Here is a 55331-nt window from a genome sequence, read left to right on the forward strand (position 1 = left end):
GTTCAAGATCATGTCCGACCCGCACCTCGGCAAGCTCACCTTCGTCCGGGTTTACTCGGGCCGCCTCGAGGCCGGCACCGCCGTCCTCAACGCGGTGAAGGGGCGCAAGGAGCGCATCGGCAAGATCTACCGGATGCACGCGAACAAGCGTGAGGAGATCGACTCGGTGGGCGCCGGCGACATCGTCGCCGTCATGGGTCTCAAGCAGACCACCACCGGCGAGACCCTGTCCGACGAGAAGCACCCGGTCATCCTGGAGTCCATGGACTTCCCGGCCCCGGTCATTCGCGTCGCGATCGAGCCGAAGTCGAAGGGTGACCAGGAGCGTCTGGGCACCGCGATCCAGCGGCTGGCCGAGGAGGACCCGTCCTTCCAGGTCAACACCGACGAAGAGACCGGCCAGACCATCATCGCGGGTATGGGCGAGCTGCACCTCGAGGTGCTGGTCGACCGTATGAAGCGTGAGTTCAAGGTCGAGGCCAACGTCGGCAAGCCGCAGGTCGCCTACCGCGAGACGATCCGCAAGGCCGTCGAGCGCATCGACTACACGCACAAGAAGCAGACCGGTGGCTCCGGCCAGTTCGCGAAGATCCAGATCGCGATCGAGCCGATCGAGTCCGGCGAGGGCTACGAGTTCGTGAACAAGGTCACCGGTGGCCGCGTTCCGCGCGAGTACATCCCGTCGGTCGACGCCGGCTGCCAGGAGGCCATGGAGTTCGGCGTTCTCGCCGGCTACCCGCTCCAGGGCGTCCGCGTCACCCTGCTCGACGGTGCCTCGCACGACGTCGACTCGTCCGAGCTCGCCTTCAAGATCGCCGGTTCCATGGCGTTCAAGGAGGGTGCTCGCAAGGCCAGCCCGGCCCTGCTCGAGCCGATGATGGCCGTCGAGGTCACCACGCCCGAGGACTACATGGGCGACGTGATCGGTGACATCAACTCTCGCCGTGGCCAGATCCGGTCCATGGACGAGCGTCACGGTGCCCGCGTCGTTTCGGCGCTGGTGCCGCTCTCCGAGATGTTCGGCTACGTCGGTGACCTGCGCAGCAAGACCTCTGGTCGCGCAAGCTACTCGATGCAGTTCGACTCGTACGCCGAGGTTCCGCGGAACGTGGCGGACGACATCATCGCCAAGGCCAAGGGTGAGTGACGTCCCGCCATCGGGATGTTCGTAAACCCTTAGGCTATTAGGAGGCGAACCTGAGGGATCCGTCCCGGATCCCTCAGGCTTCCTCCGCCCCCACCCGCGGGACGGCACGCTCCGTGCCAAACCCGATCAAAGACCAACTGACGTCAGCACGGCGTACAGAACTGTCCTCAGGAGGACTGCAGTGGCGAAGGCGAAGTTCGAGCGGACGAAGCCCCACGTCAACATCGGCACCATCGGTCACATTGACCACGGTAAGACGACCCTTACCGCGGCCATCACCAAGGTGCTGCACGACGCGTACCCGGAGATCAACCCCTTCACGCCGTTCGACCAGATCGACAAGGCGCCGGAGGAGCGGCAGCGCGGTATCACCATCTCGATCGCGCACGTCGAGTACCAGACGGAGGACCGTCACTACGCCCACGTCGACTGCCCGGGTCACGCGGACTACATCAAGAACATGATCACCGGTGCCGCGCAGATGGACGGTGCGATCCTCGTCGTCGCCGCCACCGACGGCCCGATGCCGCAGACCAAGGAGCACGTGCTCCTGGCCCGCCAGGTCGGCGTTCCGTACATCGTCGTCGCGCTGAACAAGTCCGACATGGTGGACGACGAGGAGATCCTGGAGCTCGTCGAGCTCGAGGTTCGTGAGCTGCTCTCCGAGTACGACTTCGACGGCGACAACCTCCCGGTCGTCCGCGTCTCGGCGCTGAAGGCGCTCGAGGGCGACAAGGAGTGGGGCGAGAAGCTCCTCGGCCTGATGAAGGCTGTCGACGAGAACATCCCCACCCCGGCGCGTGACGTCGAGAAGCCGTTCCTGATGCCGATCGAGGACGTCTTCACGATCACCGGTCGTGGCACCGTCGTCACCGGCCGCATCGAGCGTGGTGTCCTCAAGGTCAACGAGACTGTCGACATCATCGGCATCAAGGAGACCAAGACCACCACCACGGTCACCGGTATCGAGATGTTCCGCAAGCTGCTCGACGAGGGCCAGGCCGGTGAGAACGTCGGTCTGCTCCTCCGTGGCATCAAGCGCGAGGACGTCGAGCGCGGCCAGGTCATCATCAAGCCGGGTTCGGTCACCCCGCACACCGAGTTCGAGGCCCAGGCCTACATCCTGTCGAAGGACGAGGGTGGCCGTCACACCCCCTTCTTCAACAACTACCGCCCGCAGTTCTACTTCCGTACCACGGACGTGACCGGCGTCGTGACCCTCCCCGAGGGCACCGAGATGGTCATGCCGGGCGACAACACCGCCATGTCGGTCGTGCTGATCCAGCCGATCGCCATGGAGGAGGGCCTGAAGTTCGCCATCCGTGAGGGTGGCCGTACCGTCGGCGCCGGCCAGGTCACCAAGATCAGCAAGTAATTGCTGCTCTGACCTGCCTGCTCCACAGGCACACCGAGGGGCTCCGCACCGTCCGCGAGGACGTGTGTGGGGCCCCTCGGCCGTTCCTCCCCGCAGGGGCCGACCGGCGCGGCGGCCGCCGGATTCGGGCCGCTAGACTGAGCGCCCCACAGCCTTCGCCGGGTGCGAGGGTTGGTCGAGGCTTCTGAGCCCAACTCGCCGAAAGCTCTGGAATGACTTCTGCACCGATCCTGACGAAGCCGTCGCGCCTCCGGCGCCGCTCGCAGGAGGCATCCGGCCCTCGCCAGCGCCCCCGGCTGTACGCGCTCGACGGCATGCGGCTGTTCGCCGCCCTGTGCGTGCTCTCCTTCCACTGGACGGCGTACGTCGGAATCGCCGGGGTGTGGCAGGACGGGGTCACCCCGAAGCAGGTGCTCCCGGAGCTGAACCGGATGGCCGCCTACGGCTGGCTCGGCGTCGAGCTGTTCTTCGTCATCAGCGGCTTCGTGATCTGCATGAGCTGCTGGGGCAAGCGGGCCGGCGAGTTCTTCACCTCCCGGGTCGTCCGGCTGTACCCGGCCTACTGGGCGGCCATCGCACTCACCACCTTCGTGGTGCTGACCTTCACCAAGTTCGCCCGCTGGGGTGCCGACGAGGGCCTCGACCTGAAGACCGTCCTGGGCAACCTGACGATGCTCCAGACCCCGCTCGGTATGCGGCACGTCGACGGCGTCTACTGGACGCTCTGGGTCGAGATGCGGTTCTACCTGCTCTTCGCCATCGTGGTCGCGCTCGGCCTGACCTACCGCAAGGTGGTCGCCTTCTGCGGCATCTGGACGATATTCGCGGTGCTCGCCCCGCAGGCCCAGATCCCGCTGCTGACCACGTTCGCGATGCCGAACGAGTCGCCCTTCTTCATCGCGGGTATCGGGATGTTCCTGATGTACCGCTTCGGGCAGAACCTGCTGCTCTGGGGGATCGTCGGCTTCTCCTGGATCCTGGCGCTCACCCGGCTCACCTCGATCCAGACGATCTACGTCGGGGTGCTGAACCACCCCCTGTCGTGGAAGGTCATGGCCGGCGGGGTCACCCTCGCCTTCGCCCTGGTGCTCGCCGCGGCCCTGGGCCTGTTCAACTGGGTGCAGTGGAAGTGGCTGACCGTCGCCGGCGCGCTGACCTACCCGCTCTACCTGATCCACCAGGAGGCCGGGTGGACGATGATCCACTTCACGCTGACCCATGGGTTCGACGTCAAGTCCGCCCTGCTGGTGACCCTCGTCGCGGCCCTGCTGACCGCCTGGCTGATCCACCGTCTGGTGGAACGCCCGGTCTCCAAGCTGCTGAAGAAGGGGATGGACCGCTCGATGGCCACCCTCCGCCGGGTGTCCGACGAGCCCGCACCCGACAAGAAGTAACCCGATCGTCCCATTGACCACAGACGGGACGATTTGTGCAGTGGCCGCGCCCCGGCTGCTAGCCTGGCGCCCGGCTCCCGTTCCCGGTCCGCCCGGTGCTCCGACCCCGGCGGGTGGGTGACCCGGCCGCACAGCGCCCCGGCTCCGTGGTCGATCGGCCGAGGTGTGCGGGGGACCCCAGACTTGGCCGGACATCTGAGAAATAGGGACAGGCGAACAGCGATGTACAACGCAGCAGCACCGGCCGGCGGTACCGCGGCGCCCGCGCCCCTGTTGTCGGTCGTGATCCCGATCTACAACGAGCAGGAGGCGCTGCCGCTGACCGTCGAGCGACTGCGGCCGATCCTGGACGCGCTCGACGTCAGCTACGAGGTCGTCGGCATCGACGACGGCAGCACCGACGCGACACCGGCGATCATGCACAAGATCCGCCAGGACTGGCCGCAGCTGCGCATCGTCCGGTTCGCCCGCAACTCCGGCCACCAGGCCGCGCTCACCGCCGGCATCCACCGGGCCTTCGGACAGTACGTGGTCAGCATCGACGCTGACCTGCAGGACCCGCCGGAGAAGATCCCGGAGATGCTCGCGCTGGCCCGCGAGCAGAACCTCGACATCGTCTACGGGGTGCGCGGCGACCGCAACACCGACACCTTCTTCAAGCGCCGCACCGCGGGCGGCTACTACTGGCTGATGCGCAAGCTGGTCGGCAAGAAGATGCCCGCGCACGCCGGTGACTTCCGGCTGCTCAGCCGGGCCGCCGTGAACGCGCTCAAGTCGCTGCCCGAGCACCAGCCGGTCTACCGGCTGCTCGTGCCGTGGCTCGGCTTCAGCAGCGGCGAGGTCGTCTACGACCGCGAGGAGCGGGTGGCGGGCAGCACCAAGTACCCGCTGTCCAAGATGATCCGGCTGGCCCTGGACAGCATCACCAACTTCTCCGCCAGCCCGCTGCGGCTCGCCACCTGGCTCGGCGCGGTGAGCTTCGTGATCTGCTTCGGGCTCGCCGTCTACACCGCGATCGAGTACGCGGCCGGTGCCACCGTGCCCGGCTGGTCCTCGCTCTTCATCGGCATGCTCTTCATCGGCGGCGTCCAGCTGATCTGCATGGGCCTGCTCGGCGAGTACGTCGGCCGGATCTACTCGGCCGCCCAGGCCCGTCCGGCCTACTTCGTCGGCTACGACTCGGCGGACGAACTCCCTTCGGCCGCCACGGTTCCGGCTGCGCACTCGGCGAGGTGAGCCGGGGTGGTCCCGTGGCGGCGTTCGGACGGCCACGGGACGATCAGAGGGTCGCGGGGCACCCACGTGGCCGACCGCAGAGCTCGCAGGAGAACACGTAGCGATGGGCAGCACTGACAGCACCGCACCCGCTTCCGACGCGCGGTCCGCGTCCGGTCCCGCACACCGCCCGGAGCGGGCGCGGACCGAGGGCAGCGGTGCGAGAGCCGGTGCGCCGGCGTGGCGGTTCCTGCCGGCCCTCACCGCCTACCTCGTGCTGGTCGGGGTGCTGCTGGCCGCCGACACCTCGCCCGGCGACATCGCGCGCTACACCGGCTATGTCGCCTGGGGCGTGCTGCTGCCGGGCACCCTGGTCTTCCGGGCCCTGCGCCGGCGGCCGTACACCCTGGTCGAGGACCTCGCGTTCGGTGCGGTCACCGGCCTCGTCCTGGAGCTGCTGGCCTGGGCGGTCTTCATGGCGGCGGGCATCGAGTCGGTGATGCCGGCCTGGCCGCTGCTGGTGGCCGTCCCGTTCGCGGCGGTGCCCCGGCTGCGCCGGCACTGGCGGCCGCGCGGCTACCTGGCCTCCTCGCTCGGCTGGTCCTGGGCGGTCGCCGGGACGGTCGCCGTCAGCAGTGGCTACCTGTACGCGGTGTTCCTGCGGAAGTACCCGGTGGTCCCGGTCGAGGGGCACGCCAACCAGTACGTCGATCTGCCGTACCTGCTGTCGCTGGCGGGCAACGCCAAGCACAACTTCCCGCTGACCTTCCCGCAGGCCGCCGGCGAGCCGCTGCACTACCACTGGTTCACCTTCGTCCACATGGCGATGACCGACATGGTCGGGCACATCGACCTGGCCGTCGTACAGATGCGGCTGATGGTCCCGGCGCTGGTGGCGCTCACCCTGGTGATCACCGCGGTGGTGGCCCGGCGGCTCACCGGCCGCGCCTGGGCGGGGCCGGTGGCGGCGGTGCTGGTCTTCCTGATCGGCGACTTCAACGCGATCTACCCCAACAACGTCCAGAACTGGACCTTCGGGGCACCCGCGGTGCCGCTGATGGCCTGGGCGAGCCTCTCGCTGACGTACAGTCAGCCGCTGCTGATCGCCCTGATCGGCGTGGTCGGCGACGCGCTGCGCGGCCGGCGGGAACGTGCCGACGGGGAGGCCCCCGGGCTGGGGCGCGGGGTGTTCGTGCTGACCGCGATGTTCGCCCTGGCCTCCAGCGCGGCCAAGGCCAGCTCGCTTCCGGTCACCGTCGCCGCACTGGCCTTCGCGGGCCTGATGGTGCTGATCGGCACCCGGCGGATCCCCTGGACCGTCGTGGGCCTGGGCGCGATCCTCGGGGCGGTGCAGCTCTTCGCCACCGCCGTCCTGTTCAGGTTCGAGAGCTACGGCCTGCAGGTCGTGCCGTTCGGCAACGTCGAGCGGTACTGGGCCGACCCGCTGGGCACCCGCAGTACCACCGCCCAGGCCGCGGTGGTCGCCCTGACGCTGGTGGCGTACCTGCTCAACCACCAGCTGCGGATGGTCGGCGCGATCCCGTTGATCTGGCGCCGACGGCTGAGGATGGACCCCGTCCAGTGGTTCCTGCTCGGCGGTGCCGTCGCCGGGCCGGCCGTGTACCTCGTGGTGAACGGCTTCAACGCCAGCTACTTCACCCTGGCGGGGATCCCGTTCGGTGTCCTGCTGTCCGCCTGGGGGTACTGCGAGGTCTTCGAACGGGCGGCGCTCTCGACCCGGGCCAAGGTGCTGCTCGTGGTGGGCACCCTCTCCTTCACCGCCCTGCTGACGGTGGCCGTCTACCGGTACGCCGACGACTGGGCGACCTTCGTCCTGAAGCTGTTCGACGACGGTACGGGGGCCAAGTCCTACTCGGTGCTGCTGCCCGCGCTGGGCGCGGCGGCCGCGCTGGCCGCGATCGCCGCCGTGCTGGGCCTGCTGTGGCGGGGCGCCGGACGGCTGCTGCCGGGCCTGCGCCGACGGGGCGGGGTCGTGCTGCTCACCGCCGCCCTGACGGCGGGGGCCCCCACCCTGGTGCTGGACGTCGCCCAGACCTCGCAGAGCGAGTGGATGGGGACGGCGCTGCTGCCCGCGGAGCAGGTCCAGGCCGCCCGCTGGGTCCGCGCGCACAGCAGCCCCTCGGACGTCCTGGCGACCAACAGCCACTGCCGGTCCTTCGACGACTACGGTGTCCCGGGTGAGGTCTGCACCAACAACGCGCAGTCCTTCTGGCTCAGCGGCTACTCCGAGCGCTCGGTGCTGGTGGAGGGGTGGGCCTACTCGCCCCGGCTGATGTCGGAGCAGTCGAACGCCTTCTGGGACCTTCCGCTGCTCAAGCTGAACGAGGACGCCGTCTACGCCCCGACGGCGGAACTGCTGCACCGGCTGCACGCCGAGCACCATGTCCGGTACCTGGTGGTGGACCGCAAGGTGCACCCCGAGTCCGCCCTGCTGAAGTCGCTGGCCCGGCCGGTGTACGACAACGGCCGGGTGGCCGTGTACGAGCTCTCCTGATGGCACCCGCCCACACCCCAAGCGAATCGGTGGCTCCTCCCATGCTCCCTCTCGACGAGTCGGCCCCCGCGCCGCAGGCCGGTCCGGGCGCCGGTCCGCCCGGGACGATGAAGCGTCAGCTCCCGGCCTTCCTGATCATCGGGGTCCTGAGCACCCTCTTCTACCTGCTCCTCTACGTGCTGGCCCGTCAGGTCGTCGACGCGCAGCTGGGCAATCTGATCGCGCTGCTGGTCAGCGCGGTGGCCAACACCGCGGCCAACCGCCGCTTCACCTTCGGCATCACCGGCTCGGAGGGGGCGCTCCGGCACCAGCTCCAGGGCGGGGTGGCCTTCGTGATCGGTCTCGCCCTCAGCAGCGGGGCGCTCGCCCTGCTCGAGCTGGCCGCGCCGGACGCCTCCCGGGCGGTCGAGGTGGGGGGTCTGATCGTGGCCAACGGCCTGGCGACGCTCGTCCGGTTCCTGCTGATGAAGGTCTGGGTTTTCAAGTCCGACTGACGGTCCCGAATGGCTCGCCCGATTCCCGGGCCGGTGGCCCCGGAAGCCCCGGAAGCCCCGGAAGCCCCGGCAGTGGGCCTCGATCGCTCAAGTACCATGACCGATGGCCATCGGTCATCCGTGGATCGGATCATCCGACCGGGCCGGCGCGGCAGTGGTGGAAATCAGACCCGGCCGTGATGAGAACGACACTTATTTCGCGTATGGGTATTCAAGGAAACGGTGGGGACATGTCAAGTCAGCTGCTGCAGCCGGAGGAACGCTCCGGCGTCCCGCCGCTGGGTTCGGCACCGGGTCGAGGGGCGCGCGGACGGCGGTGGGCACTGCTGGCCGGTGCGCTGGCCGCCTCCTGGGTCCTCCCCGTCGTGCTCGACGCGCTGAATCTGGACATCGTCCTGATCCCGGTCTTCGTGCTCGGGGTGGCGAGCCTGCTGCGGGTCGGCGGCGGACTGCTCGACCGGCTGGTCATCGCCACCTTCGTGCTCTGCGGCGGGCTGCTCGCGTTCGGTCTGGTGCTGTCGCTGTGGCCGTGGGGGATGCAGCCGGTGCCGACCTCCGGGGTGATCCTCTCGGTGCTCAGCATCGCGTCCTGGGCGAGCGGCCGGGCACCCCGGCTGCCGCTGCGCTTCCGGGTCTCCGACCTGGTGATCCTCGGGACCGGCGCGTTCGTCTGGCACTACATCCACCACCCGCTGGTCGGGCGTTCGGTGATCGGGCGGCTTCCTTTCGCGCTGTCGATCGAGGACCGAATCGTCCATTTCTCCATTTTCGACGCGATCCACCAATTCGGTGGATTTCTCTTTTTCCACCAGGACGCCGCCAAGGTCCTGGTGCCCACGCCGACCGAGGCGGTTTATCCGCAGGGTTCGCATTTCCTGCTGGCCTGGTTCGACATCTTCGTCCGGTCGGACACCGCGACCGGTGACCCGGGCACCGCGTACGGCCGCTACTACGTCTACGTGCTGGCCTCGTTCGCGATCCTCTGCGCCCTGGTCGTCTGGGGGGCCCGCTGGATCGGCGGCCCGCGGCTGACCGGCTGGCGGACCGCCGCGGTCTGCACCGTGGTGGCCGGTCTGACCGTCGCGAGCCCGCTCGGGGCGATGGTGAAGACCGGCTTCGACTCGCAGATCGCGGGCGTGATGTTCCTGGCGGTGGCCATACCGCTGATCGTCCGTCCGGCGATGAGCTGGGCCACGTACGCGGCAGTGTCGGTGGCCGCGCTGATCACGGTGGCCTACACCTACAACATCCTCGCGGCCTTCGTCGGCATAGCGCTGGTGATCGCGGCCTGGGTGTACCGCAGGCGCCAGGCCCGGCACCGCTGGGTGCTCTACGCGATCCAGGCGGCCGGCTGCGCGGTGGCCCTGCTGCCGAGCGTGATGTCGGTGATGGGCACCTTCGACGTCGAGGCGCAGGCCCAGGCCCGGGGCATGCTGCTGCCGTTCGACCGGTCGCTGACGGTCGGTCTGGCCCTGCTGATCGCGGTGGTCTTCCTGGTGGCCGGCCGACGGCGCACCGGCGTCGGGATGACGCTGCTGGGCACGGTGGCGGGCGGCGCCCTGGTGCTCGGGGTGTTCGGGGTCTGGCAGATGCGGACCATAGGGACCCTGCCGTACTACTTCGAGAAGCTCGCCACCGGTGGCTTCGTGATCTGCCTGCTCGGGCTCGGTACGGTCGGGACGCTGCTGCGCCCGCTCGGTCCGTGGACCACGGCGTTCCGCAAGCGCTGGTGGGTCGAGGGCGTCGCCTCGGTAGCCGCGTTCGCGGCCGGGCTGAGCCTGTTCGCGGGCATCCAGTGGGGCGTCCCGTCGGTGAACTCCGGTCCGACCGCCTGGTCGGCCAGCTCGTTGGCCGAGTGGAGCAAGGAGAAGGGCGGGAACCTCGCCCCGTACACCACGGCCCTGGCCACCCGGGACATCGCACGGGTCGAGCCCGGCACCCCCGTGGTCACGCTCTACTCCAACGACGCCTACCTGAACTGGAAGCTCAGCTTCTTCGCCACCACCCTGGTCCACCGGGGTGGCCTGGCGGCCAAGTACCCCGACCTGTTCAACGTCTACATCGGCGGCGCCCCGGTCGACAAGGCCCAGTACGAGAACTCGCTCGCCTCGCTCAAGAAGGCGATCGAGCTGATGCCGGCCGAGGACAGGAAGGTGTCCGTGCTGGTCGCGGACGCCAGGACGGCCGACGACCTCCGCCGTGACCTGGGGTCCCTGAAGGACCGGACCGTCACGGTGCTGCACACGCCGATCCAGGGCTGAGCACGACCGAACGGGCCGTGGGCCGGGGCAGCCGCCCCGCCCCACGGCCCGTTCTGTTCTGTCGGTGCGTCAGGCGACGGGCGCCGACCGCACCTGGGCCTGCCAGAGCGAGTCGACGGACTCCCGCATGCTGCGCCGCGGGGCCCAGCCGAGCCGCTCCCGGGCGGCGGTGACGTCGAGCTGCTGCCACTCGGTCTCCGGGCCGGCGCCGGCCGGGGCGGGGACCTCGGTGATCTCGGTGGGGACCCCACTGACCTCGATCAGCAGCTCGACCCACTCGCGGGCCGAAGTGGCGGTGCCGGTACCGATGTTGAGCACCGGCGGCAGGCCGTCGGCGGTCGCGGCGGCGAGCACGGCGTCGATGGTGTCGGTCAGGTCGACGAAGTCGCGCTGCGCGGTGAGCGGGGCCAGCGACAGCTCGGCGGTGCGCCCGGCCAGCCGGGCCTCGTCCAGCTTGGCGGCCATCACGCCGAGCAGGCTGTGCCCGGGCTGTCCGGCGCCGACCACGTTGCCCAGCCGCAGGGTGACGGCGTCCAGCCCGTCCGCCAGCACGGCTCGCGACACGGCTTCGGTGGCGGCCAGCTTGAGCTTGCCGTACTCCATCACGGGTGCCGCCGGGCCGTCCTCGGGCTGGCTGGTGCCGATCGGCGCCATGCCGTACTCGTGCACGGTGCCGAGGTGGATCAGCCGGGCGGGGCGGGCCATCGCGCCGATCGACTCGATCAGCCGGTCGACCAGCACCACGTTGGCGACGTGCATCTGCTCGTCGTTCAGGCCCCACATGCCGCCGGCCGCGTTGACGACGAGCTCGACCCGCTCCCGGGTGAGCAGCTCGGTGAGCTCGGCCGGGGCGGTGGAACCGAGGTCGAAGGCCACGAAGCGGCCGGGCGCGGGGACGGCGGGCTCGGTGCGGGCGATCGACAGGACCTCGTGGCCGAGCTCGGCGAACCGGTCGCCGAGCACCCGGCCGATGAAACCGGAGCCACCGAGGACGGCTACGCGGGCCGGGGCCCCTTGCGGTGCGGACATAGCGGGGGTTGCTCCTAGCGGGAGAGGGTCAGCGGGGCCGGGAGGTGGTCGAGGTGACGTTGCGCAGCAGCGTCTTCGCGCCGTCCCACTGGCCGGCCCGCAGGGCGCCCGGCACCAGCGTGAGGGCGTGGATGCGGGCGGAGAGGTGTAGTCGGGAGGCCTTGGCGGCGCGGGTCCAGCCCTGCTCGTCGAGCCGGTCGGCGACGTCCAGGAAGTAGCGCCGGGCCTCGGTGAACCGGGTGCCGCTGTACGCCGACTTCGAGGAGATGCTGACGGTGTGCCGGCGGTACTGGAAGCAGCGGGTGTCGTCGACGATCATCTGCTCGCCCGCCTGCAGCAGGTCGATGACCAGGGCGAGGTCCTGGATGATCTCCAGGTTGTCCCGGAAGCCGGTCTTCCTGATCGCCTCGGTGCGCCAGCAGATCGCCGGGAAGTAGAGCCAGTTGCCGCGCAGCAGGCTGACCGCGAGCTCCTCACCGCCCATCAGGATCCGGCCCTGGTCCCTGGGCGCGTAAATCCGGCGCTTGGCCTCGTCCGCCAGGGTGTGGCTGGGCTTTCCGGCGCTGTCGATGACCTCGACGCCGGGCTGCACCATCGCGGCACCGGGGTGCGCGGCCAGGGCGGCACGGATGGTGGCGACGTAGTTGGGCAGCATGATGTCGTCGGTGCCCATGAAGACCAGGTACTCGTGCTCGGCCAGGCCGAGGCACTTGCGGTAGTTGCCGGTCACCCCGAGGTTCTGCTCGTTGCGCTGGTAACTGACCCGGGGGTCGTCGAGCTCCGCGAACCACTCGGGGACGCCGGGCTCCTTGCCGTCGTCCACGACGGTCAGCCGCCAGTCGGGGTCGGTCTGCGCGAGCACGCTGCGGACGGCGGCCTGCATCAGCGCGACGTCCCCGTAGTACGGGAGGAGCACATCCAGAGTGGTCATGGTGGGGCACATCCGCTGGTCGAGGTCGTGGCGGGGGCATGCTTGCCGGCCCGGTCGCCGCGCAGGGGTCACCGGCGGCGGGGGCAATCATACTGAGACCGCCCGGCACATGGTGGACGGCGTCGCGTCGCCGGGGCCCGCACCTCACCGGCTTCTCGTCGGTCGCCGATGCTCCGCAGGGACTCCCTCCTCGGCGCCGCCGAGGCACGCACCCCAACGCCGCTCCTTCATCCGCCCACCATGTGCCGGGCGGTCTTGTCGCCCCTACCACCCGCGCCGCCCGTCGGACGCGGTACGCCCCGCGCCGGGCGGACTTGGCGCGGGGCGTGCGGGCGTGCGCCCAGCGCCGGTCAGGCGTTGCGCAGGCTCTCGGTGAAGTCCTGGCAGGCCCGGTAGTCGGGCAGCAGCCCGGAGGCGAGCGCCTCGGCGAGCGACGGGGCGGCGGCGTCCCGGGCGGACAGCTGGGGGCTGTCGGCGGGCCACTCGATGCCGAGGTCGGGGTCGAGCGGGTGCACGGAGTGCTCACCCGTGGGGTTGTACGTCTCCGAGCAGACGTAGGAGAGCGTGGCGTCGTCGCTCAGCGCGCAGAACCCGTGGCCGAGCCCCTCAGAGATGTAGACCGAGCGGCGGTCCACCTCGTCGAGCCGGACGCCCTCCCACTGCCCGAAGGTGGGGGAGCCGACCCGCAGGTCGACGATGATGTCCAGCACCGCGCCGCGCACGCAGCTGACGTACTTGGCCTGGCCGGGCGGGACGTCGGCGAAGTGGACGCCGCGCACCACGCCCCGGGCCGAGACGGACAGGTTGCCCTGCGCCATCCGGAGCGGGTGCCCGACGACCTCGGCGAGGCGGTCGAAGCGGTACCACTCCATGAACAGGCCGCGCGGGTCCCCGTGCAGCTGCGGGGTGACCTCGTAGGCGCCGCCGATGGACAGCTCGCGGAACTTCATCGGGCGCTCTCCTCGTCGAGCAGGGCGACCAGGTAGTCGCCGTAGCCGCTCTTGCGCAGCGGCTCGGCCAGCTCGCGGAGCTGCGCCGAGTCGATCAGCCCGGCCCGCCAGGCGGCCTCCTCGATGCAGCCGATCTTGAAGCCCTGACGCTCCTCGATCACCCGGACGAACTCGGAGGCCTGCACCATCGAGACGAAGGTGCCGGTGTCCAGCCAGGCGGTGCCGCGGTCGAGGATCGTCACGTGCAGCTCGCCGGCCTGGAGGTACGCCTCGTTGACGGCGGTGATCTCCAGCTCGCCGCGCGCGCTGGGCTCCAGCTTGCGGGCGATCTCGACGACCTGGTTGTCGTAGAAGTAGAGGCCGGGCACCGCGTAGCGGGACTTCGGCTGGGCCGGCTTCTCCTCCAGCGAGAGCACCTGGCCCTGCTCGTCGAACTCGACCACGCCGTACGCGGACGGGTCCGCCACCGGGTACGCGAAGACCCGGCCGCCGACCGGGGCGGTGTGCTGGGCCAGGCGGGTGCCGAGGCCGCTGCCGTGGAAGATGTTGTCGCCGAGGATCAGCGCCACCGGCTGGTCGCCGATGAAGTCGGCTCCCAGCACGAACGCCTGGGCGATGCCCTCGGGCCGTTCCTGGACCGCGTACTCGAGGTGCAGGCCGAACTGGGAGCCGTCGCCCAGCAGGCGCTGGAACTGCTCCTGGTCCTGTGGGGTCGTGATGATCAGGATCTCGCTGATGCCCGCCATCACCAGGGTGGAGAGCGGGTAGTAGATCATCGGCTTGTCGAAGACCGGAAGGAGCTGCTTCGAGACGGCTCGGGTCAGTGGCCACAGTCGTGAGCCGGTGCCGCCCGCCAGGAGAATTCCACGCATGACGGCAGCTTATGTGAGATGCGGACGGGGTCGCTGGCCTGGGGTAGGTGCCCGACGGGGCGCGGGTAGACTGCCCCCACTATGCGCATCCTTGTGACCGGCGGCGCCGGCTTCATCGGTTCAGAGTTCGTCCGCCAGGTACTCGGCGAGGACGCCTCGGCCCAGATCACCGTCTTCGACAAGCTGACCTACTCGGGCGTCGAGGCCAACCTCGCGCCCGTCGCGGGCCACCCCGGGTACGCCTTCGTCCAGGGCGACATCTGCGACGCGGACGCCGTCGACCAGGTGATGCCCGGTCACGACGTGGTCGTCCACTTCGCGGCCGAGTCGCACGTCGACCGGTCGATCGAGGGCGCGGGCCCGTTCGTGCTGACGAACGTGGTCGGCACCCAGGTGCTCCTCGACGTGGCCCGCAAGCACGGGGTCGCCCGCTTCGTCCACGTCTCGACCGACGAGGTCTACGGGTCGATCTCGGAGGGCTCCTGGACCGAGGAGTGGCCGCTCGCGCCGAACTCGCCGTACTCGGCCTCGAAGGCCGGTTCGGACCTGTTGGCGCTGGCCTACCACCGCACCCACGGCATGGACGTCGTGGTGACCCGTTGCTCCAACAACTACGGGCACTACCAGTTCCCCGAGAAGGTCATCCCGCTCTTCACCACCAACCTGCTGGACGGCAAGAAGGTGCCGCTGTACGGCACCGGCGGCAACATCCGGGACTGGCTGCACGTCTCGGACCACTGCCGCGGCATCGAGCTGGCCATGCGCAAGGGCCGGGCCGGGCACGTCTACAACATCGGCGGCGGCACCGAGATCACCAACAAGGAGCTGACCGGCCTGCTGCTCGAGGCGGCCGGGGCGGGCTGGGACATGGTCGAGCCGGTGGCCGACCGCAAGGGCCACGACCTGCGCTACTCGCTCGACATCAGCAAGATCAGCGAGGAGCTGGGCTACCGGCCGCAGGTCCGCTTCGAGGACGGCCTCGCGGCCACCATCGCCTGGTACCGCGAGAACCGCGCCTGGTGGGAGCCGCTCAAGACGAAGGCCGAGCTCGCCGGATGAACCTCGTGACCGGCCGATGACCACGTCACCGGCTCAGGGACCGCTCGCCCGCCTGCTCGGCGCGCTGCCGCCGGGTGTGCGGCTGGTGGTCGGCGGCACCGTGGTGCTGGGTGTCTCCTCGTACATCTTCCTGGCACTGGCCGGTCACAGCCTGGACACCGACCAGGTGGCCGGCGTCTCGGTGCTGTGGACCGTGGTGATGTCCGTCGGCTACGGCCTGTTCTCGCCGGTCGAGCTGGAGCTGACCCGGCTGGTGGCCGCCCGCGACCGGGCCGGCCACGGTCCGCTGCCCGCGGTGCGCAAGGTGCTGGCCCTGACGCTCGCCGTGCTGGCGGCCGTGCTGCTGGTGCTCGCGCTGGCGGCCGGGCCGATCGCCGACCGGCTGTTCGGCGGTGACCGCGGGCTGCTGCTGGGCCTGGGCGGTGCGCTGGTCGGGCTGGCGATCAGCTCGGTGGTCCGCGGTGCGCTGGCGGGGCTCGGCAACTTCCGTGCGTACGGCGCCCAGTTGGCGGTCGACGGCGGTCTGCGGATCGCGCTCGGCGCGCTGGTGCCGATCTTCGGTCTGCACTCGGCGCTGGCCTTCAGCCTGATCCTGGTGATCGCCCCGCTGGCGGCCTCGGTGATCGGTCTGCGCTCGGTGCTGGGGGACCGGCGCGGCGGTCCGGCCCCGGCCTGGCGGGAGGTCACCCGCGGTCTGGGCCTGCTGACCGGCTCGACCCTGCTGGCCCAGCTGATGGTCAACGCGGCCGTGGTGAACGTGAAGTTGCTCTCGCCGTCGTCCACCGCGCTGGTCGCGGCCCTGCTCAACGCGGTGGTCCTGGCCCGGGTGCCGCTGTTCGCCTACGCGGCCATCCAGGCCTCGCTGGTCTCGGCGCTCTCTGGCGCGGCGGCGGTGGGCGACCACCGGGAGTTCCGCAAGGTGCTCACCCGGACGGCGGCCATCGTGGTGCTGATGTGCGCGGCGGCCGGGCTGCCGACCGTCCTGCTCGGACCGTGGCTGATCCAGATCCTCTTCAAGGCCCAGGCCGTGCTCGGCGCGCCGGACTTCCTCTGGCTGGTGCTCGGCACCCTCTGCTACATGCTGGCGACCGTCTTCGGACAGGCGCTGATGTCGCTCGGACGCCACCACCGGCAGCTGTTCTCCTGGCTCGCGGGCACCGCCGTGATGGCCGCGGTGACGCTGGTGCCGGGTGACATCGCCACCCGGGTGGAGGTGGGCTACCTGGCTGGTGCCGCCGTCAGTGCGGCTGCCATGCTGTGGTCGCTGTTCCGCTCGCTGCCCGAACGACCGGGCGTCCCCGGCACGGAGCAGTCGGCGGCGGCCGACCAGCGTCCGGCCGGTGCGCTGCGAAGCTCGTGAGGTCCGCCGTGCACACCGGGCGTGAAGAACCCGAGTACGACACGCCCATATGATCTGCCTACTATTGCCACGCCACTGCCGCTGAAAGGCGCCTCTCGTCGTGCAACTCACCGTCCTCACCTCGGTCACCGGAGTCCTGGTGCTCGTGTACATCCTCGAACTGCTGCGCCGCCAGCAGCTCCGGGAGAAGTACGCGACGATCTGGCTCGCCATCGGCGTCGTCGTGGCCCCGCTGGGCTTCTTCCCGGACATCCTGGACTCGACCGCGCGCAAGCTCGGCATCGCCTCCGGAGTCAGCCTCGTCCTGTTCGCCGGCTTCGTCCTCGTGCTGATGGTCAGTCTGCACCTCAGCTGGGAGGCCAGCCGCCTGGAGGCCGAGACCCGCACCCTCTCCGAGGAGGTGGCCCTGATGCGGTCCCACCTCGTCGAGCACCACGGCTACCCCGTGACCAAGCACCAGGAATCCGCCCTGGACGGCACCGACCCCAAGGTGTACTCATGATCGACGGACGACGGGTCCTCATCATCCTTCCCGCCTGGAACGAGCAGGACGGTCTCCCCAGCATCCTGAAGGAGATCCAGGCCAACCTGCCCGGCGCGGACACCCTGGTCGTCGACGACGGCTCGACCGACCGCACCGCTGCGGTCGCGACCGCCTCCGGCTCGCCGGTGGCCCAGCTGCCGTACAACCTCGGGGTCGGCGGCGCGATGCGCCTCGGCTACCGGTACGCGCACCTGCACGGCTACGACGTGGCCATCCAGATCGACTCGGACGGCCAGCACGACCCGTCCTACGTGCCGGTCCTGTTGGAGAAGCTGAAGGAAGCCGACCTGGTGATCGGCGCCCGCTTCGACGGCGAGGGCGACTACAAGGTCCGCGGCCCGCGCAAGTGGGCGATGGGCCTGCTCTCGGTGGTGCTGTCCCGGATCACCCGCACCCGGCTGACGGACACCACCTCCGGCTTCCGTGCCTGCAACAAGTCGCTCATCGAGTTCTTCGCCAACTGGTACCCCGTCGAGTACCTCGGCGACACCGTCGAGAGCATGGTCGGCGCGGCCCGCTGCGGCTTCGTGGTGCGCCAGGTGCCCGTCGCGATGCGCGAGCGCACCACCGGCACCCCGAGCGCCTCGCCGATCAAGGCGATGGTCTACCTCGCGCGGGCCGGCTTGGTCCTGCTGCTGGCGATGATCCGCCGGATGCCCCCGCACCTCAAGGCGATCGCGGCGTCCGCCCCCGACCACGCCGGTCGGCAGCTCGCCAGCCGCTGAACCCGGCCGCAGCCCGTTACGGCGCCGCGGTCCTCCCAGGGCGGTCCCGCCGGAGCAGATCCGGGGGACTGCCCCAACCGCGGCAGTTCGCCGCTTCACGGAAGTGATCTGACATGACGGACCTGGTCAGCGGCCCGCCCACGGAGCGAAGCGAGGGCGGGGCCACCCAGGCAGAGCCGGAGCGCGTCTCCCGCGCCACCTCCCGCATCGAGCGCCTGACCAGCCGGCGGTGGGTGCTCCCGCTGGCCGAGGCCGTGCTGAGCGTCACCGCGGGCATCGGCTTCATGCTGCTCAGCATGCACATCAGCGTCAACCCGCTGAACCGGATCGGCCAGGTCAGCGGCCTGGCCAAGGTGCAGCAGTACGTGGCCGTGATCGGGCTGCCGATCCTCGCGGTGCTGCTCCTGGCCGCCTACCGGGGCACCCTGCGCACCTACTACACCGTGCAGCGGCTGGCCTGTGCCGCCTTCGCCGGCCTCGCCACCGGCGTGGTGGCCGGCGGCATCGCGGTCGCCCTGCACGGCACGCCGTGGGGCCTGGGCGGCCAGGAGGGCGACCCCGGCAACCTGATGGGCATGGCCAACGACATGATGCGCGGCAAGGGCCTGCCGGGCGTCTACCCGCCCGGCTTCCCCGCCCTGCTGGCCGCCTGGGCCGAGCTCTTCCATAACGGCATCGCCGGGGTCGGGCACGCGCTGAAGGACCTCCAGCTGCTGCTCAGCGCGGTGGTCGGGCCGATGGCCTACCTGTCCTGGCGAATGCTGCTGCGCCCGTTCTGGGCGCTGGCCATCGCGGTGCCGACCTCGATCCTCTTCCTCGACCCGATCCGGCCGTACAGCCACGGCGCGATGCTGGTGCTGCTGCCGCTGCTGGCCGCCTGCTTCCGCGAGCTGCGCCGGGCCCAGGAGCTGTCCACCCGCTCCGCCCTGCTGCGCGGGATCGCCTTCGGCGTGGCGTTCGGCACGATGTTCCTCTGGTACTCCGGCTGGTACCTGTGGGCGGCACCGGGGGCGTTCCTGCTGGCGGGGCTGCTCTTCCCGTGGCGGCGCGGCCGGGTGGCGGTCAAGCGCGCCCTGGTCCTGCTCGGCGCGATGCTGGCCACGGCCGCGGTGATCGGCGCCCCGCTGCTCTACCAGCTGGTCAGGCTCGGGGCGAGCACCGACGACCGGTACGCCTACATCAACACCTACATCGACCCGGCCTACGTGATGGGCTGGTCCTCCGACCGCCCGGGCGTGGACAACTACCACAACTGGCCGGTCTCCGGTGAGCTGGCCGGCCAGACCGGTTTCACGGTGGTCCTGCTGCTCGCCGTCGGCATCGCCGTCGGGCTGGGCCTGCGCAACACCATCGTCCGGACCGCCGGTTTCGTGCTGGCCGGAGCCTGGCTGCTGCGCTTCTGGTTCGCCTCGCACATGGCGCACAACCTGGCCGTGCAGCTGTACCCGCGGACCACCTGGATCATCCTGTACTGCCTGATCATCATGGCCGTGATGGGGGTGAAGCTCAGCTACGAACGCGGTCTCGGCGCTCTCCGCGGCCTGCTGGAGTCGCCGAGCACCACCAAGGGCGTGACGCTGCTCTCCCCGCGCACCGCGGCCCAGCTGGCCTCCGGCCTGATCTGTGCGATCGCGCTGTTCGGCACCATGGGCGCCTCCTGGTCCGCGAACCGCTACATGCCCTCGACCAACCCCGGCGTGGAGGACATGGGCCTGGACGCGCTGCGCGCCCACCTCCAGCAGCTGGAGAACGGCGAGTGCCCCAAGTACTCGCCGTACAAGGGCAAGCAGGCCTGCAACCCGGTCAACATGGACCTGTCCGAGTACGTCTTCGTGCCGCCGTCCCGCCCGACCCTGTGGTGTGCCAACACCGAGCAGCAGATGGCGGTCTGCGGCCGCCAGGGCTGACCTGCGGGAACGGTCGGGGTCGGCGTGGCGAAGGCCACGGCGGCCCCGATTGGCGTTTGCGCAGCGCGCTGTGGCAGGATAGCCAAGTTGCTCGGTTGAGTGCCGATGCTGCGCGCCTCCCGCCGGGAGGACTGGAAGCGAGTCCCAGGTACTCGTCGTTCCCGTGATGGCCGTTCATGTGATCCGCCTTCGCCCTTGGGTGATCGGTGTGGATCGCAGTGGTGTGTAGTCGACACCGCGGCAGCTGCGGGGCGGACGTACGGGAATCTTCCGGGAAGCGTGGGCGGGGCCTCGATCCGGCACCTGGTGGGTGCAAGGCTCACCGATCCTGCAGGCCGAGAAGGGAAACCTTCCCGGTTCTTTGCAAGCGACAGGGCGACACGCCCGAGCGCGGGGGTCGGAAGTAACCACCCAAAGGGGCCACCGGACCAAGCCACCCGGCCGAATCCGGCAGAAGAAGCAGCAGACGACACAAAGGACTACTGAGTAGCCATGGCGGGACAGAAGATCCGCATCCGGCTCAAGGCCTACGACCACGAGGTGATTGACTCCTCGGCGAAGAAGATCGTCGAGACCGTCATTCGCACTGGTGCGCAGGTCGCGGGCCCGGTGCCGCTGCCCACTGAGAAGAACGTGTACTGCGTCATCCGCTCGCCGCACAAGTACAAGGACTCGCGCGAGCACTTCGAGATGCGCACTCACAAGCGTCTGATCGACATCCTCGACCCGACCCCGAAGACCGTTGACTCGCTGATGCGCCTCGACCTTCCGGCCGGCGTCGACATCGAGATCAAGCTCTGAGAGGCGCGACGAAGATGGCAAAGCAGATTAAGGGAATCCTGGGCGAGAAGCTCGGCATGACCCAGGTCTGGGACGAGAACAACCGGATCGTTCCGGTGACCGTCGTCAAGGCCGGGCCCAATGTCGTTACCCAGATCCACACCGCTGACGCTGCCGGCTATGACGCCGTGCAGATCGGCTTCGGCGAGATCGACCCCCGCAAGGTGAACAAGCCCCTCGCGGGCCACTTCGCCAAGGCCGGTGTCACCCCGCGCCGTTTCCTGGTCGAGCTCCGCACCGCGGACGCGTCCGAGTACGCCCTCGGCCAGGAGATCACCGCTGAGCTGTTCGAGGCGGGTGTCAAGGTCGACGTGACCGGCACCTCCAAGGGCAAGGGCTTCGCCGGTGTCATGAAGCGTCACAACTTCAAGGGCCTCGGCGCCGGTCACGGCGTGCAGCGCAAGCACCGTTCGCCCGGCTCGATCGGTGGCTGCGCCACCCCGGGTCGCGTGTTCAAGGGCATGAAGATGGCCGGCCGGATGGGCCACGAGCGCGTGACCACCCAGAACCTGACCGTCCATGCCGTTGACGCGGAGAAGGGGCTGCTCCTCATCAAGGGCGCAATCCCGGGCCCGAACGGCGGCCTCGTCCTCGTCCGCACTGCGGCGAAGGGGCTGTGAGGATATGAGCACCATTGACATCCTGTCGCCCTCGGGCGACAAGGCCGGCAGCCTCGAGCTGCCCGCCGAGATCTTCGACGCCAAGGTCAGCGTTCCGCTGATGCACCAGGTCGTCGTGGCGCAGCTCGCTGCGGCCCGTCAGGGCACCCACTCGACCAAGCGCCGTGGCGAGGTCCGAGGCGGCGGCCGCAAGCCGTACCGCCAGAAGGGCACCGGCCGGGCCCGTCAGGGCTCGACCCGCGCCCCGCAGTTCGTCGGCGGTGGCGTCGTGCACGGCCCCAAGCCGCGCGACTACTCGCAGCGGACGCCCAAGAAGATGATCGTCGCCGCTCTGCGTGGCGCGCTCACCGACCGGGCCCGCCACAACCGCATCCACGTCATCACCGACGTGATCGCGGCCGAGGCGCCGTCGACCAAGGCCGCCAAGGGCCTGTTCGGCAAGATCTCCGAGCGCAAGAACGTCCTCCTGGTCGTCGAGCGCGCGGACGAGCTGGGCATCAAGTCCGCTCGCAACCTGCCGAACGTGCACATCCTGGACGCCGGTCAGCTGAACACCTACGACGTGCTCGTCTCCGACGATGTGGTCTTCACCCAGGCTGCCTTCGAGCGTTTCGTGGCCGGTCCGGCCGCGTCCGCCAAGGCTGTGGCTGCTGAGGGCGAGCTCGAAGGGAGCGCCGCCTGATGGCTGCAGAGATCACGAGCAAGACGTTCACGGACCCCCGTGACGTCCTGGTGAAGCCGGTCATCTCCGAGAAGAGCTACTCGCTCCTCGACGAGAACAAGTACACGTTCGTCGTGTCGCCGGGTGCCAACAAGACCCAGATCAAGCAGGCCGTCGAGGCGGTCTTCTCGGTCAAGGTCGAGTCCGTCAACACGCTCAACCGTCAGGGCAAGCGCAAGCGCTCCAAGACGGGCTTTGGCAAGCGCAAGGACACCAAGCGCGCCATCGTGACGCTGGCTGAGGGCAACCGCATCGACATCTTCGGTGGTCCGACCTCCTAACGGGGTCCGGATCGTCGATAAGGACGAGGACGAGAGAGCCAAATGGGCATCCGCAAGTACAAGCCGACTACGCCGGGCCGTCGTGGCTCCAGCGTGGCCGACTTCGTAGAGATCACGCGGTCCACGCCGGAGAAGTCGCTGGTTCGCCCCCTGCACAGCAAGGGCGGCCGTAACAACGCCGGTCGTATCACCGCTCGCCACCAGGGTGGCGGACACAAGCGCGCCTACCGCGTGATCGACTTCCGTCGTCACGACAAGGACGGCGTGCCGGCCAAGGTCGCGCACATCGAGTACGACCCCAACCGCACCGCTCGCATCGCGCTGCTGCACTACGCGGACGGCGAGAAGCGCTATATCATCGCGCCGCGCGGCATCGGCCAGGGCGACCGGATTGAGAACGGCCCGACGGCCGACATCAAGCCCGGCAACAACCTGCCGCTGCGCAACATCCCGGTGGGTACCACCATCCACGCGGTGGAGCTTCGTCCCGGTGGCGGTGCCAAGATGGCCCGCTCCGCCGGTTCGGGCATTCAGCTGCTCGCCCGTGAGGGTCGCATGGCGCACCTGCGCATGCCCTCCGGTGAGATCCGTCTGGTGGACGCGCGTTGCCGCGCGACCGTCGGCGAGGTCGGCAACGCCGAGCAGTCGAACATCAACTGGGGCAAGGCCGGCCGTATGCGCTGGAAGGGCGTTCGCCCGACCGTGCGTGGTGTGGCCATGAACCCGATCGACCACCCGCACGGTGGTGGTGAGGGTAAGACCTCCGGTGGTCGCCACCCGGTCTCGCCGTGGGGCAAGAAGGAGGGTCGCACCCGTAAGGCCAACAAGGCTTCGGACGCTCTCATCGTGCGCCGCCGCAAGTCCAACAAGAAGCGCTAGGAGCAGGTCAGATGCCGCGCAGTCTCAAGAAGGGCCCCTTCATTGACGGCCACCTTCTCAAGAAGGTGGACGCGCAGAACGAGGCGGGTACCCAGAACGTCATCAAGACCTGGTCCCGTCGCTCCGTGATCAGCCCGAGCATGCTCGGTCACACGATCGCGGTCCACGATGGCCGCAAGCACGTCCCGGTGTTCGTCACCGAGTCGATGGTCGGCCACAAGCTCGGCGAGTTCGCGCCGACGCGTACCTTCCGCGGACACGTCAAGGACGACCGCAAGTCGAAGCGTCGCTAGTCGCCAGCGAAGTACCGACTCATATGACTTACACCAGCAAGGGGACAACCATGGAAGCCAGGGCCCAGGCGCGGTACATCCGCGTCACGCCCATGAAGGCCCGCCGCGTGGTGGACCTCATCCGTGGCATGAGTGCCACGGAGGCCCAGGCTGTTCTGCGTTTCGCTCCGCAGGCAGCCACTGTGCCGGTCGGCAAGGTGCTCAACAGCGCCATCGCCAACGCCGCGCACAACTACAACCACTCCAACGTGGACGACCTCGTGATCAGCGAGGCGTACGTTGACGAGGGCCCGACCCTGAAGCGGTTCCGTCCGCGTGCCCAGGGCCGTGCCTACCGGATCCGCAAGCGGACCAGCCACATCACCGTGGTCGTCAGCAGCAAGGAAGGGACCCGGTAATGGGCCAGAAGGTTAACCCGCACGGGTTCCGCCTCGGCATCAGCACGGACTTCAAGTCCCGCTGGTACGCCGACAAGCTGTACAAGGACTACGTCAAGGAAGACGTTGCCATTCGTCGCATGATGACGAAGGGCATGGAGCGGGCCGGCATCTCGAAGGTCGAGATCGAGCGCACCCGTGACCGCGTCCGCGTTGACATCCACACCGCTCGCCCCGGCATCGTCATCGGTCGCCGTGGCACCGAGGCCGACCGCATCCGCGGCGACCTCGAGAAGCTGACCGGCAAGCAGGTCCAGCTGAACATCCTCGAGGTCAAGAACCCCGAGCTGGACGCCCAGCTCGTGGCTCAGGGCGTCGCGGAGCAGCTGTCCTCCCGCGTGTCGTTCCGCCGTGCCATGCGCAAGAGCATGCAGGGCACCATGAAGTCCGGCGCCAAGGGCATCAAGGTCCAGTGCTCCGGTCGTCTCGGCGGCGCCGAGATGAGCCGTTCGGAGTTCTACCGCGAGGGCCGTGTGCCGCTGCACACCCTTCGTGCGAACGTCGACTACGGCTTCTTCGAGGCCAAGACGACCTTCGGTCGTATCGGCGTCAAGGTCTGGATCTACAAGGGCGATGTGAAGAACATCGCCGAGGTCCGTGCCGAGAACGCTGCTGCCCGCTCGGGCAACCGCCCGGCCCGCACCGACGCCCGCCCCGCGCGTGGCGGCGAGCGCGGTGGCCGTGGTGGCGAGCGTGGCGGCGCCCGTGGTGGCGCCCGTCGTCCCCAGAACACCGAGGCTCCGGCCGCGGCTGTGACGGAGACGCCGGCTGCCGAGAGCACCGGAACGGAGGCCTGACCGTCATGCTGATCCCCCGTCGGGTCAAGCACCGCAAGCAGCACCACCCCAAGCGCCGCGGCGCTGCCAAGGGTGGCACCGAGCTCGCGTTCGGCGAGTACGGCATCCAGGCCGTCACCCCGGCCTACGTGACGAACCGGCAGATCGAGTCCGCTCGTATCGCCGTCACCCGTCACATCAAGCGTGGCGGCAAGGTCTGGATCAACATCTACCCGGACCGCCCGCTCACCAAGAAGCCTGCCGAGACCCGCATGGGTTCCGGTAAGGGTTCCCCCGAGTGGTGGATCGCCAACGTTCACCCGGGACGGATCATGTTCGAGCTGTCCTACCCCAACGAGAAGGTTGCTCGTGAGGCGCTCACCCGCGCTGCTCACAAGCTCCCGATGAAGTGCCGGATTGTCCGGCGCGAGGCAGGTGAGAGCTGATGTCGGCCGGCACCAAGGCTGCTGAGCTGCGCGAGCTTGACAACGAGGGTCTCGTTGCCAAGCTCCGCGAGGCCAAGGAGGAGCTGTTCAACCTCCGCTTCCAGGCGGCGACCGGGCAGCTCGACAACCACGGACGGCTCAAGCTCGTCCGTAAGGACATCGCGCGGATCTACACCCTGATGCGCGAGCGCGAGCTGGGCATCGAGACGGTGGAGAGCGCCTGATGACTGAGAACACCACCAACGAGACGCGCGGTTTCCGCAAGACCCGTGAGGGTCTCGTCGTCAGCGACAAGATGGACAAGACCGTCGTCGTCGCCGTCGAGGACCGCGTCAAGCACGCTCTGTACGGCAAGGTCATCCGCCGTACGAACAAGCTGAAGGCGCACGACGAGGCCAACGCCTGCGGCATCGGCGACCGGGTTCTCCTGATGGAGACCCGTCCGCTGTCCGCGACGAAGCGCTGGCGCGTCGTCGAGATCCTCGAGAAGGCCAAGTAACGAAGCCGATGTGGTACGGCCGTATGTGCACCAGGCCCCCAGGGGCGCTGGTGTGAGCAGCGGCCGGCCCGTCGTCTCTCGTTGACGATCAGGAGAAAGCTGTGATCCAGCAGGAGTCGCGACTGCGTGTCGCCGACAACACTGGTGCCAAGGAAATCCTTTGCATCCGTGTTCTCGGTGGTTCCGGTCGCCGCTACGCCGGTATCGGGGACGTCATCGTCGCCACCGTCAAGGACGCGATCCCCGGTGGTTCGGTGAAGAAGGGTGACGTCGTCAAGTGCGTCATCGTTCGTACCGTCAAGGAGCGTCGTCGTCCGGATGGCTCGTACATCCGCTTCGACGAGAACGCCGCGGTCGTTCTCAAGAACACCGATGGTGACCCCCGTGGCACCCGCATCTTCGGCCCGGTGGGCCGCGAGCTGCGTGACAAGAAGTTCATGAAGATCATCTCGCTTGCGCCGGAGGTGCTCTAACCCATGGCGAACAGCATGAAGATCAAGAAGGGTGACCTGGTCCAGGTCATCACCGGCAAGGACCGCGGTAAGCAGGGCAAGGTCATCCAGGCCATCCCCGCCACCAACAAGGTCCTGGTCGAGGGTGTCAACCGGGTCAAGAAGCACACCAAGCCGGGTCCGGGCACCCAGGGCGGCATCATCACCGTCGAGGCCCCGGTTCACGTCTCCAACGTCCAGCTGGTCGTGGAGAAGGACGGCAAGAAGGTCGTCACCCGCGTTGGCTACCGCTTCGATGACGAGGGCAACAAGATCCGCGTTGCCAAGCGAACCGGTGAGGACATCTGATGTCTGAGACGACTGTTGAGAAGGTGACCCCCCGTCTCAAGGAGCGTTACAACTCCGAGATCAAGGGGCAGCTCCTGGAGGAGTTCTCATTCGAGAACGTCATGCTGATCCCCGGCCTGGTCAAGGTCGTGGTCAACATGGGTGTGGGCGAGGCCGCCCGCGACTCCAAGCTGATCGAGGGCGCGATCCGCGACCTCACCGCCATCACCGGCCAGAAGCCGGCGGTGACGAAGGCTCGCAAGTCCATCGCGCAGTTCAAGCTGCGTGAGGGCCAGCCGATCGGCACCCACGTCACCCTCCGTGGTGACCGCATGTGGGAGTTCCTGGACCGTCTGGTGTCGCTGGCCCTGCCGCGTATCCGTGACTTCCGTGGTCTCTCCCCGAAGCAGTTCGACGGCCGTGGCAACTACACCTTCGGTCTGACCGAGCAGGTCATGTTCCACGAGATCGACCAGGACAAGGTCGACCGTCAGCGCGGTATGGACATCACCGTCGTGACCACCGCTCAGAACGACGACGAGGGCCGGGCGCTCCTGCGCGCTCTGGGCTTCCCGTTCAAGGAGGCGTAACTCATGGCGAAGAAGTCCCTCATCGCGAAGTCCGAGCGCAAGCCGAAGTTCGCTGTCCGGGGTTACACCCGGTGCCAGCGCTGCGGCCGTCCGCACTCGGTGTACCGCAAGTTCGGCCTCTGCCGTGTCTGCCTCCGTGAGATGGCGCACCGCGGCGAGCTGCCGGGCGTGACCAAGAGCTCCTGGTAACCCAGGCTCCGTCACACAGCGAATCAGCAGGTGTGCCCGACCCCACGTAGCTCACGTTGTTCGAAACCGAGCAGAGTTGGGCTGCCGTACGGAATCCCGTAAGGTAGTGGGGTCGGGCCCCCTGTCGCGGCAGCCAGAGCTGTCCGCGACCCTCTTCTGAGAGGGCTCGCACCCAGTCTTACTAACGCCGCAGGTCCCCTGCGTCTGTGCCCCTGCCCGCACTCCTCGTGAGTGCGGCGGGGGGACCTGGCGCGGAGAAACCACGGCGAGAGAGGCCTGAGGCCCATCATGACCATGACCGACCCCATCGCAGACATGCTCACGCGTCTGCGTAACGCGAACTCGGCGTACCACGACACCGTGGCGATGCCGGCTAGCAAGATCAAGGCGCACGTCGCCGAGATCCTGCAGCAGGAGGGGTACATCTCCTCCTGGAAGGTTGAGGAGCCGGTTGAGGGCGAGGTCGGCAAGAAGCTGACCATCGACCTCAAGTTCGGCCCCAACCGTGAGCGCTCCATTGCCGGCATCAAGCGCATCAGCAAGCCGGGTCTGCGCGTTTACGCAAAGTCCACCAACCTGCCCAAGGTGCTCGGCGGCCTGGGCGTGGCGATCATCTCCACGTCCTCCGGTCTCCTCACCGACAAGCAGGCCGCCAAGAAGGGCGTAGGCGGAGAAGTTCTCGCCTACGTCTGGTAATTCGGGAAACGGAGGTACAGCAATGTCTCGCATTGGACGGCTGCCCATCCCGGTTCCCGCCGGCGTGGACGTCACCATCGATGGCCAGACGGTCTCGGTGAAGGGCCCCAAGGGCTCCCTCACCCACACCGTTGCCGCGCCCATCGAGATCAGCAAGGGCGAGGACGGCACTCTGCTCGTCACCCGCCCCAACGACGAGCGTCTGTCGAAGGCCCTGCACGGCCTTTCCCGCACGCTGGTGGCGAACATGATCACCGGCGTGACCGCGGGGTACCGCAAGTCGCTGGAGATCAGCGGTGTTGGTTACCGAGTCGCAGCGAAGGGCTCCGCGCTGGAGTTCCAGCTCGGCTACAGCCACCCGATCCTGATCGAGGCCAAGGAGGGCATCTCCTTCGTGGTCGAGTCGCCCACCAAGTTCCACGTGGACGGGATCGACAAGCAGCTGGTCGGCGAAGAGTCGGCCAAGATCCGCAAGCTGCGTAAGCCCGACCCGTACAAGGCCAAGGGCGTCAAGTACGCGGGCGAGGTCATCCGCCGCAAGGTCGGAAAGAGCGGTAAGTAAGCCATGAGTCTTTCTGTGAAGATCGGCAAGGGCAACGGCTACAAGAACGCTGCCCGCAAGCGTCGCGCCATCCGCGTTCGCAAGCGCGTCACCGGCACCGAGGCTCGTCCTCGTCTGGTCGTGACCCGCTCGAACCGTCACATGGTCGCCCAGGTCATCGACGACGCCAAGGGTCACACCCTCGCGTCGGCGTCCACCCTCGATGTGTCCATCCGTGGCAACGAGGGCGACAAGACCGAGCTGGCCAAGAAGGTCGGAGCCCTGGTCGCCGAGCGCGCCAAGGCCGCCGGCATCGAGTCGGTCGTCTTCGACCGCGCGGGCAACCGTTACGCGGGGCGCATCGCCGCCCTGGCGGACGCTGCCCGTGAGGCCGGGCTCGACTTCTAAGCCGCTCGTCGGCTCAGTCGACGGACGTAATCGAGAGAGGTAATTCCAATGGCTGGACCCCAGCGCCGCGGTAGCGGCGCCGGCGGCGGCACCGGCGGTGGCGGCGAGCGACGTGATCGTAAGCGCGACGACCGGGGCAACGCCCCCGCCGTCGAGAAGACTGCTTACGTTGAGCGTGTCGTTGCGATCAACCGAGTCGCCAAGGTTGTCAAGGGTGGTCGTCGTTTCAGCTTCACCGCGCTGGTCGTGGTGGGCGACGGTGACGGCACCGTAGGTGTCGGCTACGGGAAGGCGAAGGAGGTTCCGGCCGCCATCGCCAAGGGTGTTGAGGAGGCCAAGAAGAACTTCTTCAAGGTCCCCCGTATCCAGGGCACCATCCCGCACCCGATCCAGGGCGAGAAGGCGGCCGGCGTCGTGCTCCTGAAGCCCGCGTCCCCCGGTACCGGCGTTATCGCCGGTGGCCCGGTGCGTGCGGTCCTGGAGTGCGCCGGCGTCCACGACATCCTGTCGAAGTCGCTCGGCTCGGACAACGCGATCAACATCGTGCACGCCACCGTGGCTGCTCTGAAGGGCCTCGTGCGCCCCGAGGAGATCGCGGCCCGCCGTGGCCTGCCGCTGGAGGACGTGGCCCCCGCCGCTCTGCTCCGCGCTCGCGCGGCCGGGACCGCGGCGGTGAGTGCCTGATGGCTCGCCTGAAGGTCACTCAGACCAAGTCCTACATCGGTAGCAAGCAGAACCACCGTGACACCCTGCGTTCGCTCGGCCTGAAGCGGCTGAACGACACCGTGGTGAAGGAGGACCGCCCGGAGATCCGCGGCATGGTCCACACCGTTCGTCACCTCGTCACGGTCGAGGAGGTGGACTGAAATGGCAGACAACTCGCCGATCAAGATCCACAACCTGCGCCCGGCCCCCGGCGCCAAGACCGACAAGATCCGTGTCGGTCGTGGTGAGGGTTCCAAGGGTAAGACCGCAGGTCGTGGTACCAAGGGCACCAAGGCCCGCTACCAGGTTCCGCAGCGCTTCGAGGGTGGGCAGATGCCCCTCCACATGCGTCTGCCGAAGCTCAAGGGCTTCAAGAACCCGGCGCACAAGCAGTTCCAGGTCGTGAACCTGGAGAAGCTGGCCGAGCTCTACCCGCAGGGTGGCGAGGTCACCGTGGCCGATCTGATCGCGAAGGGCGCCGTTCGCAAGAACGAGCTCGTCAAGGTCCTCGGCACCGGCGACATCGCGGTTGCGCTGCAGGTGACGGTTGACGCCGTCTCCGGCTCCGCCGCCGAGAAGATCACCGCCGCCGGCGGTACGGTCACCGAGCTCCTCTGAGCCTGTTGACGTCCACGAACCCCGTATCTCCCTCCTGGGAGGTACGGGGTTCGTGCTTTTCGGGTGGCTTTTGTGGTTGAAAACGGGCATCCCGTCCCCCGTGCGTGGGGGAGGGGCCGCGCACGCTTCTTTCGGGTGGCCACACACTGTTAGAGTCCGTGGAGTTCCCTTGTAGGCTGCGCCCAGGCTTGCCTGTGCCGTCCGGTTGACCGGACTCCTCGGGGAGCTCGCACTCCCCACTCCCCATTCAGGACCGACCCTCCCGCCGACGACGTGCGGGAGGCGCAGGAGGCACCGTGCTCAGTGCGTTCGCGCGGGCGTTCCAGACGCCCGACCTGCGCAAGAAGCTGCTGTTCACGCTGGGCATCATGGTGCTGTTCCGGCTGGGCGCTCACATCCCCGTCCCGGGCGTCGACTTCGTCGCGGTGAACCAGTGCTTGAAGGACACGCCGAGTGGCCTGTTCGGCCTGGTGAACCTCTTCAGTGGTGGCGCACTGCTCCAGCTGACGATCTTCGCGCTCGGCATCATGCCGTACATCACGGCCAGCATCATCCTCCAGCTCCTCACCGTCGTGATCCCGCGACTCGAGGCGCTGAAGAAGGAGGGCCAGGCCGGTACGGCGAAGATCACCCAGTACACCCGCTACCTGACCATCGCGCTCGCCGTGCTCCAGGGCACCGGCATCGTCGCGACGGCCTCCAGTGGCGCGCTGTTCTCGGGCTGCGTCTACGCCAACCAGGTCGTGCCGGACCAGTCGGTCTTCCGGATCGCCACGATGGTCATCACGATGACCGCGGGCACCACGATGGTGATGTGGCTCGGTGAGCTGATCACCGACCGCGGCATCGGCAACGGCATGTCCATCCTGATCTTCACCTCGATCGCGTCCGGCTTCCCGGGCTCGATGTGGGCGATCAAGCTCTCCGGCAAGATCGGGGACGGCTGGGTCGAGTTCTTCAGCGTCATCGCGATCGGTGTGATCGTGGTGGTCCTGGTCATCTTCGTCGAGCAGGCGCAGCGCCGGATCCCGGTCCAGTACGCGAAGCGCATGATCGGCCGCAAGGCGTTCGGCGGGACGTCGACCTACATCCCGCTGAAGGTCAACCAGGCCGGTGTGATCCCGGTCATCTTCGCCTCGTCGCTGCTGTACATCCCGGCGCTGGTCGCCCAGCTGACGAACAGCCAGGCCGGCTGGGCCACCTGGATCCGGGACAACTTCGTCCGCGGTGACCACCCGATCTACATGGCCACGTACTTCGTGCTGATCGTGTTCTTCGCCTTCTTCTACGTCGCGATCTCCTTCAACCCCGAAGAAGTTGCCGACAACATGAAGAAGTATGGTGGGTTCATCCCGGGCATCCGGGCCGGCCGACCGACGGCCGAGTACCTTAACTACGTGTTGACCCGTATCACGTGGCCGGGGTCGCTCTACCTGGGCCTGATCGCGTTGATCCCGATGATCGCCCTGGTCGCCTTCAACGCGAACCAAAACTTCCCGTTCGGTGGCACCAGCGTGCTCATCGTCGTCGGTGTCGGACTCGAAACTGTGAAGCAGATCGAGAGCCAGCTCCAGCAGCGTAATTACGAAGGGTTCCTCCGCTGATGCGTATCGTCCTCGTCGGACCTCCCGGGGCCGGGAAGGGTACTCAGGCGCACGTCCTGGCCAAGACCCTGTCCATTCCCCACATCTCCACCGGTGACCTGTTCCGCGCCAACATCAGCCAGGGCACCCAGTTGGGGCTCGAGGCCAAGGCGTACATGGACGCAGGTCGACTGGTACCGGATGAGGTCACCATCGGGATGGCCAAGGACCGGATGTCGCAGCCCGACGCCGCCAACGGCTTCCTGCTGGACGGGTTCCCCAGGAACCTCGGTCAGGCCAAGGCCCTGGACGAGATCCTGGCCGAGTTCGGCATCGCCCTCGACGGCGTGCTGGACCTGGAGGTCCCCGAGGACGAGGTCGTCAAGCGGATCGCCGGCCGCCGGCTCTGCCGGGTCAACGGTGGCCACGTGTTCCACGTGGTCTACAACCCGCCGAAGACCGAGGGCGTCTGCGACGAGTGCGGTGGCGAGCTGTACCAGCGCTCGGACGACACCGAGGAGAAGGTGCGGACGCGGCTGGAGGTCTACCACACGGAGACCGAGCCGATCATCGAGTACTACAACCAGCAGGGCCTGCTGGTCACCATCTCGGCGCTGGGCAAGGTCGACGAGGTGACCGAGCGCGCGGTGGCCGCGCTGGAGAGCAAGAAGAGCGTCTGAGACCGACCGGACGGCCGGGACGCCCCCGCACGGGGGAGTCCCGGCCGTTCTGTCGTCGTACGGTGGTAACGGCAGCACGGCTCCCCGGCAAGGACCGGACGGGCATTCGACAGTGGAAGGCGTGGACCAGATGGTGGAGATCAAGACCCCCGAGCAGATCGCCAAGATGCGGGTGGCCGGACTGGTCGTCGCCGAGGCGCTGAAGGCGGCCCGCGAGGCCGTCCGACCGGGTGTCACCACCCAGGAGCTCAACGACATCGCGGCGAAGGTGATCGCCGACCACGGCGCCACCTCGAACTTCCGCGCGCACCACGGCGGCCTCTGGTTCCCCGGTGTGATCTGCGCCTCCGTCAACAACGAGGTGGTGCACGGCATCCCGGGTGACCGGGTGCTGGTCGAGGGCGACGTCATCTCGATCGACTGCGGCGCGATCGTGGACGGCTGGCACGGCGACGCCGCGATCACCGTGGCGGTCGGCGAGGTCGCCCCCGAGGTGGAGATGCTCAGCCGGGTGACCGAGGGCTCGATGTGGGCCGGCATCGCCCAGATGAAGAAGAACAACCGCCTGGTGGACGTCTCCAAGGCGATCGAGGGCTTCATCCGTCGCCAGCCGCTGCCGCCGAAGGGCAAGTGGGGCATCACCGAGGGGTACGGCGGCCACGGCATCGGCACCGCGATGCACATGGAGCCGCACGTGCTGAACTACGTCGAGCGCGGCCGCGGCAAGGGCCCGAAGCTGATCCCGGGCACCGTGCTGGCGATCGAGCCGATGGTGTCGCTGGGCACCCCGCACACCACCGTGCTCGAGGACGACTGGACGGTCGTCACCAACGACGGCACCTGGGCCTCGCACTGGGAGCACTCGGTGGCGATCACCGAGCAGGGCCCACTGGTGCTGACCGCCTTCGACGGCGGCAAGGCCGAGCTGGCCAAGCTGGGCGTGGTGGCGGCCCCCGATCCGCTGGGCTAGCACAGCCGCTGGGCTGGGGCTGACGGATCGTCAAGGGCTCGGTGGGTTTCGCCCACCGGGCCCTTTGTCCTATTTTTAGGAGCCGACACCTTCGAAGGGACAGCAAGTGCTCAAGGGATTCCGCGACTTCATGATGCGCGGCAACGTGATCGACATGGCGGTCGGTGTCGTCATCGGCTCGGCCTTCACCGCGGTGGTGACCGGCTTCGTCGCGGCCTTCCTCACCCCGCTGGTCGGCGTGGTGGTCGGCGCGGCCGGGGACTTCCGGTCGTACAGCTTCAACCTGCACGGGGTGGTCTTCCCGTACGGCCAGTTCCTGAACGTGCTGATCGCGTTCGTGCTGACCGCCGCGGTGCTCTACTTCTTCGTGGTGCTGCCGGTCACCAAGGCGACCGCCCGCTACCTGCCGAAGAGGCCCAAGACCCCCAAGCGCCCGTGCCCCGAGTGCCTGACCGAGATCCCGGAGGCGGCCCGCCGCTGCTCGGCCTGCACCGCGCACGTCGAGCCGCTGGTCAAACTCGGCGTCTGAGGCGTTTTGGTCCGGGAGCGGGCGGTGGCGTACGATGGACCGTCGGCTCACTCGTAGCGTGCTTCAGCACGCCCTCCGCCCGGTCGGGCAGGGGTGAACCCAGGTTCGCACGAGCGTGCCGCATACGGTAGCCGTCCCCGGAAGGTGGATCTCGCAGTTCATGGCAAAGAAGCAAGGCGCCATTGAGATCGAGGGCACCGTGATCGAGTCTCTCCCGAACGCCATGTTCAAGGTTGAGCTGCAGAACGGTCACAAGGTCCTCGCGCACATCAGCGGGAAGATGCGGATGCACTACATCCGTATCCTCCCGGACGACCGCGTGGTCGTTGAGCTCAGCCCGTACGACCTGACTCGCGGCCGGATCGTCTACCGGTACAAGTAAGCAACTGTCAGATCTAGACCCGGAGTACCTGAAGCATGAAGGTCAAGCCGAGCGTCAAGAAGATCTGCGACAAGTGCAAGGTGATCCGCCGTCACGGCCGGGTCATGGTGATCTGCGACAACCTGCGCCACAAGCAGCGCCAGGGCTGATCCGCTTCACCCAGCATTTCTCGTACGTCTTTGCGTGAACACAGGTTCGCGCGGCGCGACACAACGTCATAAGCGGGCTACCCGATCCGTCCCCAGGACGGACTGCCACCCCCGGTCAGAGGCCGGGGCTCCCACACCGAGAGGTGTCGGAGTAGGTAGCGCGTCAGACCTCTGAAGAAACACAGGAGCCTTGAATGGCACGCCTCGCAGGCGTTGATCTCCCGCGTGAGAAGCGCATCGAGATCGCCCTCACCTACGTCTACGGCATCGGTCGCACCCGCGCGCAGCTCGCGCTCGCGGAGACCGGCGTGAACCCGGACATCCGGGTCCGCGACATCTCCGAGGACGACCTGGTCAAGCTCGGCCAGTACATCGACGCCAACTTCGAGGTCGAGGGTGACCTCCGCCGTGCGGTTGCCGCTGACATCCGCCGCAAGGTCGAGATCGGCTGCTACGAGGGTCTGCGTCACCGCCGGGGTCTCCCCGTCCGCGGCCAGCGCACCCACACCAACGCGCGTACCCGCAAGGGCCCGCGTCGCGCGATTGCCGGCAAGAAGAAGCCGGGCAAGAAGTAGTCCGCCCGTAACCGGACTTCCCTCCGGCCCGCGGGTTAGCGGACCGACCACCTCAGTAGGAGAACAGACTTATGCCCCCCAAGGGTCGTCAGGCTGCCGGCGCCAAGAAGGTGCGCCGCAAGGAGAAGAAGAACGTCGCTCACGGGCACGCCCACATCAAGAGCACGTTCAACAACACCATCGTTTCGATCACCGACCCCTCGGGCAACGTGATCTCCTGGGCCTCTGCCGGCCACGTCGGCTTCAAGGGCTCGCGCAAGTCCACCCCGTTCGCCGCGCAGATGGCTGCCGAGTCGGCCGCCCGTCGCGCGCAGGAGCACGGCATGCGCAAGGTCGACGTCTTCGTCAAGGGTCCGGGCTCCGGCCGCGAGACCGCGATCCGCTCGCTCCAGGCCACCGGCCTGGAGGTGGGTTCGATCCAGGACGTCACCCCCACCCCGCACAACGGCTGCCGTCCGCCGAAGCGCCGCCGCGTCTGACGCAGCGCCTTCGGGCAGCTTGATGTTTTAAACCGCGTACGGGGTCCCGTTTTCAGTGGGACCCCGTACGCTGGTTCTGTTCGGCATCAAATAGTGGGTGCCGAGTTTCCACTGGAGGATCTGAAAACATGCTGATCGCTCAGCGCCCCTCGCTGACCGAAGAGGTCGTCGACGAGTTCCGCTCGCGGTTCGTGATCGAGCCGCTCGAGCCGGGCTTCGGCTACACCCTCGGCAACTCGCTCCGCCGCACGCTCCTCTCCTCGATCCCCGGTGCCGCTGTCACCAGCATCCGGGTCGACGGTGTCCTGCACGAGTTCACCACCGTGCCGGGCGTCAAGGAGGACGTGACCGACCTCATCCTCAACATCAAGCAGCTGGTTGTCTCCTCGGAGCACGACGAGCCGGTCGTGATGTACCTGCGCAAGCAGGGCCCGGGTGTGGTCACCGCCGCCGACATCGCGCCCCCGGCCGGTGTCGAGGTGCACAACCCCGAGCTGGTCCTCGCCACGCTCAACGGCAAGGGCAAGCTGGAGATGGAGCTGACCGTCGAGCGCGGTCGCGGCTACGTCTCCGCCGTGCAGAACAAGGCTTCCGGCCAGGAGATCGGCCGGATCCCGGTCGACTCGATCTACAGCCCCGTGCTGAAGGTCACCTACAAGGTCGAGGCCACCCGTGTCGAGCAGCGGACCGACTTCGACAAGCTCATCGTCGACGTCGAGACCAAGCCCGCCATGCGCCCGCGCGACGCCATGGCGTCCGCCGGTAAGACCCTGGTGGAGCTGTTCGGTCTCGCCCGCGAGCTGAACATCGACGCCGAGGGCATCGACATGGGCCCGTCCCCGACGGACGCCGCCCTGGCCGCCGATCTCGCCCTGCCGATCGAGGAGCTCGAGCTCACCGTTCGGTCGTACAACTGCCTCAAGCGCGAGGGCATCCACACCGTGGGTGAGCTCGTGGCCCGCTCCGAGGCCGACCTGCTCGACATCCGCAACTTCGGTGCGAAGTCGATCGACGAGGTCAAGGCGAAGCTGGCCGGCATGGGCCTGGCGCTCAAGGACAGCCCGCCGGGATTCGACCCGACCGCCGCCGCCGACGCCTTCGGCGCCGACGACCTGGACGACGCGGGTTACGCGGAGACCGAGCAGTACTAAGGAATTCGACGGGGGCGACCCTCGCGGGTCGCCCCCTGTTCGATGCAAGAAAGCCGTCCGGGCAACAGTGCCCGGGCGCCCGTCCCGGTACCTGACACGGCCGGGTTCGGAGATTTGAGGAGCAATCATGCCCCGTCCCACGAAGGGTGCCCGCCTCGGCGGTGGCCCGCACCACGAGCCGCTGCTGCTCGCCGGCCTGTGCCGCGAGCTGTTCACCTACGGCCGCATCACCACGACCGAGGCCAAGGCCCGTCGGATGCGCCCGCTGGCCGAGCGCCTCATCACCAAGGCGAAGGTCGGCGACATCCACAACCGTCGCATCGTCCGCAAGACGATCACCGACGTCTCCGTGCTGCACACTCTCTTCACCGAGATCGCGCCGCGCTACGAGAACCGCCCCGGTGGTTACACCCGGATCACCAAGATCGGTCCCCGTCGTGGCGACAACGCCCCGATGGCCGTGATCGAGCTGGTCGAGGCGCTGACCGTCGCGCAGACCGCCGTCGGCGAGGCCGAGGGCGCCACCAAGCGCGCCGTCAAGGAGGCCGACGCCAAGGTCGAGGCCACCGAGGCCGCCGAGACCGAGGTCGTCGCCGACGAGGTCGAGGCCGACAAGGCCTGACACCTCAAGGTGTTCGTTCGGGCCCGCCTCCCTTCGGGGGGCGGGCCCGTTCCTTCTTCTGTGGAGTAGATGTGCAGAACGACTGCGCCGAGCGTCCCCCGATCAAGGACGGCCCGGCGGACGGTCACGTCCGGATCCGGCTGGACCTCGCCTACCAGGGCGCGGAGTTCGCCGGCTGGGCGCGGCAGCCCGGCCGGCGCACCGTGCAGGACGAGCTGGAGAGCGCGCTGCAGGTGGTCACCCGCAGCCCCGAGCCGTTCCCGCTCACCGTGGCGGGCCGGACCGACGCCGGGGTGCACGCGCGGGGCCAGGTGGCCCACGTCGACCTGCCGGCCGAGCTGTGGGCCCAGCACGCCGAGAAACTGCTCCGCCGGCTGGCGGGACGGCTGCCCGCCGACATCCGGGTCTACCGGCTGGCCGAGGCACCGGCGGGGTTCGACGCCCGGTTCGCCGCGATCTGGCGCCGGTACGCCTATCGGGTGGCCGACCACCAGGGCGGGGTGGACCCACTGCTGCGGGGTCACGTGCTCTGGCACGACCGGCCGCTGGACGTGGACCGGATGAACGAGGCGGCCCGGCTGCTGCTCGGCGAGCACGACTTCGCCGCGTACTGCAAGAAGCGCGACGGCGCGACCACCATCCGGACCCTGCTCGAACTCCGCTGGGACCGGGTCCCGGTGGATCCGTACGCGGCCCAGGAGGGGTCACTGGCGATCGCCACGGTGCGGGCCGACGCGTTCTGCCACAACATGGTGCGGGCGCTGGTGGGCGCCATGCTGCTGGTCGGCGACGGCCACCGGCCGGTCGACTTCCCCGGCCAGGTCCTGGCCGGCGGGGTCCGCCACTCCGCGGTCAACGTGATCCGCCCGCACGGCCTGACCCTCGAAGAGGTCGGTTACCCCGCGGACGACCAACTCGCCGAACGCAACCGGGTCTCCCGCCGCCTCCGGACCCTCTCGGTCGCCGACTAGGCACCCGCTTCGGGCTGCGCTTTCGGCAGGCGCTCAGCCACTTACGGTCCAGGGGCTCGGGGAACTGCGAGGAGATCTGGCGCCGGGGTCGCTGCGAAAGTGCCTGACCACCCACGCACGGATCACCTTTTACGGGGCCGGCGTCGCAGTTCCCCGAGCCCCTGGACGGTAGACCCGGAGCACCCGCACAAAAGTTGGCGTCGCCCACGCGGCGGAGCCGCACATCAGCAGAGCCCCGGGCCTCCGCCAAAAGGGTTTTGGTCCGTGGGGGCGTGCTTGGCACAATTCCCGACATGGGACACGTCGAGATTTCGCACCTGGAGTACTACCTGCCGGACGGGCGGGTGCTGTTCGACGACGCGTCCTTCCGGGTCGGCGAGGGGTCGGCCGTCGCGCTGGTGGGGGCCAACGGAGCCGGTAAGACCACGTTGCTGCGCATGATCGCGGGGGACACCCAGCCGCACGGCGGTTCGGTGACGGTGAGCGGCGGCCTGGGCGTGATGCGCCAGTTCGTCGGGACCACCGGCCGCGAGGACCAGCGGGAGGCCCCCGGCGCGCTGGCCGCCGACGCCTCCGTCCGCGACCTGCTGGTCTCGGTGGCCCCGCCGAGGATCGCGGTGGCCGCCAAAGCGGTGGACGCCGCCGAGCTGGCGATGATGGCGCAGGACGACGAGAAGTCGCAGATGGCGTACGCCCAGGCGCTCTCGGACTGGGCCGACGCGGACGGCTACGACTACGAGACCGTCTGGGACGTCTGCACCACGGCCGCCCTGGGGATGCCCTTCGACCGGGCCCAGTTCCGTGGTCTGAACACGCTCTCCGGCGGTGAGCAGAAGAGGCTGGTGCTGGAGGCCCTGCTGCGCGGCCCCGAGGAGGTGCTGCTGCTCGACGAGCCGGACAACTACCTCGACGTGCCGGGCAAGCGCTGGCTGGAGGAGGCGATCCGGGCCACTCCGAAGACCGTGTTGTTCATCTCACACGACCGCGAACTGCTGTCCCGGGCCGCTGACAAGATCATCAGCGTCGAGACCGGTTTCGGCGGCGGCGGCAGCAGCGTCTGGGTGCACGGTGGCGGCTTCGAGTCGTTCCACGACGCCCGCAAGGAGCGCTTCGAGCGCTTCGAGGAGCTGGGCCGCCGCTGGGACGAGGAGCACGCCAAGCTGAAGAAGCTGGTGGTGAACCTCCGTCAGGCCGCCTCGATCAGCCATGCGCTGGCCACCCGGTACGCGGCCGCGCAGACCCGGCTGAAGAAGTTCGAGGAGGCCGGCCGGCCGGAGGAGCCGCCGCGCGAGCAGAACATCACCATGCGACTGAAGGGCGGCCGGACGGGCGTCCGGGCGCTGACCATCGAGCAGCTCGAACTGACCGGCCTGATGAAGCCCTTCGACCTGGAGGTGTTCTACGGCGAGCGGGTCGGCGTGCTGGGCTCGAACGGCTCCGGCAAGTCGCACTTCCTGCGGCTGCTGGCGGGCGACGACTCGGTGAACCACAGCGGCTCGTTCCGGCTCGGCGCGCGGGTGGTGCCCGGCCACTTCCGGCAGACCCACGCCCATCCCGAGCTGCTCGGACGCACCGTCAGGTCGATCGTCGAGGAGGAGCACGCGCTCAGCCGCGGCGCCGCGATGGGCGCGCTGCGCCGGTACGAGCTGGACCGGCAGGAGGAGCAGAAGTTCGAGTCGCTCTCCGGCGGCCAGCAGGCCCGGCTGATGATCCTCAAGCTGGAGCTCACCGGCGTCACCGCGCTGCTGCTGGACGAGCCGACGGACAACCTGGACCTGGAGAGCGCCGAGGCGCTCCAGCAGGGCCTGGAGGCGTTCGACGGCACTGTGCTGTGTGTCACCCACGACCGCTGGTTCGCCAAGACCTTCGACCGCTTCCTGGTGTTCGGGGCCGACGGACGGGTCTACGAGTCCCTCGAACCGGTCTGGGACGAGACCCGGGTGCAGCGCGATCGCTGACCCTTTTTGACCCGTACGGAGCGGCCCGGTAGGCTGGGCCCTTGTTGTGCGTATTGGCTCGCTCCATCTCACGTGAGAGGTCGGTACGCCGGAGATACCCAGGCCGATGACCAGCGGCTCCCCCTTGAATTGCGTCCAAGCGGGACCAGGCTGATCTCTCGTCCGGGTGCTCCTGTCAGGACTCACTCACTGAAAAGCGAAGGCTACGACCGTGCGTACGTACAGCCCCAAGCCCGGCGACGTCCAGCGTCAGTGGCACATCATCGACGCGCAAGACGTCGTGCTCGGCCGCCTGGCCTCCCAGGTCGCCAACCTCCTCCGGGGCAAGCACAAGGCGATCTACGCGCCGCACGTTGACACTGGTGACTTCGTCATCATCATCAACGCGGACAAGGTGCACCTTTCGGGCAACAAGAAGACCCAGAAGATGGCCTACCGCCACAGCGGTTTCCCGGGCGGTCTCCGCGCGGTCCGCTACGACGACCTCCTGGACAAGAACCCGGAGAAGGCCGTCGAGAAGGCCATCAAGGGCATGATCCCCAAGAACAGCCTGGGCCGCCAGATGCTCTCCAAGCTGAAGGTCTACTCGGGCGACCAGCACCCGCACGCTGCGCAGCAGCCGGTGCCGTTCGAGATCACCCAGGTCGCGCAGTAATTCCGGCCACCAAGCCCCATCACTGAGAAGCTGAGGAACACCGTGGCCGAGACTGCCATCGAGAACACCCTTGAGGTCGACTTCGACGAGACCGTCGAAGAGTTCACCTCCGAGGAGAGCTACACCTCCGAGTCGCTGGCCGGCCGTTTCGGCGAGGCCATCCCCGGCGCCGGCCTCGGCCGTCGCAAGGAGGCCATTGCCCGCGTCCGGATCGTTCCGGGCACCGGCAAGTGGAAGATCAACGGTCGCACCCTGGAGAACTACTTCCCCAACAAGGTGCACCAGCAGACCGTGAACGAGCCCTTCAAGCTCCTTGAGCTCGACGGCCGTTACGACGTTGTCGCCCGCATCTCGGGTGGCGGCGTCTCCGGTCAGGCCTACGCGCTGCGCCTCGGCGTCGCCCGTGCGCTGAACGAGGCGGACGTGGACAACAACCGCGCCGCGCTCAAGAAGGCCGGTTTCCTGATGCGTGACGCGCGTGCCGTCGAGCGCAAGAAGGCCGGTCTCAAGAAGGCCCGTAAGGCCCCGCAGTACAGCAAGCGCTAAGCACCTCCACCGGGGGGCGTACCATCTCGATGGTTCGCACCCCCGGGGTGTGCTGCACACCCCGGAGCACCCCGTGTGCTCCGGGGTGTCGTGTTTTTCTCTCCCCGTACGCCTGTGCGGAGGCGGGGGAGCCGCGAGAGATTTCTTGCCTGTGGAACGGCGACGGAGGACGGAAACTGTGGGACGACTCTTCGGTACGGACGGCGTGCGCGGTGTGGCCAACCAGACCCTGACGGCCGAGCTGGCGCTCGGGCTGTCGGTGGCGGCGGCCCATGTACTCGGTGACGCGGGGGCCTTCGACGGCCACCGGCCGGTCGCCGTGGTCGGGCGCGACCCCCGGGCGTCCGGGGAGTTCCTGGAGGCGGCCGTGATCGCCGGCCTGGCCAGCGCGGGCGTCGACGTACTGCGGGTCGGCGTGCTGCCCACCCCGGCTGTGGCGTACCTCACCGGTGCGCTCGGTGCGGACTTCGGCGTGATGCTGTCGGCCAGCCACAACGCGATGCCGGACAACGGCATCAAGTTCCTGGCCCGCGGCGGGCACAAGCTGGACGACGCGATCGAGGACGCGATCGAGGCGCACTACCACCGCTACGGCGTCGGCTCGAACGAGGACTGGCAGCGCCCGACCGGCGCGGCCGTCGGCCGGGTCCGGCAGTACACCGAGGGCTTCGACAAGTACGTCGCGCACCTGGTCGCCGTGCTGCCGAACCGCCTCGACGGGGTGAAGGTCGTCATCGACGGCGCGCACGGCGCGGCCGCCCGGGTCGCCCCCGAGGCGTTTGCCCGGGCCGGGGCCGAGGTGGTCTACACGCTCGGCGCCGAGCCGAACGGGTTGAACATCAACGACGGCGTCGGCTCCACCCACCTGGACAAGCTGCAGGCCGCGATGCGCGAGCACCGGGCCGACCTGGGCATCGCCCTGGACGGCGACGCCGACCGCTGCCTGGCCGCCGACGCGGACGGCAACGAGGTGGACGGCGACCAGATCCTGGCCATCCTGGCGGTCGCCATGAAGGAGGCCGGCACGCTGCGCCGGGGGACCGCGGTGGCCACCGTGATGTCCAACCTCGGCTTCAAGCTGGCGATGGAGCGCGAGGGCATCGAGCTGGTGCAGACCGCGGTCGGCGACCGGTACGTGCTGGAGGAGATGAAGCAGCACGGCTTCGCGCTCGGCGGCGAGCAGTCCGGCCACGTGATCCTGCTCGACCACGCGACCACCGGCGACGGCACGCTCACCGGCCTGATGCTGGGCGCCCGGCTGGCCGCCACCAAGCAGCCGCTGGCCGACCTGGCCGCCGTGATGACCCGGCTGCCGCAGCTGCTGATCAACGTCAAGGGCGTCGACCGGAGCCGGGTGACCACCTCTCCCGAACTGGCCGTCGCCGTCGCCGAGGCCGAGGCCGAACTCGGTGCCACCGGACGGGTGCTGCTGCGCCCCTCGGGCACCGAGCCGCTGGTCCGGGTGATGGTCGAGGCCGCCGACCAGGTGCAGGCCCACGCGGTCTGCGAGCGCCTGGCCGAGGCCGTCCGCACCCACCTGGGCTGATGGTCCGTCAGCCCTCGGACAGGGAACGGCCTCGGTTGCGTTCCGGTATGACAAATGCTTGCTCCAGGCCCTGGGATCATACGTAGGACCAGAGGATTTTCTGGATATCATCTGCACGCATTGGCTGAAAAGGTGGCGGAGGCTCAGATGACCGAGGGGCAGCAGCAGGCGCAGTCGGAGGAGCCCGGTCCTGCGGGCCCTCCGCAGCCGGACCGGCCGTTGCCGCCCGCCGAGCCGGGAGCCGCCCACCAGGGCAATCCGCCGAACCGCGCGAGTGCCGCCGTCCCGGTCTTCCCGGGGCAGGGTCAGTCCGGCTGGCCGGGGATAGCCGCGACCCCGCCGCCCCGTCAGGGCGGTTACGCCCCGGGGGAGTTCCCGCCGCCCGGCTACGGCGGCCAGCCGGTCCAGGGCCGTTACGGCCCGTCCACCTTCCGGTCGCCCGACATCGACGAACCCGACTGGTCGGCGCTGGCCCAGCAGAACGCCGAGGCGAGCCGGCTCGGCAGGCGCCGGCTGATGGTGACCCTCAGCAGCGTCGGCGCGGCCCTCGTGATCGGTGCGATCGTGGCGCTCTCGGTCTACGTGACGAACGGTCAGCCGCGGGTCCCGGCGGAAGCGGTCCAGACCGCGCCCGCCCCCTCGGCGAGCGCCGTGGCGCCCCCCTCCGCCTCCGCGAGCAAGTCGGCCACGCCGCCGTCCAAGAAGCCGGAGGAGATCCTCTCCAAGGGCAGCTCGGACAAGGCGCCGCTGACCGCGGAGGTGCTGTTCCCGAACGACACCGTCACGGTCCAGGGGCGGACGTACACCAGGAACGCCGTCGACTTCAGTGGCAGCTGCGGGGACTACACCGCCAACGGCCTCGGGCCGATCCTGCGCGACCAGATGTGCCGGGGCCTCTACCGGGCCACCTACACCGCGGACAAGGTCACGGTCACCCTCGGTGTGGCCGTCTTCGACAACAAGGTGCAGGCGGACAAGGCCGACAGCGTCTACAAGGGCAACGTCCAGCCCCTGATCAAGGGCGGGGCGCCGAAGTTCTGCGCCGACCTGAAGAGCTGTGCGGTCGTGCACGACTCCTTCGGCCGCTACCTCTACTTCACCGTGACGGGCACCAAGGACGGCTCCGCGCCGGCCGCCACCGACCCGACCGGCAAGGACGTCACCAACGCGCTGAAGGCGGTGCTGGTCGCCCGGGGGACCGAAGCCGCCAAGAAGACGGGCTGACGGCACTCGATGGCGTGGTGGAGGGAAGCTGCGGGCGTGGTGCTGACGGACGGGCTGCGACGGGTGCGGTACCGCCCGGCCTGGGGGGCCTGGTTGATCGGCGGACTGGCGATGGTGCTGCTGGTCGGGCTGCTCGCCTTCGACAGCGAGGACGGCCCTGACGCGCCCGGATCGCCCGCCACCTGGGCGACGCCCACCGTCCAGCAGCGGCCGCCGGAGACCACGAAGCCCACCGGCTACGGCACCACCACCACGATGGCGGAGGTCCGGTCGCCCAAGGCGCTGCACTTCGGGGTCAGCACGCCCGGCTCGCCCAACGAACCGGAGACCGAGACGGTGGCCACCGCGGCCGGCCGTCGGCCGACCGTCCAGGAGTACTTCCTCAACTGGGACCAGGAGTTCGAGCCGGACCGGGTGACCGAGTCCTACCACCTGGGCGCCGTACCAGTGGTGACCTGGCAGCCCTCGGCCGGCAAGGAGGCAGGGGACGACCAGCCCACCTACGCCCTGAGCGTGATCGCCTCGGGCGCGCACGACGCCTACATCGGGCGGTTCGCGGACGCGGTCAAGCGCACCGGGCGACCGGTGGTGATCCGGTTCGCGCACGAGATGAACGCCGAGTGGTACCCGTGGTCCGAGCAGCACAGCGGCAACAAGCCGGGCGACTTCGTGAACGCCTGGCGGCACGTGTACGACGTCTTCGCGGCCCGCAACGTCGACAACGCGGTCTGGTTCTGGTGCCCGAACATCCACCGGGGCACCAACAAGCACGAGTTGACCCGGTACTTCCCCGGCGACAAGTACGTCGACTGGATCGGCATGGACGGGTACAGCGAGAGCGAGACCACCGCCGGTCAGGTCTTCGACGAGACCTACGAGGACCTGGTCTCGCTCTCCCGGAAGCCGATCTTCATCGGGGAGACCGGCGTCAAGCCGAACCCCAACAAGGCGCTCTGGACCGTCGACTTCTTCCGCTGGCTCAAGAGCCGCCCGCAGGTGGTGGGCTTCTCCTGGTTCCAGCACAGCGACCAGGAGGGCGGCCGCTACGACTGGCGGTTCACCACCTCGCCCGGTGCGCTGAAGGCGTTCCAGGACGGGCTGGCGGACCAGAACCTGGTGTCCTGGCCGATGAGCTGAGCCCGGCGCGCCACCGGGCCGGGGATCACTCCTCGCCGGGCGCGGGCTGGGTGCGCTCCAGCAGGACCAGCTTGACGTCGTGCAGCTGCTTGGTGTCGACCACCTTGAACTGCTGGTTCAGCACGTCCTGGGTGGCCTTGGGCAGCTGGGCGAGCGGGTTGGGCCCGACCGCGGTGCTGACCAGCCACAGCCGGTCGGTGAAGCGCGCGCACTCCGAGGGGTCGGTGCACTCCACGCCCTGGAAGCGCCCGAGGTCCTCCGGGTAGTACTGGAGCAGTATGTCGGTCGGTGCCTGACGGTCCCGCAGCTCGTAGGCGAGCGCGCGCCGGGCGTTCAGCTGGCTGTTGATCACCATGCCGTCGCCGGGCTTGGTCTGGGCGGCGAGCAGGTCGGCGGTGCCGCGGTAGTCCGGCTCGGACTTGGGGTTGTCGCCCAGGGTCGCCATGGCCGGCTGGGCGAGGAAGGCGATCCCGCCGAGCAGCGCCGTGCCGAGCAGACCCGCCACCACCCGGCCCACGGCAGCCCGGCCGAGCGGGGAGAGCAACCAGCCCGCCCCGGCCGCGGCCAACAGCACGCACGGTGCCAGGGTGAACAGCAGGTAGCGCTCCAGGAAGAGGTGCAGCCGGTCCACCGTCACGTACGTCAGGACGGGCGGGAGCACGATCCAGCAGACCAGCAGCCCGGCGTGGCGCCGGGCCGGCCACAGCCCGATCACCGCGAGCCCCAGCACGACGGCCGCGGTCGACCAGGAGCCGAAGAGTTCCCTGGGCAGGCCGGTCAGGTCGTCGAGGGTCGGGTTGTTCCAGGCGATCTGCTTGCTCTGGCCGTTGCCGCGCAGCAGCAGGGTGGCGATGCCCCCGACCCCGGCCAGGGCGGCGAGGGCCCAGTACCAGAAGGCCGCGCGGTCACGGTCGCGCAGCGCCAGGGTCAGCGCGGCGAGCAGATGGGCGGCCAGCACGAGCAGCGAGACCAGGTGGGCCGCCCCGACCAGGGTCACACTGGCGGCGTACCAGGCCCAACGGGATGCCGAGGGCTGCTCCAGGGCCCGCAGGAGCAGCAGGGTGGACACCACGACGGCGAGCACCGAGAAGGCGTACGGCCTGGCCTCCTGTCCGTACCGGGCGACGGCGGGCAACAGGGCGAACGCCAGGCCAGCGCCGAGCCCGGTCAGGGAGGCCGCGAGGCCCGTCCGGGAGACGCCCGACCGGACGGCCAGCCGACGGCCGAGCGCGGCGGTCACGGCGGCGGCCAGTGCCATCGCCAGGGCGGAGGGGGTGCGCATCGAGGCGGCGGAGTCGCCGAAGCCGGTGATCCACAGGCGGAGCAGCAGGTAGTACGGGGCGATCACCGCGTCGATGGTGCCGAGCAGGGCCCGCAGGTCCTCGAAGTCCAGGGTGGCGGCCCACCAGCTGGCGTGTTCGTCGCGCCACAGCTGACGGCTGCCGATCCCGTCGAGGCAGCGGTAGAGGGCGACCACGGCCGGGGGGAGGACGGTGAGCAGCGTCAGGGCCCGCCGCTTCGCCGCGGAGGGAACGGGAGCGGCGGTCTCGGCGGGCCCGGTGGGTTCCGCAGGTTCCGCGGGCTGCCGGCCCTCGGAGGATGCGGAGTCGGTGGCCCGCCGTGCTGTCGTGCGGAGCGGCGACTGCTGCATGCTCACTCTGTGTTCTTCCTACCGTCCGTGGTGGCGTGCCGGGATGTGACGCTCGGTCAGCCCAGCCCCTTGGCGAGTGTGATCTGTCGGATGCCGTTCGCGAAGGCCCTCAGCGACGCGGTGCTCTCGTCGAAGCGCCAGTTGGCCTTGCCGCCCTCGGCGACGTTCCGCTGGAACCAGATGAACCCGATCACGTCGGGCTGCTTGGCGAGCCAGGTGAAGAAGTCCGCGGTCCAGGCGGGCTTGTAGGCGGCGTTGGTCTCCCGCCCGGTCTCCGTGATGAGGACCGGCTTCTTGGAGATCTGGCGCAGCACGTCGAGGGTCGGGCCGAAGGTCTCGTCGGCGGTGCGCTCGCGGTTGGTGCCGTAGCCGACCATGCCCAGCCAGTCGACGTAGTCGTCGCCCGGGTAGAGGTCGGGGATGCTGATGTCCTTCACCGGCCGCAGGATGTTCGGGCTCCAGATCCAGATGACGTTGGCGGCGCCCTCCTTGGCGAACACGTCGTGCACGTGGCGCCACGCCTGGACGTACTGGCCCTGCTGGTTGCCGTTGGTCTGCTCGGACCAGGGGTACCAGTTGCCGTTCATCTCGTGCGCGAAGCGGATCGCCAGCGGCCACTTCTGCGCGGCGACGCCCTGGGCGAAGGTGCGCAGGTAGTCGTCGTGCTTGCCTTCGATGATGCTGGCGAGGCTGTAGTTCGGCTGCTCGGCCGAGCCCGCGTCACCGCCCGCCCACGGCTCCCAGGCCAGCACCGGCAGGGTCCCGTGGCCGTAGGCCGCGCTGACCGCCTTGGGGTCGAAGGTCTGGTCCCAGCGGACGAAGTACTCGGCCATGGTCGGCCAGACCCCGGCCGACTGCTTGATCTGCTGGAGCTCCTTGCCGGACCACGGCGCCTCCAGGGTGCTGACCCCGAAGTGCTTCCCGTCCGGCGCGCTGAAGACGCTGCGGTCCGGGATCGAGGGCGCCTTCTTCTCGGGCTGGAAGAGCTCGCTGAGGGCGGGGGCGCCGGCGTTCTGGCCCAGTCCCTCGTAGCGGCCACCATCGTTCGCGACGGCCAGTGCGGCCATCACCCCGTAGGTCAGCACCGCGAGGATGGCGACGTTGCAGACCATCCAGAGCCGGAGCCGGATGCCCGAGCCACGGCTCCACCAGTGCATCTTCTTGGCACGCCTAGACACTCATCATCACCGAGCCGATCAGCATCGCTCCGCCGAGCAGGTAGGGGATGACGACCTTCGGGCTCCGGGCGCGCTCGCCGGCGAAGCTGTCGTCGCGGGTGCCCCAGGACGCGTTGTGGCCCATCCGGAAGAAGCCGAGCAGGCGGACCGGGAGCAGCAGACAGGTGTTGATCACCATGAAGACCGGCAGGTAGAGCATGTCCCTGGAGCGGTAGGCGAAGTGCCTCCCGAAGCGGATGGCGAGGGACACCGTGGAGAGCAGGGCCGCCAGCACGAGCAGCGACAGCAGTGCCTTCCAGTGCTCGACCGGCAGCGGCAGGCCCTCGTACAGGCTGGGGCCCGAGCCGTGCCAGATGGCCACCGCCCAGGAGGAGAAGCTGCCCAGCAGCATGAACGGGACCAGGATGTCGACCGCGTAGAAGAGGGCGAGCATCTTGGCTCGCCGCAGCATCCAGGGCAGCATCCGCAGGGTGTTGTACTGCGAGCCGCGGGCCCAGCGGTACTGCTGCTTGGCGAGCTTGCCCAGCGCCAGCGGGGCGTCCGTGTAGACCAGCGAGGTCGACTGGTAGACGGTCTTGTAGCCCTGCTTGAGCGTGTAGTTGGTGAGGGTCCGGTCGTCGCTCACCTCGAGGAACACCCCGAGGAACTTCTCGCCGAGGAAGTCCTCCATGCAGTCCACCAGGATCTGCCGGCGGAAGGCGATGGTCCGGCCCGGGAGGCAGCCGACGGTGCCGAGCACGCTCATGGCGGGCAGCGAGTACTGGCAGCGGACGCTCTCCAGCCAGTCGGCCCAGCGGGTGAGGACGGAGCGACCGGGGTCGAGGATGCGCTGACGGGTGGTCACGCCGCCGACCTTCTCGTCCCGGAACGGCTTGATCAGCTCGCTCAGGGTGCTCGGGGTCCAGACCGTGTCGGAGTCCACCAGGACCGCGACGTCACCGGTGCAGACCTCGAGGCCGACCCGCAGGGCGTTGCGCTTTCCGGGGGTCGCGGTCCACTCCCAGTAGACGCCCAACCGGTCGCAGACCTGCTCCAGCACCTCGTTGCGCTTGCCGTTGATCACCACGACCATCTCGGTCGGCTGCTGCTCGATGATCCGGTCCAGGACCGAGCGGAACAGGTCGGCCGGCTCGTCCACCACCGGGATGATCACGGAGGTGGTGGTCGAGTACGGGCGCACCCAAGGCTTGTAACGGCGGGTCAGAACGATCCGGACGAGCCACAGCAGCCACACGACGGACATGAAGACCGCGAACGGATAGATCGTCCCGAAGGTCCACCACTGCTGTATCTCGAGGAGGAACGCAAGCATTTGAGGTGGTCCGTGTCGGTTTAGAGGCGCGGAGTGACTGACGCCGTTGATACTACGACCAGCAGTTGTGTCGCAATTCCGACAATTGGGCATGACTCAGACAGGTCGGGATGTGATTCCGGTCAATCGGGATGCATTCGTGATGCCCCTCGGGGCAGACCGAGTTGGCCCGCGAGGGCAACTAGATCTTGCGCAGCAGCGCCCGGCGGACCTTGTGGTCGGCGCCCTTCTGCAGCACCAGGGTGGCCCGACCCCGGGTGGGCAGCACGTTCTCCACCAGGTTGGGCTTGTTGATGGTGCGCCAGACCTGGCGGCCGTACTCCATCGCCTCCTCCTCCGGCACCTCGGTGAAGCGGCGGAAGTAGGAGTTCGGGTCCTGGAAGGCGGTGTCCCTGAGCTTCTTGAACCGGGACAGGTACCAGCTCTCGATGTCGTCGGTGCGGGCGTCGACGTAGATCGAGAAGTCGAAGTAGTCGGCCACCGCGAGCCGGGTGCGGCCGTCGCTGCCGGGCAGTGCGGGCTGCAGCACGTTGAGGCCCTCGACGATCAGGATGTCGGGGCGCTCCACGGTCAGGCGCTCGTCCGGCACGATGTCGTAGACCAGGTGCGAGTAGACCGGGGCGGTGACCCGGTCCTTGCCGGCCTTGACGTCCGCCACGAAGCGCATCAGGGCCCGGCGGTCGTACGACTCGGGGAAGCCCTTGCGGGCCATCAGGCCCCGGCGGCGGAGCTCGGCGTTGGGGAGCAGGAAGCCGTCGGTGGTGACCAGCTCGACCCGGGGGTGCTCCGGCCAGCGGGCCAGCAGCGCCTTCAGCAGGCGGGCGGTGGTGGACTTGCCCACCGCCACCGAGCCGGCCACGCCGATCACGAACGGGGTGCGGGTGCGCTCGGTGTCCGGGGTGTCCAGGAAGGTCCCGACCGTGCTGCGCAGCTCGTGGGTGGCGTGGATGTAGAGGTTGAGCAGCCGGGACAGCGGCAGGTAGACGTCCCGGACCTCGTCCAGGTCGAGGGCGGTGCCCAGGCCGCGCAGCTTCTCCACCTCCTCGGCGGTCAGCGGCATCGGCGTGCGCTCCCGCAGGGCGCTCCACTCGGCCCGGTCCAGATCCACGTACGGGGAGGGGGTGGGCGTCGCGGGGGCGCCCCTCGTACAGAGTTCGGTCAGCACATGGTCCATTGTGGGCCGTACCGGGCGTCCGGGGTGCTGTGGTGTCGGTCACCAGGGGGTGGCGAGGGGTCCTGGGGTGCGCCGATATCCTGGCGCGATGTGCGGAATCGTAGGTTATGTGGGCCCCCTTGAGGCCCAGAATGTAGTGATCGAAGGTCTGCGACGGCTCGAGTACCGGGGTTACGACTCCGCCGGTGTGGCCGTCCAGACGCGAGGCGCCGACGGGCAGTGGAGCCTCGCCACGGACAAGCGCGCGGGCAAGCTGGTCAATCTGGAGAAGGCGCTGGCGGAGACCCCTCTCCCCGCCGGCACCTCCGGGATCGGCCACACCCGCTGGGCCACCCACGGCGGCCCGACCAACGCGAACGCCCACCCTCACCTGGACGACGCGCGCCGGGTCGCGGTGGTGCACAACGGCATCATCGAGAACTTCGCCCAGCTGCGGGCCGAGCTCGCCGACCGGGGCCACACGCTCCGCTCGGAGACCGACACCGAGGTGGTCGCCCACCTGCTGGGCGAGGCGTTCGCCGGTGACCTGGCCGAGGCGATGCGGACGGTCTGCCGTCAGCTGGACGGGGCCTTCACCCTGGTGGCGGTGCACGCCGACCAGCCCGGCGTGGTGGTCGGCGCGCGGCGGAACTCGCCGCTGGTGGTCGGGCGCGGCGAGGGCGAGAACTTCCTCGCCTCGGACGTGGCCGCCTTCATCGCCCACACCCGGGAGGCGATCGAGCTCGGTCAGGACCAGGTGGTCGAACTGCGGGCGGAGGCGGTGACCGTCACCGACTTCGACGGGCGGCCCGCCGAGGTCCGCGAGTACCACGTGGACTGGGACGCCTCGGCCGCCGAGAAGGGCGGCTACGACTACTTCATGCTCAAGGAGATCGCCGAGCAGCCGAAGGCGGTCGCCGACACCCTGCTCGGCCGGATCGGCGCGGACGGCCGGCTGACGCTCGACGAGCTGCGGATCTCCGACGCCCAGTTGCGCGAGGTCGACAAGGTGGTGATCGTCGCCTGCGGCACCGCGTTCCACGCCGGGATGATCGCCAAGTACGCGATCGAGCACTGGACCCGGATCCCGTGCGAGGTCGAGGTCGCCTCGGAGTTCCGCTACCGGGACCCGATCCTGGACGCGCGCACGCTGGTGATCGCCATCTCGCAGTCCGGCGAGACCATGGACACCCTGATGGCGCTGCGGCACGCCCGGGAGCAGGGCGCCAAGGTGCTGGCGATCTGCAACACCAACGGCTCCACCATCCCGCGCGAGTCGGACGCGGTGCTCTACACCCACGCCGGCCCCGAGGTCGCGGTCGCCTCCACCAAGGCGTTCCTGACCCAGCTGGTCGCCTGCTACCTGGTCGCCCTCTACCTGGGCCAGGTGCGCGGCACCAAGTGGGGCGACGAGATCCAGAGCGTCATCCAGGAGCTCCGCGAGGCCCCCAGGCAGGTCGAGCAGGTGCTCCGGACCATGGAGCCGGTCCGTGAGCTGGCCCGCTCGCTGGCGGACGCCAAGTCGGTGCTCTTCCTCGGCCGGCACGTCGGCTACCCGGTGGCCCTGGAGGGTGCGCTCAAGCTCAAGGAGCTGGCGTACATGCACGCCGAGGGCTTCGCGGCGGGCGAGCTCAAGCACGGCCCGATCGCGCTGATCGAGGAGGGCCTGCCGGTGGTCGTGGTGGTGCCCTCGCCGCGCGGCCGGTCGATCCTGCACGACAAGATCGTCTCCAACATCCAGGAGATCCGGGCCCGTGGCGCCAGGACCATCGTGATCGCCGAGGAGGGCGACGAGGCGGTCGCCCCGTACGCCGACCACCTGATCCGGATCCCGGTCACGCCGGTGCTGCTCCAGCCGCTGGTCTCGACGGTGCCGCTCCAGGTCTTCGCCTGCGAGCTGGCCACCGCCAAGGGCCACGAGGTGGACCAGCCCCGCAACCTGGCGAAGTCCGTCACGGTGGAGTAGGGCGGACGTGCTGCTCCCCTGCGGTGCCGGCTACCGCAGGGGAGTGGTGTCCAGCGCGAACGAGAACGGGGCGGGCAGGTCGAGCGGCTTGCCGAACGGGACCTTGGTGAGGGCGGCGTAGTCGCCGTCCACCGGGTCGGTGAACAGCACGGCCTCGGCGCGGCTGCGGTCGATCAGCAGGTAACAGGGGATCAGGCCGGCCGCGTAGCCGCGCCGTTTGACGTCCCGGTCCTTGGCGGGATTGCCCGAAGTGACCTCGAAGACCAGCAGGACACCGGCGGTGCCGGCCCAGGGCTCGGCGTCCTGGAAGTGGCCGACCGGGCTGACGGTGCCGTCCGGGATGAAGTGGCCGAGGGGGGTGATCAGGCCCTTGGTGCCGGCGATGTCGAAATCCGTCGCCGACTCGCGGATGAACTGTCGGATCAGCGAGGCGAACGTGGTCTCGTGCGAACCGTCCGGCGGTGGGGTCACGATGATCTCCCCGTCGATGAGCTCTGCCTTGTAGCCCAGCGGTGTCTCAAGGCTGAGGAAGGTCTGCAGGAGATCGTCCTCGGGCAGCGGGTGCTCGACGGCTGGCATGGCGACCATGGCCCTTCTCCCTCCTGGTGGGTGCGGTCTGCGCGAAAGAGTAGGAGCGCGGGCCGGTACCCGAAGGGGATCGAAGCGGTTCTCACTCGAAAGTGTGCCGTAAGGTCCGGGCAGCGAGGGAGAGGAGCGGGTCGCGGTGATTGTCGGGGTCGGGATCGACGTGGCGGAGATCGAGCGGTTCGGGGCGGCGCTGGAGCGGACGCCCGGGATGGCGGACCGGTTGTTCACGCCGGGGGAGTTGCTGCTGCCGAGCGGGGAGCGGCGGGGGGTGGCCTCGCTGGCGGCGCGGTTCGCGGCGAAGGAGGCGCTGGCCAAGGCGCTCGGGGCGCCCGCCGGGATGCGGTGGACCGACGCCGAGGTGGAGGTCGGGGAGTCCGGGCGGCCGTTGCTGACGGTGCGTGGGACGGTGGCGGCGCGGGCGGCCGAACTGGGTGTCCGGTCGTGGCACGTGTCGCTGAGCCACGATGCGGGCGTAGCGTCGGCCGTGGTCATCGCGGAAGGCTGAGCCCGGAGGTTGTCGCATGCGGTACGCCCATACGGTGGAACAGGTACGTGCGGCGGAGGCCGAGGCGATGGCCCGGCTGCCCGAGGGGACGCTGATGCAACGGGCCGCGTACGGGCTGGCCGCCGTCTGCGGACGCCTGCTGGGCCGGATCTACGGCAGCCGGGTGCTGGTGCTGGCCGGGAGCGGCGACAACGGGGGCGACGCGCTGTACGCGGGCGCGCTGCTGGCCCGGCGGGGGGCCCGGGTGCGGGCGTTGCTGCTGTCGCCGGAGCGGGTGCACGCGGGCGGGCTGGCGGCCCTGCGGGCGGCCGGCGGCCGGGTGACGGCGGATCAGGGCGAGTACGGCACCGCCGACCTGGTGCTGGACGGGATCGTCGGGATCGGCGGCCGGGGCGGCCTGCGCCCGGCGGCGGCCGGGTTCGCCGGGGCGGCGCGGCGGGGGACGCTGGTCGCGGTGGACGTCCCGAGCGGGGTGGACGCCGGGACCGGTGAGGTCGACGGGGTGGCGCTGCGGGCCGATGTGACGGTCTGTTTCGGTACCTGGAAGCCGGGGCTGCTGGTCGACCCCGGCGCCTCGTACGCCGGGGCGCTGCACCTGGTGGAGCTCGGGATCGACCTGCCGGACGCGGCGGTGACGGCCCTTCAGGAGGCGGACGTACGGCGGCTGCTGCCGGTGCCGGGAGCGGAGAGCGACAAGTACCGCCGAGGTGTGGTGGGCATCGCGGCCGGGTCGGCGAAGTACCCCGGTGCGGCGGTGCTCGCGGTGGCGGGGGCGCAGCGGGGCGGGGCCGGGGCGGTCCGGTACGTCGGGTCGGCGGCGGCCGAGGTGGTGCGACGGTTCCCGGAGACGCTGGTCAGTGACGGGGGCCTGGCGGCGGCCGGACGGGTGCAGTCCTGGGTGGTCGGACCCGGCGGTGGCGACGGGGTCGGGCCGCTGCTCGACCAGGCGCTGGCGGCCGGGGTCCCGGTGCTGGTCGACGCGGACGGACTGACCGAGCTGGCCCGGCGCGGCCGTGGGGCGGACGTCCCGCTGGTGCTCACCCCGCACACCGGGGAGGCGGCCCGGCTGCTCGCCGGGGCGACGGGGCAGGCGCCGCCGGCTGCGGAGCGGCTGGCCGCCGCCAGGCTGGCCACGGCACGCCGGCTGGCGGAGTTGTACGGGGCGACGGTGCTGCTCAAGGGTTCCACCACGGTGGTCGCCGACCCCGACGGCCGCTGCCGGGTCAACCCCACCGGCACCTCCTGGCTGGCCACGGCAGGCAGCGGCGACGTCCTGGCCGGCCTGCTCGGCTCCCTCCTGGCGGCCGGCCTCGCCCCCTTCGACGCCGCCTCGGTCGCCGCCTACCTGCACGGCCTCGCGGGGCGCCACGCGGCGGAGCGGGGCACCCCGATCACCGCGATGGACGTGGCAACGGCGCTCCGCCGCCGGCCGCTCGGCACCGCGATCGGCCAGGCACCCCCCGAGGGCTCGGGGCTCTGCTGATGTGCGGCTCCGCCGCATGGGCGACGCCGGCCTTTCAGCAGGGCGCTCAGGGCTACGGCCCAGGGGCTCGGGGAACTGCGACGCCATCCTCCGGAGCGTGATCGCCGCGTACAGGGTCAGGCACTTTCGCCTGAACCCACACCTGAAGCAGACCTCAGCCCCGCCCGGGGTTGGCCACACCCGCACCTTCAACCCGCCCCGGGGTGGGCGTCGCAGTTCCCCGAGCCCCTGACCGTAGATGC

The 55331-nt window shown here is 69.2% G+C and carries 62 protein-coding genes (1 of these 62 running past the window's edge); 53 read left to right on the forward strand and 9 right to left on the reverse strand.

Translation table 11 applies throughout. From position 1 onward, the window contains the following. The 7 genes from fusA to ACIRPK_RS12085 form a co-directional block, all read left to right on the forward strand. Positions 1 to 1147, forward strand: the 3' portion of a protein-coding gene (gene fusA / locus ACIRPK_RS12055; protein ID WP_403036623.1) for an elongation factor G. 959 nt of this gene lie to the left of the window's left edge; 1147 of the gene's 2106 nt are visible here — the last part of the coding sequence; its start codon lies off the left edge, out of view; it ends in the stop codon at positions 1145 to 1147. A gap of 181 nt (positions 1148 to 1328) precedes the next feature. Further along, positions 1329 to 2522 (forward strand): elongation factor Tu, encoded by a 1194-nt coding sequence (gene tuf / locus ACIRPK_RS12060; protein WP_403036626.1) that lies wholly within the window; start codon positions 1329 to 1331, stop codon positions 2520 to 2522. Between the two features lie 212 nt (positions 2523 to 2734). Continuing rightward, positions 2735 to 3916: an acyltransferase family protein gene (locus ACIRPK_RS12065; RefSeq protein ID WP_403036629.1), complete on the forward strand. Its 1182-nt coding sequence runs from the start codon at positions 2735 to 2737 to the stop codon at positions 3914 to 3916. A gap of 222 nt (positions 3917 to 4138) precedes the next feature. Next, positions 4139 to 5152, forward strand: coding sequence for a glycosyltransferase (locus tag ACIRPK_RS12070; RefSeq protein WP_403036632.1), 1014 nt, complete (start codon positions 4139 to 4141; stop codon positions 5150 to 5152). A 103-nt stretch (positions 5153 to 5255) separates the two neighbouring features. Further along, entirely contained in the window at positions 5256 to 7646 is a 2391-nt protein-coding gene (locus ACIRPK_RS12075; protein WP_403036635.1) for a hypothetical protein, read from the forward strand. Between the two features lie 41 nt (positions 7647 to 7687). Further along, positions 7688 to 8140: a GtrA family protein gene (locus ACIRPK_RS12080; RefSeq protein WP_403036638.1), complete on the forward strand. Its 453-nt coding sequence runs from the start codon at positions 7688 to 7690 to the stop codon at positions 8138 to 8140. 230 nt (positions 8141 to 8370) lie between these two features. Continuing rightward, a complete protein-coding gene (locus ACIRPK_RS12085) occupies positions 8371 to 10401 on the forward strand; it encodes a hypothetical protein (RefSeq protein WP_403036641.1) in 2031 nt (676 codons plus the stop codon). Positions 10402 to 10470: 69 nt separating this feature from the next. Here ACIRPK_RS12085 and ACIRPK_RS12090 read toward each other — a convergent pair whose 3' ends face one another. The 4 genes from ACIRPK_RS12090 to rfbA form a co-directional block, all read right to left on the reverse strand. Then, complete coding sequence (locus ACIRPK_RS12090; RefSeq protein WP_403036644.1) at positions 10471 to 11430, reverse strand: NAD-dependent epimerase/dehydratase family protein; 960 nt, start codon at positions 11428 to 11430, stop codon at positions 10471 to 10473. Positions 11431 to 11458: 28 nt separating this feature from the next. Continuing rightward, positions 11459 to 12361: a glycosyltransferase family 2 protein gene (locus ACIRPK_RS12095; protein WP_403036647.1), complete on the reverse strand. Its 903-nt coding sequence runs from the start codon at positions 12359 to 12361 to the stop codon at positions 11459 to 11461. 350 nt (positions 12362 to 12711) lie between these two features. Further along, on the reverse strand, positions 12712 to 13311 hold the full coding sequence (locus tag ACIRPK_RS12100; protein WP_403036650.1) for a dTDP-4-dehydrorhamnose 3,5-epimerase family protein: 600 nt from the start codon (positions 13309 to 13311) through the stop codon (positions 12712 to 12714). Next, complete coding sequence (gene rfbA, locus ACIRPK_RS12105; protein WP_403036653.1) at positions 13308 to 14183, reverse strand: glucose-1-phosphate thymidylyltransferase RfbA; 876 nt, start codon at positions 14181 to 14183, stop codon at positions 13308 to 13310. The genes ACIRPK_RS12100 and rfbA overlap by 4 nt, the downstream gene beginning before the upstream one ends. Positions 14184 to 14264: 81 nt before the next feature. On the opposite strand from rfbA, the gene rfbB reads away from it, so the two are divergent. From rfbB to ACIRPK_RS12320, 43 genes are all read left to right on the forward strand, one after another. Further along, positions 14265 to 15242 carry a dTDP-glucose 4,6-dehydratase gene (rfbB, locus tag ACIRPK_RS12110; protein ID WP_403036656.1) on the forward strand — a complete coding sequence of 326 codons (978 nt, stop codon included), beginning with the start codon at positions 14265 to 14267 and terminating at the stop codon, positions 15240 to 15242. 16 nt (positions 15243 to 15258) lie between these two features. Continuing rightward, a complete protein-coding gene (locus ACIRPK_RS12115) occupies positions 15259 to 16602 on the forward strand; it encodes a lipopolysaccharide biosynthesis protein (RefSeq protein WP_403036657.1) in 1344 nt (447 codons plus the stop codon). A 100-nt stretch (positions 16603 to 16702) separates the two neighbouring features. Beyond that, positions 16703 to 17104: a DUF2304 domain-containing protein gene (locus ACIRPK_RS12120; protein ID WP_403036658.1), complete on the forward strand. Its 402-nt coding sequence runs from the start codon at positions 16703 to 16705 to the stop codon at positions 17102 to 17104. Next, positions 17101 to 17871: a glycosyltransferase family 2 protein gene (locus ACIRPK_RS12125; protein ID WP_403036660.1), complete on the forward strand. Its 771-nt coding sequence runs from the start codon at positions 17101 to 17103 to the stop codon at positions 17869 to 17871. The genes ACIRPK_RS12120 and ACIRPK_RS12125 overlap by 4 nt, the downstream gene beginning before the upstream one ends. 113 nt (positions 17872 to 17984) lie before the next feature. Further along, positions 17985 to 19778 (forward strand): hypothetical protein, encoded by a 1794-nt coding sequence (locus ACIRPK_RS12130; RefSeq protein ID WP_403036662.1) that lies wholly within the window; start codon positions 17985 to 17987, stop codon positions 19776 to 19778. A 492-nt stretch (positions 19779 to 20270) separates the two neighbouring features. Then, the gene (rpsJ, locus tag ACIRPK_RS12135) at positions 20271 to 20579 is read left to right on the forward strand and encodes a 30S ribosomal protein S10 (protein WP_012785157.1); all 309 of its coding nucleotides are present in this window, start codon (positions 20271 to 20273) and stop codon (positions 20577 to 20579) included. 14 nt (positions 20580 to 20593) lie between these two features. Beyond that, positions 20594 to 21238, forward strand: a complete 645-nt coding sequence (gene rplC / locus ACIRPK_RS12140; RefSeq protein WP_057231343.1) for a 50S ribosomal protein L3 — start codon at positions 20594 to 20596, stop codon at positions 21236 to 21238. A 4-nt stretch (positions 21239 to 21242) separates the two neighbouring features. Then, positions 21243 to 21920 carry a 50S ribosomal protein L4 gene (gene rplD, locus ACIRPK_RS12145; RefSeq protein WP_403036664.1) on the forward strand — a complete coding sequence of 226 codons (678 nt, stop codon included), beginning with the start codon at positions 21243 to 21245 and terminating at the stop codon, positions 21918 to 21920. Continuing rightward, positions 21920 to 22240 (forward strand): 50S ribosomal protein L23, encoded by a 321-nt coding sequence (rplW, locus tag ACIRPK_RS12150; protein ID WP_030393296.1) that lies wholly within the window; start codon positions 21920 to 21922, stop codon positions 22238 to 22240. The genes rplD and rplW overlap by 1 nt, the downstream gene beginning before the upstream one ends. Before the next feature lie 42 nt (positions 22241 to 22282). After that, positions 22283 to 23119, forward strand: a complete 837-nt coding sequence (gene rplB / locus ACIRPK_RS12155) for a 50S ribosomal protein L2 (RefSeq protein ID WP_184918566.1) — start codon at positions 22283 to 22285, stop codon at positions 23117 to 23119. A gap of 11 nt (positions 23120 to 23130) precedes the next feature. Then, positions 23131 to 23412 (forward strand): 30S ribosomal protein S19, encoded by a 282-nt coding sequence (gene rpsS, locus ACIRPK_RS12160; RefSeq protein ID WP_057231336.1) that lies wholly within the window; start codon positions 23131 to 23133, stop codon positions 23410 to 23412. A gap of 23 nt (positions 23413 to 23435) precedes the next feature. Then, positions 23436 to 23810 carry a 50S ribosomal protein L22 gene (gene rplV, locus ACIRPK_RS12165; RefSeq protein WP_403036667.1) on the forward strand — a complete coding sequence of 125 codons (375 nt, stop codon included), beginning with the start codon at positions 23436 to 23438 and terminating at the stop codon, positions 23808 to 23810. Beyond that, positions 23810 to 24646, forward strand: a complete 837-nt coding sequence (gene rpsC, locus ACIRPK_RS12170; RefSeq protein WP_184918568.1) for a 30S ribosomal protein S3 — start codon at positions 23810 to 23812, stop codon at positions 24644 to 24646. Before rplV ends, rpsC begins: the two co-directional genes overlap by 1 nt. 5 nt (positions 24647 to 24651) lie before the next feature. Continuing rightward, the gene (rplP, locus tag ACIRPK_RS12175; RefSeq protein ID WP_057231329.1) at positions 24652 to 25071 is read left to right on the forward strand and encodes a 50S ribosomal protein L16; all 420 of its coding nucleotides are present in this window, start codon (positions 24652 to 24654) and stop codon (positions 25069 to 25071) included. Continuing rightward, a complete protein-coding gene (rpmC, locus tag ACIRPK_RS12180) occupies positions 25071 to 25295 on the forward strand; it encodes a 50S ribosomal protein L29 (RefSeq protein WP_030393300.1) in 225 nt (74 codons plus the stop codon). Before rplP ends, rpmC begins: the two co-directional genes overlap by 1 nt. Continuing rightward, the gene (gene rpsQ, locus ACIRPK_RS12185) at positions 25295 to 25570 is read left to right on the forward strand and encodes a 30S ribosomal protein S17 (protein WP_057231327.1); all 276 of its coding nucleotides are present in this window, start codon (positions 25295 to 25297) and stop codon (positions 25568 to 25570) included. Before rpmC ends, rpsQ begins: the two co-directional genes overlap by 1 nt. A gap of 101 nt (positions 25571 to 25671) precedes the next feature. Further along, positions 25672 to 26043, forward strand: coding sequence for a 50S ribosomal protein L14 (gene rplN / locus ACIRPK_RS12190; RefSeq protein ID WP_030263487.1), 372 nt, complete (start codon positions 25672 to 25674; stop codon positions 26041 to 26043). 15 nt (positions 26044 to 26058) lie between these two features. Continuing rightward, positions 26059 to 26370: a 50S ribosomal protein L24 gene (rplX, locus tag ACIRPK_RS12195; RefSeq protein ID WP_057231325.1), complete on the forward strand. Its 312-nt coding sequence runs from the start codon at positions 26059 to 26061 to the stop codon at positions 26368 to 26370. Further along, positions 26370 to 26939 (forward strand): 50S ribosomal protein L5, encoded by a 570-nt coding sequence (rplE, locus tag ACIRPK_RS12200; RefSeq protein ID WP_403036670.1) that lies wholly within the window; start codon positions 26370 to 26372, stop codon positions 26937 to 26939. Before rplX ends, rplE begins: the two co-directional genes overlap by 1 nt. 3 nt (positions 26940 to 26942) lie before the next feature. Next, positions 26943 to 27128 carry a type Z 30S ribosomal protein S14 gene (locus ACIRPK_RS12205; RefSeq protein ID WP_104816571.1) on the forward strand — a complete coding sequence of 62 codons (186 nt, stop codon included), beginning with the start codon at positions 26943 to 26945 and terminating at the stop codon, positions 27126 to 27128. Positions 27129 to 27416: 288 nt separating this feature from the next. Beyond that, complete coding sequence (gene rpsH, locus ACIRPK_RS12210; protein WP_057231318.1) at positions 27417 to 27824, forward strand: 30S ribosomal protein S8; 408 nt, start codon at positions 27417 to 27419, stop codon at positions 27822 to 27824. A 22-nt stretch (positions 27825 to 27846) separates the two neighbouring features. Then, positions 27847 to 28386, forward strand: coding sequence for a 50S ribosomal protein L6 (gene rplF, locus ACIRPK_RS12215; RefSeq protein ID WP_184918574.1), 540 nt, complete (start codon positions 27847 to 27849; stop codon positions 28384 to 28386). Between the two features lie 3 nt (positions 28387 to 28389). Beyond that, positions 28390 to 28773 (forward strand): 50S ribosomal protein L18, encoded by a 384-nt coding sequence (gene rplR / locus ACIRPK_RS12220; protein WP_057231314.1) that lies wholly within the window; start codon positions 28390 to 28392, stop codon positions 28771 to 28773. 48 nt (positions 28774 to 28821) lie between these two features. Beyond that, positions 28822 to 29457: a 30S ribosomal protein S5 gene (gene rpsE / locus ACIRPK_RS12225; RefSeq protein ID WP_057231312.1), complete on the forward strand. Its 636-nt coding sequence runs from the start codon at positions 28822 to 28824 to the stop codon at positions 29455 to 29457. Continuing rightward, entirely contained in the window at positions 29457 to 29639 is a 183-nt protein-coding gene (gene rpmD, locus ACIRPK_RS12230; protein WP_014136270.1) for a 50S ribosomal protein L30, read from the forward strand. Before rpsE ends, rpmD begins: the two co-directional genes overlap by 1 nt. A gap of 1 nt (position 29640) precedes the next feature. Further along, positions 29641 to 30096, forward strand: coding sequence for a 50S ribosomal protein L15 (gene rplO, locus ACIRPK_RS12235; protein ID WP_403036675.1), 456 nt, complete (start codon positions 29641 to 29643; stop codon positions 30094 to 30096). Between the two features lie 296 nt (positions 30097 to 30392). Continuing rightward, entirely contained in the window at positions 30393 to 31700 is a 1308-nt protein-coding gene (gene secY / locus ACIRPK_RS12240; protein WP_403036678.1) for a preprotein translocase subunit SecY, read from the forward strand. Further along, on the forward strand, positions 31700 to 32359 hold the full coding sequence (locus tag ACIRPK_RS12245) for an adenylate kinase (protein ID WP_403036681.1): 660 nt from the start codon (positions 31700 to 31702) through the stop codon (positions 32357 to 32359). Before secY ends, ACIRPK_RS12245 begins: the two co-directional genes overlap by 1 nt. A 130-nt stretch (positions 32360 to 32489) precedes the next feature. Beyond that, positions 32490 to 33329, forward strand: a complete 840-nt coding sequence (gene map, locus ACIRPK_RS12250) for a type I methionyl aminopeptidase (RefSeq protein WP_403036890.1) — start codon at positions 32490 to 32492, stop codon at positions 33327 to 33329. Positions 33330 to 33435: 106 nt separating this feature from the next. Continuing rightward, positions 33436 to 33858, forward strand: coding sequence for a large conductance mechanosensitive channel protein MscL (gene mscL, locus ACIRPK_RS12255; RefSeq protein ID WP_403036683.1), 423 nt, complete (start codon positions 33436 to 33438; stop codon positions 33856 to 33858). 160 nt (positions 33859 to 34018) lie between these two features. Beyond that, positions 34019 to 34240: a translation initiation factor IF-1 gene (infA, locus tag ACIRPK_RS12260; protein ID WP_003956442.1), complete on the forward strand. Its 222-nt coding sequence runs from the start codon at positions 34019 to 34021 to the stop codon at positions 34238 to 34240. A 35-nt stretch (positions 34241 to 34275) separates the two neighbouring features. After that, positions 34276 to 34389, forward strand: a complete 114-nt coding sequence (gene rpmJ, locus ACIRPK_RS12265) for a 50S ribosomal protein L36 (protein ID WP_003956441.1) — start codon at positions 34276 to 34278, stop codon at positions 34387 to 34389. Positions 34390 to 34583: 194 nt separating this feature from the next. Next, entirely contained in the window at positions 34584 to 34964 is a 381-nt protein-coding gene (gene rpsM / locus ACIRPK_RS12270) for a 30S ribosomal protein S13 (protein WP_184918583.1), read from the forward strand. A gap of 71 nt (positions 34965 to 35035) precedes the next feature. After that, complete coding sequence (rpsK, locus tag ACIRPK_RS12275; protein ID WP_057231298.1) at positions 35036 to 35443, forward strand: 30S ribosomal protein S11; 408 nt, start codon at positions 35036 to 35038, stop codon at positions 35441 to 35443. A gap of 128 nt (positions 35444 to 35571) precedes the next feature. Then, positions 35572 to 36594: a DNA-directed RNA polymerase subunit alpha gene (locus ACIRPK_RS12280; RefSeq protein ID WP_030232516.1), complete on the forward strand. Its 1023-nt coding sequence runs from the start codon at positions 35572 to 35574 to the stop codon at positions 36592 to 36594. Between the two features lie 127 nt (positions 36595 to 36721). Next, a complete protein-coding gene (gene rplQ, locus ACIRPK_RS12285) occupies positions 36722 to 37216 on the forward strand; it encodes a 50S ribosomal protein L17 (RefSeq protein WP_184918585.1) in 495 nt (164 codons plus the stop codon). 71 nt (positions 37217 to 37287) lie between these two features. After that, entirely contained in the window at positions 37288 to 38187 is a 900-nt protein-coding gene (gene truA / locus ACIRPK_RS12290) for a tRNA pseudouridine(38-40) synthase TruA (protein WP_403036686.1), read from the forward strand. A gap of 293 nt (positions 38188 to 38480) precedes the next feature. Then, on the forward strand, positions 38481 to 40145 hold the full coding sequence (locus ACIRPK_RS12295) for an ABC-F family ATP-binding cassette domain-containing protein (RefSeq protein WP_403036689.1): 1665 nt from the start codon (positions 38481 to 38483) through the stop codon (positions 40143 to 40145). Positions 40146 to 40356: 211 nt separating this feature from the next. Next, a complete protein-coding gene (rplM, locus tag ACIRPK_RS12300; protein WP_057231290.1) occupies positions 40357 to 40800 on the forward strand; it encodes a 50S ribosomal protein L13 in 444 nt (147 codons plus the stop codon). A 30-nt stretch (positions 40801 to 40830) separates the two neighbouring features. Next, positions 40831 to 41346, forward strand: a complete 516-nt coding sequence (rpsI, locus tag ACIRPK_RS12305) for a 30S ribosomal protein S9 (protein WP_221504372.1) — start codon at positions 40831 to 40833, stop codon at positions 41344 to 41346. A 178-nt stretch (positions 41347 to 41524) separates the two neighbouring features. Next, positions 41525 to 42892 carry a phosphoglucosamine mutase gene (gene glmM / locus ACIRPK_RS12310; protein WP_403036691.1) on the forward strand — a complete coding sequence of 456 codons (1368 nt, stop codon included), beginning with the start codon at positions 41525 to 41527 and terminating at the stop codon, positions 42890 to 42892. A 147-nt stretch (positions 42893 to 43039) separates the two neighbouring features. Next, positions 43040 to 44116, forward strand: a complete 1077-nt coding sequence (locus ACIRPK_RS12315; RefSeq protein WP_403036694.1) for a hypothetical protein — start codon at positions 43040 to 43042, stop codon at positions 44114 to 44116. 36 nt (positions 44117 to 44152) lie between these two features. Further along, positions 44153 to 45253, forward strand: coding sequence for a glycoside hydrolase family 26 protein (locus ACIRPK_RS12320; protein WP_403036697.1), 1101 nt, complete (start codon positions 44153 to 44155; stop codon positions 45251 to 45253). Between the two features lie 25 nt (positions 45254 to 45278). On the opposite strand, the gene ACIRPK_RS12325 is transcribed toward ACIRPK_RS12320, so the two are convergent. The 4 genes from ACIRPK_RS12325 to coaA all read right to left on the reverse strand — a co-directional run bounded on the left by ACIRPK_RS12325 (position 45279) and on the right by coaA (position 50568). Further along, the gene (locus tag ACIRPK_RS12325; protein WP_403036699.1) at positions 45279 to 46910 is read right to left on the reverse strand and encodes a hypothetical protein; all 1632 of its coding nucleotides are present in this window, start codon (positions 46908 to 46910) and stop codon (positions 45279 to 45281) included. Positions 46911 to 46960: 50 nt separating this feature from the next. Continuing rightward, positions 46961 to 48082, reverse strand: coding sequence for a glycoside hydrolase family 26 protein (locus tag ACIRPK_RS12330; protein WP_403036702.1), 1122 nt, complete (start codon positions 48080 to 48082; stop codon positions 46961 to 46963). Further along, on the reverse strand, positions 48075 to 49394 hold the full coding sequence (locus tag ACIRPK_RS12335) for a glycosyltransferase family 2 protein (protein WP_403036705.1): 1320 nt from the start codon (positions 49392 to 49394) through the stop codon (positions 48075 to 48077). Before ACIRPK_RS12335 ends, ACIRPK_RS12330 begins: the two co-directional genes overlap by 8 nt. A 181-nt stretch (positions 49395 to 49575) precedes the next feature. Then, a complete protein-coding gene (coaA, locus tag ACIRPK_RS12340) occupies positions 49576 to 50568 on the reverse strand; it encodes a type I pantothenate kinase (RefSeq protein WP_403036708.1) in 993 nt (330 codons plus the stop codon). 88 nt (positions 50569 to 50656) lie between these two features. Between coaA and glmS the strand changes: the two genes are divergently transcribed. Then, positions 50657 to 52513: a glutamine--fructose-6-phosphate transaminase (isomerizing) gene (gene glmS / locus ACIRPK_RS12345; RefSeq protein WP_403036710.1), complete on the forward strand. Its 1857-nt coding sequence runs from the start codon at positions 50657 to 50659 to the stop codon at positions 52511 to 52513. Between the two features lie 30 nt (positions 52514 to 52543). On the opposite strand, the gene ACIRPK_RS12350 is transcribed toward glmS, so the two are convergent. Continuing rightward, a complete protein-coding gene (locus ACIRPK_RS12350; RefSeq protein ID WP_403036713.1) occupies positions 52544 to 53101 on the reverse strand; it encodes a Uma2 family endonuclease in 558 nt (185 codons plus the stop codon). Between the two features lie 136 nt (positions 53102 to 53237). On the opposite strand from ACIRPK_RS12350, the gene ACIRPK_RS12355 reads away from it, so the two are divergent. Together ACIRPK_RS12355 and ACIRPK_RS12360 are read left to right on the forward strand one after the other, a co-directional pair. Further along, positions 53238 to 53606, forward strand: coding sequence for a holo-ACP synthase (locus tag ACIRPK_RS12355; protein WP_403036716.1), 369 nt, complete (start codon positions 53238 to 53240; stop codon positions 53604 to 53606). Positions 53607 to 53622: 16 nt separating this feature from the next. Continuing rightward, positions 53623 to 55089: an NAD(P)H-hydrate dehydratase gene (locus ACIRPK_RS12360; RefSeq protein ID WP_403036719.1), complete on the forward strand. Its 1467-nt coding sequence runs from the start codon at positions 53623 to 53625 to the stop codon at positions 55087 to 55089. Positions 55090 to 55331: the final 242 nt, after the last annotated feature.

The organism is Kitasatospora sp. NPDC101801 (assembly GCF_044766665.1).
In the GTDB taxonomy this organism is placed as follows: Bacteria; Actinomycetota; Actinomycetes; order Streptomycetales; family Streptomycetaceae; genus Kitasatospora.

Coding starts and splice junctions, on each gene's coding strand:
- rplP (WP_057231329.1), top strand. CDS start 24,652: ATGCTGATCCCCCGTCGGGTCAAGCACCGCAAGCAGCACCACCCCAAG.
- ACIRPK_RS12125 (WP_403036660.1), top strand. CDS start 17,101: ATGATCGACGGACGACGGGTCCTCATCATCCTTCCCGCCTGGAACGAG.
- ACIRPK_RS12295 (WP_403036689.1), top strand. CDS start 38,481: ATGGGACACGTCGAGATTTCGCACCTGGAGTACTACCTGCCGGACGGG.
- infA (WP_003956442.1), top strand. CDS start 34,019: ATGGCAAAGAAGCAAGGCGCCATTGAGATCGAGGGCACCGTGATCGAG.
- rplQ (WP_184918585.1), top strand. CDS start 36,722: ATGCCCCGTCCCACGAAGGGTGCCCGCCTCGGCGGTGGCCCGCACCAC.
- rfbA (WP_403036653.1), bottom strand. CDS start 14,183: ATGCGTGGAATTCTCCTGGCGGGCGGCACCGGCTCACGACTGTGGCCA.
- ACIRPK_RS12075 (WP_403036635.1), top strand. CDS start 5,256: ATGGGCAGCACTGACAGCACCGCACCCGCTTCCGACGCGCGGTCCGCG.
- ACIRPK_RS12245 (WP_403036681.1), top strand. CDS start 31,700: ATGCGTATCGTCCTCGTCGGACCTCCCGGGGCCGGGAAGGGTACTCAG.
- rplF (WP_184918574.1), top strand. CDS start 27,847: ATGTCTCGCATTGGACGGCTGCCCATCCCGGTTCCCGCCGGCGTGGAC.
- rplB (WP_184918566.1), top strand. CDS start 22,283: ATGGGCATCCGCAAGTACAAGCCGACTACGCCGGGCCGTCGTGGCTCC.
- rpmC (WP_030393300.1), top strand. CDS start 25,071: ATGTCGGCCGGCACCAAGGCTGCTGAGCTGCGCGAGCTTGACAACGAG.
- rpmD (WP_014136270.1), top strand. CDS start 29,457: ATGGCTCGCCTGAAGGTCACTCAGACCAAGTCCTACATCGGTAGCAAG.
- rpsE (WP_057231312.1), top strand. CDS start 28,822: ATGGCTGGACCCCAGCGCCGCGGTAGCGGCGCCGGCGGCGGCACCGGC.
- rpmJ (WP_003956441.1), top strand. CDS start 34,276: ATGAAGGTCAAGCCGAGCGTCAAGAAGATCTGCGACAAGTGCAAGGTG.
- ACIRPK_RS12280 (WP_030232516.1), top strand. CDS start 35,572: ATGCTGATCGCTCAGCGCCCCTCGCTGACCGAAGAGGTCGTCGACGAG.
- ACIRPK_RS12070 (WP_403036632.1), top strand. CDS start 4,139: ATGTACAACGCAGCAGCACCGGCCGGCGGTACCGCGGCGCCCGCGCCC.
- rpsK (WP_057231298.1), top strand. CDS start 35,036: ATGCCCCCCAAGGGTCGTCAGGCTGCCGGCGCCAAGAAGGTGCGCCGC.
- rplC (WP_057231343.1), top strand. CDS start 20,594: ATGGCAAAGCAGATTAAGGGAATCCTGGGCGAGAAGCTCGGCATGACC.
- rpsC (WP_184918568.1), top strand. CDS start 23,810: ATGGGCCAGAAGGTTAACCCGCACGGGTTCCGCCTCGGCATCAGCACG.
- rplE (WP_403036670.1), top strand. CDS start 26,370: ATGTCTGAGACGACTGTTGAGAAGGTGACCCCCCGTCTCAAGGAGCGT.
- ACIRPK_RS12090 (WP_403036644.1), bottom strand. CDS start 11,430: ATGTCCGCACCGCAAGGGGCCCCGGCCCGCGTAGCCGTCCTCGGTGGC.
- ACIRPK_RS12115 (WP_403036657.1), top strand. CDS start 15,259: ATGACCACGTCACCGGCTCAGGGACCGCTCGCCCGCCTGCTCGGCGCG.
- ACIRPK_RS12350 (WP_403036713.1), bottom strand. CDS start 53,101: ATGGTCGCCATGCCAGCCGTCGAGCACCCGCTGCCCGAGGACGATCTC.
- rpsQ (WP_057231327.1), top strand. CDS start 25,295: ATGACTGAGAACACCACCAACGAGACGCGCGGTTTCCGCAAGACCCGT.
- rplV (WP_403036667.1), top strand. CDS start 23,436: ATGACTTACACCAGCAAGGGGACAACCATGGAAGCCAGGGCCCAGGCG.
- rpsJ (WP_012785157.1), top strand. CDS start 20,271: ATGGCGGGACAGAAGATCCGCATCCGGCTCAAGGCCTACGACCACGAG.
- ACIRPK_RS12100 (WP_403036650.1), bottom strand. CDS start 13,311: ATGAAGTTCCGCGAGCTGTCCATCGGCGGCGCCTACGAGGTCACCCCG.
- rplW (WP_030393296.1), top strand. CDS start 21,920: ATGGCTGCAGAGATCACGAGCAAGACGTTCACGGACCCCCGTGACGTC.
- ACIRPK_RS12065 (WP_403036629.1), top strand. CDS start 2,735: ATGACTTCTGCACCGATCCTGACGAAGCCGTCGCGCCTCCGGCGCCGC.
- ACIRPK_RS12085 (WP_403036641.1), top strand. CDS start 8,371: ATGTCAAGTCAGCTGCTGCAGCCGGAGGAACGCTCCGGCGTCCCGCCG.
- rpsH (WP_057231318.1), top strand. CDS start 27,417: ATGACCATGACCGACCCCATCGCAGACATGCTCACGCGTCTGCGTAAC.
- ACIRPK_RS12360 (WP_403036719.1), top strand. CDS start 53,623: ATGCGGTACGCCCATACGGTGGAACAGGTACGTGCGGCGGAGGCCGAG.
- ACIRPK_RS12335 (WP_403036705.1), bottom strand. CDS start 49,394: ATGCTTGCGTTCCTCCTCGAGATACAGCAGTGGTGGACCTTCGGGACG.
- coaA (WP_403036708.1), bottom strand. CDS start 50,568: ATGGACCATGTGCTGACCGAACTCTGTACGAGGGGCGCCCCCGCGACG.
- rplR (WP_057231314.1), top strand. CDS start 28,390: ATGAGTCTTTCTGTGAAGATCGGCAAGGGCAACGGCTACAAGAACGCT.
- ACIRPK_RS12095 (WP_403036647.1), bottom strand. CDS start 12,361: ATGACCACTCTGGATGTGCTCCTCCCGTACTACGGGGACGTCGCGCTG.
- rplD (WP_403036664.1), top strand. CDS start 21,243: ATGAGCACCATTGACATCCTGTCGCCCTCGGGCGACAAGGCCGGCAGC.
- glmS (WP_403036710.1), top strand. CDS start 50,657: ATGTGCGGAATCGTAGGTTATGTGGGCCCCCTTGAGGCCCAGAATGTA.
- rplX (WP_057231325.1), top strand. CDS start 26,059: ATGAAGATCAAGAAGGGTGACCTGGTCCAGGTCATCACCGGCAAGGAC.
- ACIRPK_RS12130 (WP_403036662.1), top strand. CDS start 17,985: ATGACGGACCTGGTCAGCGGCCCGCCCACGGAGCGAAGCGAGGGCGGG.
- rpsS (WP_057231336.1), top strand. CDS start 23,131: ATGCCGCGCAGTCTCAAGAAGGGCCCCTTCATTGACGGCCACCTTCTC.
- rplO (WP_403036675.1), top strand. CDS start 29,641: ATGGCAGACAACTCGCCGATCAAGATCCACAACCTGCGCCCGGCCCCC.
- map (WP_403036890.1), top strand. CDS start 32,490: ATGGTGGAGATCAAGACCCCCGAGCAGATCGCCAAGATGCGGGTGGCC.
- ACIRPK_RS12205 (WP_104816571.1), top strand. CDS start 26,943: ATGGCGAAGAAGTCCCTCATCGCGAAGTCCGAGCGCAAGCCGAAGTTC.
- rfbB (WP_403036656.1), top strand. CDS start 14,265: ATGCGCATCCTTGTGACCGGCGGCGCCGGCTTCATCGGTTCAGAGTTC.
- rpsM (WP_184918583.1), top strand. CDS start 34,584: ATGGCACGCCTCGCAGGCGTTGATCTCCCGCGTGAGAAGCGCATCGAG.
- ACIRPK_RS12315 (WP_403036694.1), top strand. CDS start 43,040: ATGACCGAGGGGCAGCAGCAGGCGCAGTCGGAGGAGCCCGGTCCTGCG.
- ACIRPK_RS12080 (WP_403036638.1), top strand. CDS start 7,688: ATGCTCCCTCTCGACGAGTCGGCCCCCGCGCCGCAGGCCGGTCCGGGC.